Source organism: Coprococcus sp. RTP21428st1_C9_RTP21428_210409 (assembly GCF_040227395.1).
In the GTDB taxonomy this organism is placed as follows: domain Bacteria; phylum Bacillota; class Clostridia; order Lachnospirales; family Lachnospiraceae; genus Coprococcus; species Coprococcus aceti.
The window spans coordinates 1-57,671 of the sequence record NZ_JBEHVV010000006.1 but is presented as its reverse complement, the minus strand read 5'-3'; the positions used below and the strand labels follow the sequence as shown (position 1 = coordinate 57,671).

Sequence of the window (57,671 nt, the reverse complement as noted above, 5' to 3'; positions counted from 1 at the left end):
AAGCTGTGTGCATGTGACTGCTTTGCAGCCTCGACGATCTCCTCATCCGTTGCGTCCGGTCTTCCGTATGCTATATTGTCCCTTATCGTGCCACTCTTAAGCCAGGTCTCCTGGAGCACCATTCCGTAGTTGCCGCGGAGGCTCTTTCTTGTGACCTCTCGTATGTCATATCCATCCACGGATATGCTTCCCGCATCCACATCATAGAATCTCATGAGCAGGTTGATGACTGTACTCTTACCACAGCCTGTAGGTCCTACTATGGCTATCCTCTGTCCATCCTTCACATTCAGGTTGAGGTTCTTGATGAGCTCCACATCTTTGTTGTATGAGAAGTCAACATTCTTAAGGTCCACCTCACCGTGAACGTCTGTGAGCTCGTGTGCGCCAGCAGGCTCTGCAGCCTCTGTGTCCTCGTCTATAAGCTCAAACACTCTGGCAGCGGATGCCAGCGCGTTCTGAAGCTCTGTGACAACGCCTGATATCTCATTGAACGGCTTTGTATACTGATTTGCATAGCTCAGGAAACTTGTGAGCTGTCCAACTGATATAAAGCCCTTTATAGCTGTTATGGCACCTATGATTCCAACGCCTGTGTACACGAGGCTGTTGACAAATCTTGTACTAGGATTTGTTATCGATGAGAAGAATGTAGCCTGAAGTCCTGCCACATTAAGTCTTCCATTGACCTCCTGGAATCTGTCGCAGGTCTCATCCTCCATGGAGAATGCTGTGACTACCTTCTGGTTCTCAACCATCTCATTTACAAGGGATGTGAGCTCACCCTTGATCTCAGCCTGCTTCCTGAACATACTGTATGTTCTCTTTGCTATGAATGACGCAACAAAGAGTGATACCGGAGTGATACATACGACCACAATGGCTATGATCCAGTTGATCGACAGCATGAAGCACAGTGTTCCTACTATAGTCATAACTCCTGTAAATAGCTGTGTAAATCCCATCAGAAGTCCGTCTGAGAACTGGTCTACGTCAGCTATGATCCTGCTGACTATGTCTCCGTGTGTATGTGAATCCACATATGAGAGCGGCAGGCTGCCAAGCTTCTCATATGCCTTTGTTCTTACATCATTAACCACCCTGTATGTGATTATGTTGTTGAGGACGTTCATGATCCACTGTGCAACAGCCGTTATAACGACCACAATCACAAGCTTTGCCAACATTCCTTTAAGTCCTGTAAAATCTACTTTTCCCGGTCCAACGACCCTGTCAACTGCATGTCCCATGATGATAGGTGCATACAGTGTGAGCACGACCGATATGGCTGCACATATGAGAGACAGAACCACGAGGAACCTGTATCTCTTGATATACTTCAGTATTCTGAGTATCGTCTTTTTATTTACTGATTTATTCCCTTTATCTTTACTCATGAGACAGTTCCTCCTCCGAAAGCTGTGACTGACATATCTCCCTGTATATCTCACAGTTAGAAAGCAGCTGCCGATGGGTTCCTATCCCGGCTATCTGACCATCATCCATGACGATGATCTTATCCGAATTCATGATGGTCGACGCTCTCTGTGACACAAGGAATACAGTCATGCCCTTTGTCTTCTCCCTGATCGCTTTTCTGAGAGCCGCATCAGTTGCAAAATCTAGCGCCGATGCGCTGTCATCCAGTATCAGTATCTCAGGCTTTCTGACGACCGCTCTGGCTATGGTAAGCCTCTGCTTCTGTCCACCCGACAGGTTCTTGCCCCCCTGGGTGATCTTGAAGTATATTCCATTCTCCTTGCCGTCTACAAACTCCTTGGCCTGGGCTATCTCAAGCGCCTCGTCTATCTCTGCTTCAGTCGCATCCTGCTTGCCCCACCTGATATTGTCTGCTATTGTTCCGGCAAACAATACAGCCTTCTGCGGTACCACTCCGACCTTATGCCTGAGCTCGTCCAGGGTGTAGTCCTTTACGTCAACTCCGTCTATGCACACGCTTCCCTGGCTGGCATCGTAAAATCTTGGGATCATGTTTACAAGAGAACTCTTTCCTGAACCCGTACCGCCTATGATTCCCACAGTCTCGCCCGGTGCCACGTCAAATGTTATATCTGACAGGGAATCTGCTCCGGCCCCAGCATATCTGAGATTTGCATCCCTGAAGCTTACCTTTACAGCATTTGCCGGTGATCCTGCTGCCTTGCCTGATCCATCCGTTATGGATGGCTGCTGATCCATGACCGCATTTATTCTCTTTGCGCAGGCAACAGCCTTGGTGATCGTCACGATAAGGTTTGCGAGCTTGATGAGCTCGACGAGTATCTGTGACATATAGTTGACAAGTGCGACGACCTTTCCCTGTGTGATGATTCCCGCATCTGTCTGTCCCGCTGCGATCCAGATTATAGCTGCGGTTGAGAGATTGATTATCACATAAGTGACAGGATTCATGAACGCTGATATACGTCCTGCAAGGAGCTGGAACTTCATCAGGTCATCCGTGGACTTGTCAAACTCCTCAAATTCCTTGTCCTGTCTGTTAAAGGCTCTGATAACTCTCGCGCCCTCAAGCCCCTCACGGGTGAGCAGTGTGACTCTGTCCAGTCTGTTCTGCACCTTCTTGAACAGAGGTATGCTGAGTGCCATAACACCGAACACAACAATTGAAAGTGCCGGTATGGTCACCACAAATGTCATGGCCGACTTCACGTCGATGGTGAATGACATGATCATGGCACCGAACACTATGAACGGCGAACGGAGGAACAGTCTGAGCACCATGTTGACTCCTGTCTGTACCTGGTTCGTGTCACTGGTCATTCTCGTGAGCAGTGTGGATGTTCCTATGCTGTCGATCTCTGTGTATGAAAGTGATGTAATATGCCTGAACAGATCATTTCGAAGTGCTGTTCCAAATCCTGTAGCAGCCTTTGCCGAAAAATACTGGGCGGTGATAGAACACACCAGACCGATAATTCCCAAAAGTATCATGACGAGACACATCTTCACAACGTAGCTTATGTCACGCCCTGCTATACCGACATCGATTACATTTGCCATGACGATCGGGATAAGCAATTCAAATGTTGCCTCCAACATCTTAAAAAGCGGGGCAAGTATGGACTCTTTCTTATAGTCCTTAAGATATCTAAGTATTCCCTTCATCTCTTCTCCTAACAATACTCATTCCGTATATAACAGACACAGATACTATCCATGTCGTCATTACTCAAATAGAACTTCCACACCATATATAAGGTGCGGAAGTTCTATTTCAAGCTATGCTGCAATGGCGCTGATCATCTGAGTAATTGTCTGTTACCAATGCTATCATATCCCTTGCAATTATATATCAGTCCTCATCGTCCTCTTCCGGAAGATTTGCATTGTGATATACTGCCTGAACGTCATCGTCCTCCTCAAGCATATCTATAATCCTTGTGAACTTCTTGACAACCTCAGGATCGTCTATATCAACATAGTTCTGAGGTATCATTGTGAGCTCAGCCTCAGCCATCTTTATGCCTTCCTTCTCAAGGCTCTCTCTTACCTGCGAGAAATCCTCAGGTGCTGTGATGATCTCGTAGCTGTCATCCTCGTCTGAGAAATCCTCAGCTCCTGCATCCAGTGCCATCATCATGAGGTCATCTGCATCTATATCACAGTCTTCCTTTGCAATGATGATCTGTCCCTTGTGATCAAACATATATGATACACAGCCTGTTGTACCTACGTTACCGCCACCCTTTGTGAAGCAGTTACGCACATTGGCTGCTGTTCTGTTCTTATTGTCCGTAAGAGTGTCTACTATGATGGCGGTACCGTTAGGACCGTAGCCTTCATATGTATTCACTACGTAATTTACTGAATTGGCATCTCCTGCCGCTCTCTCGATACCACGCTTGATAGTATCATTAGGCATGTTGTTCGCCTTTGCCTTGGCGATTACATCACGAAGCTTACTGTTGTTCTCAGGATTTGCTCCGCCTTCCTTTACTGCTACCACGATCTCCTTACCAATGATTGTGAAGATCTTACCCTTTGCTGCATCGTTCTTTTCCTTCTTGTGCTTGATGTTCGCAAATTTTGAATGTCCTGACATCGTTAATTCTCCTCTTTCTCTTGATTACTAGTTACGTATATTATCACTATTGCGGTGTTTTTTCAACCTTTGTGATCTTTACCTCACCGATCATGTTGTTATTTACCGACAGGGAAGTGAATCTGTAGTTCTGATACACTATCTCTATCTCCTCATCCGCATATGGAAGTCTCCCCAGCTCATACAGCAGAAATCCGTTCAGCGTCTGGAAGTCCTCATCCGGGAATTCTATCCCCAGAACGTCACTCAGCTCATCCAGTTCAGCCTTACCACTGACTATGTACATATCGCCACGCTTCTTGATATCCTCGCTGGCGTCATCGTACTCGTCAAGTATGTTGCCGACTATCTCTTCCAGAATATCCTCCATGGTCACGATTCCCTCTGTCTGACCATACTCATCCACAACTATGACCATATGTATCTTTGCCGTCTGCATCCTGCGGAACAATTTTGCTATGTTGTACGTAGGATGTACAAATGTAGCCTCAACCATGATCTCAGCCAGTGATTTCGTCTTATCGCGCAGATATTCCTTCACAAAATCCTTGAAATAGATTATTCCAACTATGTTGTCAAGATCACCGTCATACACCGGATATCTTGAATAGTTATTCTCTATCATTATCTCCATGACTTCGTCCAGATCAGAGTTCTTGTCTATAGCCATGACGTTCAATCTGGCCGTCATCACATCTCTGCTCTCCTTGTCAGTGAACTCAAATATGTTTGTAATAAACTGGGCCTCAGAGTCCTCTATAAGTCCCTGCTCATTTCCCTCGTTCACCATGGATATGATCTCTTCTTCTACCTTTTCCTCTTCTGATTTTTTGTTAAAAATCTTCATATAATAGTCTGTATCACCTCATATATTATTTTATGCCAGTTCAAGACTTATCTTCAGAGCTTCATCAACGCGCCTCAGCACATCAGCGTCAACGTGACACACCTTTTCTTTCAGGCGCTGTTTGTCTATAGTCCTGAGCTGTTCCAACAATATGACGGAATCCTTCGCTATATCACAGCTTGAAGAATCAAGCATGATATGTGTTGGAAGTTTTGGCCTCTTCATCTTGCTGGTTATCGCAGCTATTATGACCGTGGAACTGTGTCTGTTCCCAGCCTCATTCTGAACTACTATAACAGGTCGTATGCCTCCCTGCTCCGATCCAACCACCGGTCTTAGATCCGCGTAATAAATATCCCCACGTCTGATCACCAATTCTGTTCACCCCACAAATACTTTCATTGAATGTGGCTATATACTTATATAGTATGTATTCCACTCTAAAAAAAGTATTGCCCATGACAGTACCGGTTATTCGTTAATCCAGAAGATAGTTTACCTGTCCAAGCTCTCTGCCGTCCCTTATGTATGTTCTCGGAACTCGTCTTGATATGTTACATACCAGCTCGTAATTAAAGCTGTTGGCAGGCGCTGCCACCTCCTCGACAGTTACCTCTCTGTCTCCATCCTGTCCGATGAGAGTTACGTCATCTCTTACTTTTACACCATCAATGTGGCTCACGTCAACCATGAACTGATCCATGCACACCCTTCCGATGATCGGAGCATACTCTCCATGGATGATAACTCGGCCTATATTGGACTGTGCTCTTGGGTATCCATCGGCATATCCTGCCGACACCGTCGCAACCTTTATATCATGATCCGCTATATAGGACCATCCATATCCTATACCTGTTCCGGCTTTTACGTCCTTCACAAATATAACCTTGGACATAAGTCTCATAGCAGGTTTCAAAGCCGCTATATTCTTATCTACCTCATCTGATGGATAAAGTCCGTATGTGACTATTCCCGATCTGACCATATCAAAATCCGAATTGTCCATCTCCATGATACCCGCACTGTTAGATATATGCCTTACAGGTATGTGTATTCCAAGTGCCTCAAGCTGGCTGTTTATCCACCTGAACTTCTCAAGCTGACCATTTGCAGCGGTCTTGTCGAGTTCATCAGCCTTTGCGTAATGGGTAAATATCCCCTCTATCTCTATGCCCGGCATCTGACTGATCTTTTCTATGTTCTTCACGCCATCTTCATCACATGTGAATCCGATTCTTCCCATGCCTGTATCGACCTTGATATGGATCTTTGCCTTTGTGTTCATGCTCACCGCCAGATCCGAGAGCTTCTGTGCATCGTCCACCTCATACATGGCAGGTCTAACATCATATCTGATAATCAGTTCGTAATCCGAGGGATCTGTGTAGCCCAGTATCAATATGGGCTTATCTATATTTGCTCTTCTGAGCTCCAAAGCCTCATCGATGAATGCCACTGCAAAGAAATCCACCAGATCATCAAGTGCCTCTGCCACCTCGACAGCGCCGTGTCCATAGGCGTCTGCCTTTATGACCGCCAGCATCTTCTTATCACCGTCTATAAGCCTCTTCATAGCCGTGATATTATCCCTTATATTGTCAAGATTTATCACAGCCTGCACTCTGTTAAAGTTACTGTTGTCCATCATGTTCTGCTCCTTTTATAACCTCCGATATAGCGCTCACTATATCCCTGGCTATCATTGCATTTCTTCCTCTGTGCTCTGCCGCCATATCTCCTGCCAACCCATGTATATATACTCCCAGCTTCGCAGCCTCATACGCACCAAGTCCGGTGCAGACAAGCCCAGCTATTATCCCGGCAAGCACATCCCCTGCCCCCGCAGTTGACATACCGTTATTACCGGATGTGTTTATGTACACATCCCTGCCGTCACTTACGCATGTTCTGGCATCTTTCAGCGCACTTACAACATTATACTCCATCGAAAAGTCTTTGCACACCTCTAATATATTCTTTTTTATATCCGGTATGGCGACGCCTGTAAGTCTTGACATCTCTCCTATATGTGGCGTTACGATCACCGGTCCTCTGTGTCTTCCAAGAATATCGGGCTTTTCGGATATTATGTTCAAGGCATCCGCATCCGCGATCACGGTCTGCACGGCCTCACACATAATATATTCCACCATGCTCCTTGCCGCATCGCCTTTTCCTATACCAGGACCGATCAGTATGGCATCCGACCACTCCACGGCATCCCTTGCACACTGCTCCGCTTCATCTTTGTTGCTATAGCACATAAGCACTGCCTCAGGAATTCTTACTCCTGCTATCTCCTTGTTGTCGATATGTGTGTATATCTTCACAAGCCCTGTTCCCATCCTGTATGCAGCCTCCGCCGCAAATGTCATGGCACCGGACATGTCTCTGCTTCCAGCTATCACCGCAAGCTTTCCATATGTTCCCTTATTTGATGAATCACTCCGTCCCGGAAGCATGCACAGATCGTCTCTGTTGTAGGAATATGCCACCGGGTGTACTCTGTCCACTTCAGCCTGTGCAAATCCTATGTCTCTCACAACGACCTCTCCGCTTATCTCGCAGCCGGGATAAAATATCAGCCCTCTTTTATTCAGTCCAAATGTGACCGTCATACCTGCCTTGAATGCACATCCCATGATCTGCCCCGTGCTGGCATCCACACCTGACGGGGTATCTATGGCAACCTTAAAGCCGCCAAGTCCGTTCATCGTCTCTATGGTCTCTCTCCATATTCCCGCCACATCACGCTTGAGTCCGACGCCAAATATTCCGTCCACAACCACATCGTAATCACTGTCAATGATGTGATCCGTCACCTGTATGCCGATTTTTTTCGCTATTTCAAGCTGATATGAAAAGCTGTCGCTTACTCTCGATATTCCATTTATATAACAGACATGGACAATATCTCCCTGCTGGTACAGGAGTCTCGCAAGAGCCAGTCCGTCCCCGCCGTTATTGCCGCCTTCAACAACCACAAGGCACTTTAATTTTCTGTCCGCGTTTATAGACTTCAGTCTGGAATTTATCTCCTCCAGCACGGAGATCGCAGCTCTCTCCATAAGCAGGATCCCTGGCACACCCTTTTCCTCTATGGTCAGCCTGTCTATCTCCTGCATCTCTGTTCGGTCTGCAACATAAAACATATTTCTGCCTCCTTATTGAAGAAAACGGATAATTTCTCTCGAAATTACCCGTTTTATACTTACCTATAAAATCTTCCGATCTCTTCCTTATCTCTTCTTGAGGAAATCAGGAATCTTGATACTCTCTGTCTTTGGTCTTGACACATGTGCCGGCTCAACTGGTGTTGATGTTACAGGTGTCTGCTGTGCTGGTGTCACAGGTGCTGTGTATGCTGGCTTTGCTGCCGGAGCAGTCTCAGTTGTCTGACCGCCGAGGAACGATGGTCTTGTGCTTGTCTGAGTGCTGTGTGTTCCAAGGCTCTGGCCTGCATATGTAGCAGTCTTTGGCTCTGCAGCAGGTGTTGTTGTAACTGCTGGCTTAGGTGTGGTCATTGTTCCCATAGGAGATGCAGTACCTGCATATCTTGCGGTGACATCGCTCTCGCCTGATCTCTCAAGACCTGTAGCAATGATCGTGATGCTTATATCCTCACCCATGTTGTCATTGTCAACTGTACCGAAGATGATGTTGACTCCATCTCCAGCCTGCTCTGTAAGATATGTAACAGCATCATAAGCCTCAACGATACCAATGTTACCTGAGAAGTTTACGATGATATCTGTTGCACCTGAAACGGTTGTCTCAAGAAGTGGTGAATCCATAGCCTCCTTGATGGCGTCAACAGCCTTGTTCTCTCCGCTTGCTGAACCTATACCGATATGAGCGATACCCTTATCTCTCATAACTGTCTGTATATCTGCAAAGTCAAGGTTGATAAGACCCGGCTTATTGATAAGGTCTGTAACACCCTGAACACCCTGCTGAAGTACCTGATCTGCCTTCTTCAGCGCATCAGGAATACTTGTTCTCTTATCACAGATCTGAAGGAGCTTGTCGTTAGGGATAACAATAAGTGTATCCACATTCTCCTTAAGTCTCTCTATACCTTCGATCGCGTTTCTCATACGAGGCTTACCCTCAAAACCAAATGGCTTTGTGACAACTCCGACTGTGAGGATACCAAGGTTACGTGCCATCTCTGCAACGACAGGGGCAGCGCCTGTTCCTGTTCCACCACCCATACCACATGTTACGAATACCATGTTGGCGTCCTTGATGATGTCTACGATCTCTTCTCTATTCTCCTCTACAGCGCTGGCACCGATCTCAGGCTTTGCACCAGCACCAAGACCCTTGGTAAGTTTCTCACCTATCTGGATCTTTGTTGTAGCTCTGCTGAGTGAAAGAGCCTGCTTATCTGTATTGATAGCGATAAGTTCCACTCCCTCAACATTCTCATCGATCATTCTGTTAACAGCATTGTTACCTGCACCGCCGACACCAATTACAAGAATCCTTGCCGGTGTTCTCTCGTCATTTGATTTTATCTCAAGCACGGTTGCATCCTCCTTATATACTTATTCTTTATCCATCAATCATTGTCATCTGCTCAAAAGCTGACCGTTTTATCGCATTAGTACCTATATAATACGATTTTTTATATCATTACGCAAGAAATTTTTTATTTATTTTCTTTAAAGATAACGTTCCTCTGCGATTCACTGTAATTCGACATATCAAGAGTTCCCTTTTTACCCTTCACGCTCTCAAGTATGCTCTCAAGATTCATGAATTTCGTCTCCAGGTTTTCACCGTCGCCGATCCTGATCTTTATTCCATCCTTGTGAAGTATGAGATTCTGATCTGTGTCATAAGTAATCTTGTCTATCTGTATTCCGCTCTTGTAAATGAGCTGTGTCATAGTCAGTATCTCCTGGAAGAACCCCGAATCACCGACATCAAGCTTCTTTCCCTGCTCCACGCTGTCACTTGTAAGTCCCTCTATACAAGGAACATCATCAAGCTTTGCATCGGATATCTCGAGCACGATACCATCGCCATCAAAATATGCATACTGATCGTTGTACTTTATGCAGCCCGCCATGGCCTTCTCGTACACCGTGATCTCTACTGAATTCCTGTTCACATATGTGACGTCTATCTTATCTATAAAGGTTACATCCTGGGCAGGATTCAGTCTGCTCTCAAGTATAAACAGCAGCGTATTGCCATAATCCTTACCGCCGGTCACGATATCGACCATCTGTTGGTCAGTGTAGTGATCAGTTCCGGTCACTTTTATGGACTTCAATTTGTAACATGTACGTATGTATACAAACGCTATAGCACACAGCACCACCAGAATGAGAAGTATCTTGAGAACTATCTTGAATATCCTTGCCGCCTTCTCACGTCTCGCCTTTCTTCTGGCAAGTTTCTCCGCCTGCAGCTTCTTCTTTCTCTCTATCTCCTCCGGGGTAAGCTTTCTGCCCTCTTTTTTGCGTTTTTTCTTGTTCTTCTTTTTTGCAGCAACCGCCTGATCTTGCTTACGCCTGCGTCTCTCCTCGGATCTGCGGTTTTCTGCATCCTCTCTGCGCATCCGGTCATCCGGTCTGCGACGCTCTCCATCCTGTCTCCTGCGCACCTGCTCATCAGATCTGCGGTGCTCTCCATCTGGTCTCCTGCGCACCTGTTCGTCAGATCTGCGGCGCTCTCCGTCCGGTCTTCTGCGCACCTGCTCGTCAGATCTGCGACGCTCTCCGTCTGGTCTTCTGCGCACCTGCTCGTCAGATCTGCGACGCTCTCCGTCTGGTCTTCTGCGCGCCTGTTCGCCTGTTCTGCGGTGCTCCCCATCAGGCCTTCTTCGTGTCTGCTCATCCGTCCTGCGGCGCATATCTCCGTCTGCTCTCCGCTGTCCATTGCGGCTGTCTGTCTGCTGTCTTCTCTTATCAACCGGAACCTTGACCCTTCCGTCGAGGCGTTTTCCGGTCATGACATCCACATAGCCGCTTTCACGTCTGGTCTGCGCAACATCAACATTTCTGCTCATTCTATTTTTATTAACATTTCGTCTATTGTTGTTTTCCATTCAAATCTTCCTTTAAAGGATCTGTCATATGTCTGTTTCGTCATACGAAATTCCTCTGGATACGGACATCACTATCCCCATCTCCATCAGAATGAAAATTATCGAACTTCCGCCATAACTGACAAATGGCATCGGCACACCTGTCGGCGGAATGGTATTCGTGACAACACTCACATTTATCAGCAGTTGGACCGCCACATGTGCCATCACTCCCGCTGTGAGCATGCTTCCAAATCTGTCTCTGGCATTCATGGCCGTCACAGCCATCCGCCTAAGTAATATAAGAAAAATGATAAGTATAAATGCCGCTCCGACAATTCCGAGCTCCTCACACACGACTGAGAATATCATATCATTATGTGACTCCGGAATAAACCCCATCTTTTGGACACTTCTCCCAAAGCCCACTCCAAACAGTCCACCGGAACCAACGGCATATAACGACTGAACCGTCTGATAGCCATCTGCGTAATTTTCAGGATCAAGCCATATCTTGACTCTGTTCGCCCTGTAGCCTGCGAACATTATGAAAAGCACACTCCCGACAACACCAAATATACCGATCAGAACAAAATGTCTGACCCTGGGGCTTCCCACAAACAATATTACAAAAAGGATTGCAAAACAGATTATAGCCGTGCTGAGATTCTCCACACCGATCAGGGCTATGGTGATCACGGGCAGGATCATTACCTTTATAAGGCAGCCCGGTCTGCACAGATTTTTGCTCTCCACGGCAGCCCTCGCCGAGGTGTAGATTATGATCGCCGTCTTGGCATATTCTGATGGCTGAAATCCTATAGGTCCAATATATATCCATCTTGCTGACCCATGGCTGGCCGTTCCTATTATCAGCACCACCACCTGAAGAACAAGTGATGACAGCAAAATGACCGCAGACAGCCTGAGCAGCCGCCTGTAGTCATATCTTGACACTATGTACATGGCGAGGATCGCCAGCAACATATAAAGTGCCTGTCTTTTAAAAAAGTACATCTGATCTCCGTACAGGTCGTACGCCCTGTAACTGCTCGTACTGTATATCATGGCAAGCCCAAATATCAGAATCATCCCCAGCGCCAGGAGCATGGTCACATCCACATATCCTCCCGGACACCGTTTTCGTGCATCTCTCACTCTATCTTCTGAAACCTCAGGACCTCCATGCAATCAGATCACTCCTTATAGCTTCTTACATACTCCTTGAACATATCGCCTCTCTGCTCGTAGTTGTCAAACTGTCCCCAGCTTGCACATGCAGGTGAGAGAAGCACCGCATCTCCGTCAACCGCATTCTCATGGCAATATGCTACCGCATCCTGAAGATTCTCCTCAAATATAATTGAGTTAAATCCATGTCTCTTGGCACAGTCAGCTATCTTCTGCGCAGTCTGGCCTATGAGAACGAGCCACTTTACCTTGCCGTCAAACGCCTCTATCCACTCGTCGTACTCAGAACCCTTGTCATAGCCTCCACCTATGAGGAATGTAGGAGCCACCATGGCCTGTATTCCCTTTATGGCTGCATCAGGGTTTGTTCCCTTTGAATCATTGTAGTATGCGACACCATCGATGGTGTCAACATATTCTATTCTATGAGCAACAGCCTTGAATGATGTTGCAACATCTCTGATAACATCAACAGGGACTCCCATATAATATGATATTCCAACTGCTGCCAGAACATTCTCAACATTGTGAGCTCCCATGAGCTTAAGATCCTTAATGGCAAGTACATTGATCTTCTTATCGCCATCCTCGAGGATGATATCCCCATCCTCTACATATACTCCACCGGCCGGCTTCTCCAGTCTGCTGAAATATACTACATGGCAATGATCCTTTGCCTTCTCTCCCATGGCGCGTGTATGCTCATCATCATAGTTGAGGACTGTCACATCATCCATGGTCTGATTCTTTGTTATTGAAAACTTTACATTTCCATAATTCTCAAATGTATAGTGCCTGTTCAGATGATCCGGAGTCAGGTTGAGTATTGCACTGACATTCGGATGAAAATCTATAACCGTCTCAAGCTGGAAACTGCTTATCTCTGCAACTGTATCTGAATCATCGTCTGTTGTGTCGCACAGCTCTGTGTAAGGTATTCCAATATTTCCCACAACGATGGTCTTGGCATTGTGTGCCTTGACTATCTCTCCCACAAGGGCTGTAGTTGTAGTCTTGCCGTTTGTTCCTGTTATGGCTGCTATCTTACCCTTACCATAATGGTATGCCAGCTCTATCTCACTCCAGATAGGTATTCCCGCATTTCTCACCACATCTGTAAATGGCGCATCAACAGGGATTCCCGGACTGATGACCATGAGCTGTGATGATGAGAGGGCATCCTCTCCAAGCTCACCGAGTTCTATCTGAACAAGCTCTGAATCGCCTGTCTTCTCCTTTATCGCCTCTATATCTCTGTCCTTGTTCTCATCGAACAGATAAACCTTTACTCCATGATTTACCAGAAGCTTGGTTGCACTGATTCCACTCTTTCCTGTTCCTGCTACTATCGCTGTATTGATCTCCATATCATTTCACCATGGTGCACCACTGCACCATTTTCTCCTTTCTACATTACAGAGCCAGTAAACCTACCACACAGAGGACTGCAGTCACTATAGAAAATATAGCAACGACCTTTGACTCAGGCCATCCCCCGAGCTCAAAATGATGATGTATAGGTGCCATTCTGAACACTCTCTTGCCTGTAAGCTTGAATGAAACAACCTGTATTATAACTGATAATACTTCAATGAAGTATATGAAAGCTATTATAACTATGAATATAGGCATCTTGAGCATATACGCTGTTGATGCAACAAATCCACCGAGTGCCAGAGAACCTGTATCTCCCATGAATACCTTTGCAGGGTACACATTGTACACAAGGAAGCCAAGAAGACATCCAACCGCTGCGCAGGCAACCGGAGCAACACCTGAGTCTGTTCCCACTGCTACAACCGCAAAGAATGTGGCTATGAGAACCGTGACTGATGACGCAAGTCCGTCAAGTCCATCTGTGAAGTTCGCACCATTAACTGTTCCAAGCACGATGAAGAACAACAGTATCACATAGAGTGTGCTGTTGAGCTGAACCGTCTTGCCAAGGAATGGTATTATAAGCTCATTGTTGATATCTGAATACTTCTCTACATAATATGCAAATACTCCCGTAACGACAATCTGTCCGAGCATCTTCTGCCATGCGTGAAGTCCCATTGATCTCTTCATAACAACTTTGATGTAATCATCGATAAATCCGATAAGTCCAAATCCAAGTGTCACAAAAAGCACCGGAAGGACATCCGGATATTTCTTCATATAGATAAGCGTCGTGATCGTAAGTGACAGAAGGATTATAAGTCCACCCATGGTTGGTGTTCCGGCCTTCTTCAAATGTGCCTGTGGGCCGTCATCCCTGACAAACTGACCGAACTTGAGCTTCTTCAGGAACGGTATAACTATAGGGCACAGCACCACGCTGATACAGAATGCTATCACTACCGGTAAAACAATCTTTAAATCTAAATTCATTTTGTACTCCTTACCTGCCCGCACACCGCGGACTATGTATTTCTTAAACTGTTTTCAGACTGAGATAAATTTAATACTCATTTGTGGCTTTGTCAATTCCCAAATAGGGAAGAATATTCAAAAAAATATCTCTCACAACAGGGGCCGCTATGGTTCCTCCATAATATGTGCCCTCGGGCTCATCTATTAGCACGACCGTCAGGACTTGAGGATCATCCGCCGGCGCAAATCCTATAAAAGAAGATATGTATCTGCCTGTTCCTCTGGGAAGTTTCTCACTCGTGGCGGTCTTTCCGCCTATCCTGCAGCCCTCTATGGCACACTTTGATCCGCCGCCCTCGGCAACGACTGCCTCAAGCATCTCCCGCATCTTCTGTGATGTCTCCTCATCTATAACCTGTCTCTGCTCGTCAAATTCAATGGCTGTAATAGTTTCTTTACTGCTGTCTATTATCCTTTTTCCCAAATGTGGAGTTACCGTATGCCCTCCATTCACAACCGTGCACACTGCAGATATGAACTGTATCGGAGTCACCTGGAATGACTGTCCAAACGACATGGTGGCAAGCTCTACCGGCCCGACATTTTCCTTCTTATGCATGATGGAGTTTGCCTCTCCGGGAAGGTCTATTCCGCTCTGACTGAACAATCCCAGCTTGTGATAATACTCGTACATGCCATCCACACCTGTTCTCTCTCCTATCTCCATAAACGCCGGATTGCAGGAATTCATGAGCGCCTCCTTAAGGCTCTGGCTTCCATGGCCTGTGGTCTTGCTACACCTTATCCTTCTGTCCTCAACTATCTTATATCCCGGGCAGAAAAAGTTTGAGCTGCTGTCGACCGCTCCCTTCTCGAGTGCTGCCGTCAGTGTTATTATCTTGGCGGTTGATCCCGGCTCATATGTGTCGCTTATCAGATAATTTCTCCACATATTGTTCAGCTCATCCATATTGCCGGCTGTAGGCAGCAACATGGATGTCCCGGATGCGCTGTTATTTCTCTCTGCATCTTCCCTTGTGTCTGTCTCTCCATCGTTCTCTGGCTTAACCAGTTTGAACGGTTCGTTCAGATTGTATTCCGGCACATCCACTATGGCATATATCTCGCCATTTTGGGGATTGATCGTTATTGCACACACCCTGTTTGCTTTTTTCTCGATCAGGACTTTCTCTGCAGCCTGTGTCACATATCTCTGTATATTGAGATCCAGTGTTGTCACGAGATCATTTCCGGAAATGGGCTCTGTCCTGGTTTCTGAATATTCCGCAAGCTCTATTCCCCTTGCATCCGTGACCGCATTTATGCTTCCATTTGTCCCTGTGAGCACACTGTCATATGTCACCTCAAGGCCCAGTATTCCCTGATTGTCAGCACCGGTGAAGCCTATAACCTTCGATGCAAGGGCATCATATGGATAGCTGCGCTTGTAATCCTCGTCCACCTTGATCCCCGGAACAGCAGCCGCCTTGATCTTTTTTCCGGTCTCCTTGTCTACATTTGACGCTATGAGCTCCCTTGAGGATACCTTCTCCACCTTCTTCCTGATGTCTGCCGGATCCTTATCCAGATATCTTGTAAGAAGCTCTGTGACCTCCGCCTCATCCTCTATCTGGCTGTGTATCACGGATATTGAACACACCGCCTTGTTGTCCGCTATGATATTGCCATTTCTGTCGTATATCCTTCCCCTGGGAGCTTTTATGCTTCTCTCCCTCTCATGCAGGGAATCTGCTTTCTCACTATAATATTCTCCCCTGTAGAGCATTATGTATGCAAGACGGCCAACTATAACTCCCAGCGCTAGGGCCGCCATAACGAACACAAACTTTATCCTCCGCCTGTTATAACTGTATACCTTCAACTCTTGATCCCGGACTTTTTTATTATCATATTAGCCGGATGCCTCATGTATTCACCTATTCGTGTACAAATCTATCTCTGCATTAAAAAAGCACCGGAGGTGTATCTGCACCTTCGATGCTTTGGTTTACTGTGTAAATTATCATTCGCCGGAATAGTCCTCGTCACCGCTCCACGTATCCGTGCCGTCGCCTGTTCCGCTGTCATCCTCCCATGTATCGTCCGCCGTATAACTGTCGTCTGCCGTATCGTCATACGACGTGTCATCCGCCGATGTGTCGTCGGTCGATGTATCTTCCGCTGATGTGTCCTCAGCAGCCGCATCCTCTGTTACCGCCTCTGTATCTGCAGTCTCTGTATCCGTGTCAAATGCTGATGAGAGCGGCTCCTCCGTTCCGTCATAAGCCACATCATCTCCGTTTGTTGAGTATACATTCAGGTATGGAAGGAGATCCTGCATAACCTGATTGAACAGCTTTGCTCCTGCTCCTGATCCTGACTGATCCTCAACATGAGGCTCATCAACTACAACGTAAAGCATGATCTGAGGATTCTCAACAGGGGTGAATCCTATGAATGACAGTACGTATTTTCCATTTCCTCGAGGAAGCTTCTCGGCTGTACCTGTCTTACCACCGATGGTGTAGCCCTCTATTCCAGCCGCATATCCTGTACCTTCCTCAACAACCGCCTGGAGGTATGTCTTCATGTAATCCGACACTTCCTTGGATATGGTCTTTCTGACAAGCACCGGATCCATATTCTCAACCACATTTCCGTCTGAATCCAGAAGTCTCTTGACAACATGTGGCACATAATAATTTCCGCCGTTTATTACAGAACAGAATCCCGCTGCCATCTGGATCATAGATGTTGTAACACCCTGTCCAAATGAAGATGTCGCAAGCTCTGTAGGATTAAGATTCTCCACATCGTACTTAATACCTGTCGTCTCACCTTCGAGATCTATTCCTGTCTTGGAACCAATGTTAAATATCATCTGATATTTGTCAAATGTCTCTGGTCCCTCCTTGTCCGCTATCTGCATCAACGCATCATTACATGAAACAGCCAGAGCTCTCTTGACGTCAACCATTCCGTGTCCTGCTCTGTAACTACAGTAAATAGGGCTCTCTCCCTCGACTACGACCTGTGAACCATCACAGAGAAATTCATCTCCGTCTGAGATCACTCCATCCTCCATGGCTCCCGCTATGGTAAATGCCTTGTATGTTGAACCCGGCTCAAACACATCACTTATACAGTAATTCTGCCATACATAGTTGAGTGCCTCATATAACTGGTCTGATGTAAATCCATCTATCGTGCTATGGAACTCTTCATCCGACATCTTTGAGAAATCGTATTCCACTTCCTCAGTCTTTACATTCTTCTGTTCGGTGGTCGCTTCTGTGGATGATTCTGTGGTAGTGCCATCCTCGCTGCTCTCCGTTGTTGCTGTTGTATTTTTCTTTGCACTCTCAACGCTTATCAGGCTGTCCGCATTCTCATCTGCACCCTCGATCTCAACCTCCTGGGTGACGGTGACTGTCATGTTCCTGAGCGCCTGTGTGTTCATCGGGTCATTTGGATCGTAGGTACGTGAGCTTGCCATTCCAAGTATCTCGCCATTGTTTGGATCCATTGCTATGATACCTATCTGCTTAGCACCTGTATTCTGCATATACTCAGTGATGTTGTCCTCTATGATCTTCTGTATATTCATATCTATGGTGGATACTACTGTCTCCCCATTTTGGGCTGCCACAGTCTCCGAGTCAACGCCGCCTGAGCCCGACATATATCTGTAAGTCTTGCCATCCACACCGTTTAAGTAGTCATTATAATAGCCCTCAATACCACCCTGTCCAACATTTCCGCTGGCGGTGTATCCGAGCAGGTGACACGCCAGAGATCCATTTGGGTAATTTCTCTTATACACCGTCTCGAATCTCACTCCTATGACATCTGCGCCCTCATCGGTCTTACAGTAATCCTCAAATGCCTTAACCTTTGTATATGGAAGATCCTTGAGGACTACCTCATAATAAGAATCCTCATTTGCAATGTGCTTGTCAAAATCGTCTCCTGACACATCGAAATACTCCAGCACCGCAGCTCTTGTTGCCGCCTTTCCCTTCTCCGTGAGCAGAATATTCACAGGCTCAAGTATCAGGCTGTAGGTCTTCTCACTGTTCGCAAGGACATTTCCATTTCTGTCCAGTATCTCGCCTCTCTCATACGGAATATCCGTGGAATTGTAGTCCATCTGCAGAACCACAGCCTCCGAATACTCCTTTCCATTTGCCACGTTGATGTACACAACTCTTATGGTGAGTGCCACCAGAACTCCCACCACCAACAAATATGTGATCTTGGTCTTTCTTCTCATTCCTTTTAAAAATAGCTTTGATCTCTTTGACATTTTATCTTTCCACCTTAAAAATTAAATATCCCTAAGACTACTTGGCCTTAGGGACATCCTTGTACTGTACTACGTAATCATCATTATTCTGTGAATAGTATAATGTTTGTCCCGGCTGTGAGTATACCATGCCGAGCTTAGTAGTTGCAATATTATATATCTCATCCAGATCTGTCATGGAATCAAGTCCTGCGCTGTAGCTTGCATTCTCGTCAAGCTGTGTTGCCACCTGGCTCTTCAGCGTTGCCACTGACTCCTTCTGTGACTTGACATCTGATGTAAGTTTCAGAAGATAACAGCACAGCGCCACCGCAACGATTATCGCAGCAACCATGCCCGCCGTATATCTTATTTGTGCATTTGTAACTGCCTTTCTCTGTGCCTTTCTGGCTGCAAGCTCTCGTCTCTCTCTGTCAGTCAGATGAGATGATCCCTGTTTCTTTCTTCGCGCCGGCTGTGGAGCTCTCTCAGGTCTCACTGAAGGCTGTGGTCTTCTCGCCGGAGCGGCTGAGCCTCTGACTACAGCTTCGCGGGATCTGTTACGTCCAGCCCGGTCATCATAATTCAGTTGTCTTGCAGAACTACCCTCTGTGTAGTATCTTCTATCTGCCATCTATATCGCCTCTTTCATTTATATCTGTCAAATTGCCTCAAACACTCTGAGCTTTGAGCTCTTTGATCTGGAATTCTCCTCAAGCTCCCTTTCTCCCGGTATAATCGGTTTTCTCGTTATCACCTTGCCGAGAGGCTTTCTTCCGCATGTGCACACCGGAAAGTTCGGTGGACAAATGCATGGATTTTCATTTTTCCTGAATGCTAGCTTCACTATCCGGTCCTCAAGGGAATGAAATGTGATGATACACAATCTTCCTCCCGGATTCAGGCTTGCTATCATGCCGTCTATTGAATCCCTGAGCACATCAAGCTCTCTGTTAAGCTCTATCCTGATCGCCTGAAATGTCTGCTTGGACGGATGTCCCTGTCCATTCCTTGCCTTTGCCGGTATGGAGCCACGGATTATATCGTTGAGCTCTTCGGTGGTCTCTATCACCTTGTTCTCACGGTACTTGCAAATGTGGTATGCAATACTCTTTGCATATCTCTCCTCTCCGTAATCCTTAAGTATACGGAACAGCTCAGCCTCGGAATAATCATTGACTATATCCTTTGCAGTCTTTGTCTGCCTGTTGTCCATCCTCATATCCAGTGGAGCATCAACCCGATATGTGAATCCTCTATCCGCATTATCGAGTTGATATGAAGACACTCCCAGATCAAGGAGTATCCCGTCCACCTTCTGTATGTTCAGTTCATCCAATATTCTTCTGAAATTCTGGTAATTATCCCTGACTATGGTCACCTTATCCCCATACGGCTCAAGTCTCTTCGACGCTGCAGCTATGGCATCCTCATCCTGGTCGATACCTATAAGCCTGCCGCCCTCACCAAGCCTCTTCACAATCTGCTCTGAGTGTCCGGCTCCCCCTAATGTGCCATCCACATAGATGCCATCCGGCTTGATATTCAGGTTGTCGATGGTCTCCTCAAGCAAGACCGACTTGTGCGCAAATTCCATAATCAATTACCATTCTCTTCTAAAAACTAAAATCAAGTGCATCAAGCTCATCTGCAAGCTCGTCCATGCTGGCCTGATTATCACTCATGTTCTCAGGGCCATCCCACTCTTCCTTGCTCCAGATCTCCGCTTTCTCACCGTTACCGATGACATACACATCCTTGTCTATATGAGCATATTCTCTCTGCTTCGGAGATAGAAGTATTCTTCCCTGTGCATCCGGCTCACACTTGACCGCTCCGGCAAGGAAACCTCTCTTGAAGGCTCTGGCCGTTCTGTTGGTCATAGGAAGCTTGTTCAGCTTCTCAACGAACTCCTCCCACTCTGTCATTCCATATACATAGAGACAGCAGTCGATTCCTTTGGTTACCATGAATGACTCCCCGAGTTCCGAACGAAGTTTTAATGGCATGATCAGTCTTCCTTTTGCATCAAGCTTATGTTCATATTCACCTGATAAGCATCTGGACATCCCGATCTCCTCCTTTCGTATAACTCCGGTTCAATCACCACTTTCCACCACTTAGTTGCACAGTAATGCCACTTGTAACCACTATTCTATACTATAGCCCCTCAAATTGCAACCCTGTTATATGAAAAAAATGTGTGCAAATACGCAAAAAAGCCTGTAGATCTAACAGTTTTCACTGTCAAACCTACAGGCTTTTTGTGGTGGGGACAAATCCCATATTTTTTCTATTCTGTGGGGATATTAACCACCATGTGGTTACTTATCCATGTGTTATCTATTTCTCTGTATAATCATCTGAGCCTTGCCGACCAGCTTTCTGGTCCGCATCTGCTTCAACTTCTGTTTCATCTGGTGTCGTTTCACCACCTGGCTCCACTTCTGTTTCAGTGTCACCACTCATCTCCACTGACGGCCAGCCTTTCCTGGCACATCTTACATAATTTATGACAAGCAGTACCACGGCAGTTACAAAGCATACAAGTGCAAGCGCCTGGGATACCTTGATCCCTGTATTGCCGATCATCAGGGAATCACTTCTGAGACCTTCGATGATAAATCTTCCAAGTCCGTATCCGCCCACATATATGAGAGCGAACTCTCCTTTGAATTTCTTGTGCTTTCTATATATAAATAAGAACACAAGCAGCAAAAGATTCCACAGGGACTCATACAGGAATGTCGGGTGGACTGTTATGCAGTCCATTCCGTCTATATTCATCACATTGTCCAGCATCTTCTGTGTGATGACCCCGGTTCTCTCCAGATAATCAAGATTGCCCTCTGATCTGTAGTAATCAAGAGGAATCGCCATGGCCATCTTACTGTTCGTATATGCGCCAAATGCTTCTCTGTTGAAGAAGTTGCCAAATCTTCCAAGTATCTGCCCGATCAGTATTCCGAATGTGGCTGTATCCGCCATGAGCACAAAGCTTACTTTTCTCACCTTGCAGAAGATTACCGCTGTGATGACTCCTGCGATGATTCCGCCGTATATGGCAAGTCCGCCGCCTCTGATATTCAGCATGGCTTTGAGTGTAGCTCCCACATCGCCCTGCACTATATACTGGTCAAGTCTGAACAGGATATAGTAGAGTCTTGCTCCAAGTATGGCCGGGATGATAAGTATAAGTATGAAATCCAGATACATTTCAGGATTCTGTTTTGTTCTCTTTGCCTCGTTGGTGACAAGTACATATGCCAGCAGGAATCCTATCATGATGATGATCCCGTAGAACCTCACCTCAAAGCTTCCTATATTGATGTGGTCACCTATATTTCTGAGGGTTATCCCAAGATTCGGAAAGAATATGCTTCTAAAATATTCTGATATCTGAGACATATCGTTACATCCTCCTAGATTCATTTACACGTTGAACTTGAAGAGAATAACATCTCCATCCTCAACCACATATTCCTTGCCTTCCTGTCTTACAAGGCCCTTCTCCTTGGCCGCAAGCATGCTTCCGCAGTCCATGAGATCCTTGTAGCTGACAACCTCCGCCTTGATAAATCCTCTCTCAAAGTCTGAGTGAATCTTGCCAGCTGCTCCAGGTGCCTTCGTTCCCTTCTTGATGGTCCATGCCCTTGACTCTGTCTCTCCGGCTGTCAGATAACTGATAAGACCAAGAAGTGAGTAGCTTGCCTTGATAAGCTTGTCAAGACCAGACTCTTTAACTCCAAGATCCTCGAGAAACATCTTCTTCTCCTCATCATCAAGCTCTGCCAGCTCCTGTTCTATCTGTGCACATACTACAAATACCTCTGCATCGAAGTCCTTTGCGTATTCCTTTACCTTCTGCACGTTCTCATTTGAAGCGCCATCGTCCGCAATGTCTTCCTCGCCTACATTTGCGGCAAATATTACAGGCTTCCATGTGAGAAGGTTATATTCCTCTATCCACGCCTGCTCGTCCTCATCTGTGACCTCTATGGTCTTTGCAAGCTTACCATCCTCAAGGTGAGCCTTGATCCTCTGCTGGAAGTCAAGCTCCTTCGCAAGCATCTTGTCATTTCTTGCACCTCTGATGGTCTTGGCGATCCTTCTGTCGAGCACCTCTATATCTGAGAATATCAGCTCCAGATTGATGGTCTCTATATCTCTGATCGGGTCTACGGAACCGTCAACGTGGATGACATTTGTATCCTCAAAGCATCTTACAACGTGAACGATGGCATCAACCTCTCTGATGTTCGCAAGGAACTGGTTTCCAAGTCCTTCTCCCTTTGATGCGCCCTTTACAAGACCCGCGATATCTACAAATTCTATAACAGCAGGTGTTGTCTTGGCTGAGTTGTACATCTCTGTGAGCTTGTCCAGCCTCTCATCCGGCACTGCAACGATTCCTACGTTTGGATCTATTGTACAGAACGGATAGTTAGCTGATTCCGCTCCTGCCTTTGTAAGTGAATTGAAAAGTGTACTTTTTCCCACGTTTGGGAGTCCTACGATACCTAATTTCATTTTTTCTATTTTCCTTTCTTAAAGCCTTGATTTTGCTTGATATTCTGACTTTGCCGATTATATGGTGTACCATTTAGTGTACCATCTGTTTTCAGGGCGCAAAAAGCCCCAATAGCACGGTAATTGTACTACACCCGTGGCTTAATTTCAATGTTTATAATTATTATCGGAATCCCATAACTATTTTTTACCCAGTGCCTCCTTCAAAACTACAACAGCCAGCCGGGGTTCACCCCCGGCTGGCTGCTACATTTTATCAGTTCAGATATTTCTCCATCACTGTGTTCAATTTTTCAAAATCAAGCGGTTTCGCTATGTGTTCATCCATCCCCGTGTTCTTTGCAAGCTGCACATCCTCAGCAAATGCATTTGCGGTCATGGCTATGATAGGAATCTGGCCTCTTCTTCCAGGCAGTGCTCTTATAGCGGCGGTGGCCTCATACCCATTCATGACCGGCATCTGAACATCCATAAACACTATGTCATACCAGTTCTCGGAGGCATTCTCTATCCTCTCCACAGCCTCCCTGCCATTCTCAACGATCTCCACACTGGCTCCCGTCATTCCTATGATCTCCGATGCGATCTCACTGTTCAGATCATTGTCCTCCACAAGAAGGACTCTCCTGTCCGAATAATCAGATCTTCTGATATTCTTCAGGTAATCCCTGGCGGAACCATCCGTTTTCTCATTCACTATGCGAACCAGTGTTGCCGTAAGACGTGAACGGAACAACGGCTTGGCAATAAATGCATCCACACCTGCTGCCCTTGCCTCATCCTCTATCTCACTGTAATCATATGAAGTGAGCACTATGATGGTCACATCCCTGCCAATACGCTCTCTTATACGTCTAGTTGCCTCAATGCCATCCATCTTTGGCATCTTCCAGTCCATAATGATCGCAAAGTAATCATCATTTCTCTCATGCCTTGCATATGCTCTGGCGACAGCCTCCTCACCCGAGGTTACCCACTCTCCGGCAATTCCTATCTCACCCAGAGTCTGAACCGTACTCTCACAGCATAACTCGTCATCATCCACCACCAGCACAGGCAGATCTGCCAGCTCCTTTATCTGGTCGATCTCCCTCTCCTTAAGCCTTAGAAATATGGTGACTGTGATCTTCGTGCCCCTGTTCAGGACACTGTCAACCTGAATATTGCCATTCATCATGTTTACTATATTCTGTGTGATCGCCATTCCAAGACCTGTGCCCTGGATCTTCGTAGTCCTGTTATCATCAGCACGGGTAAATGGCTGGAACATGATCTTCTGGAAATTCTCATCCATGCCAATGCCATCATCCTCTATGCTGAACACATAGCATCCAAGCTCCGACTGGCCGTTTGGCCGCTCCTCGATGGAGAATACTATATGGCCTCCATCCGGGGTATATTTGACAGAGTTGCTCATAAGGTTCATAAACACCTGCTGTATCCTCAGTGTGTCGACATATACGTCCTCATGCTCGATGTTTTTTATATTCACCTCAAGGCTGTGATGGTGCTCATCCATCTCTGATTTCGCCATGGAGATGAGATTGTCCACAAGCTCTGAGAGATTAAACTCCTCCTCGGCCAGGGATATTCTCCCGCTCTCTATACGTGCCATATCGAGGACTTCATTGACCAATCCCAACAAATGTCTGCTGGCTCTGGTTGTCTTGCCCAGGCATTCAAGCACCTTATCCGGACGATCTATGTTGGCTCCCGCAATAGCCGTCAGGCCAACTATCGCATTCATAGGTGTTCTTATGTCATGCGACATATTCGTGAGGAATTCGGTCTTCGCTCTGTTCGCCCTCTCCGCGGCCTGATACGCGTCCTTAAGAGCCTTGCGTCCCTTAATTTCCTGCTTCTTCTCCTGAGTTATATCCATGGAGGCCCACAGCACTCTGGTAAGTACACCTTTCTTCCACTCGATAGGCACAAATGACGCACTCCTGTAGCATTCCTCTTCCATATTGCAATACTCAAACTTATACACATCCGATGCCTTTGTAAGGTTATTTCTCAGATTTTCAGGCTTCAGCAGATCTGTCAGTGAATCAGCAGGAGGCAGTGTCTTATATCTGCTCTCTACACGCCTTATCAGATCACTATAACGTCCCTCTGGCGGATAATCCGATTTTATATTTATCATGAAATATTCATATGTGTCATTTTCCAGATCGCATATAGCGAAATGATCCACCAGTCTTGTGACACTCTGGAGGAGATGCCCCATAGCTTCATTGTCCGCAGACATCTGCCTGTGTATCTCAGCCTCCCGTTTTGCCGCGGTGATATCCCTCAGGAATATGATCGCATACTGCGATTGCTCACGATCTCCACGGAGAATGACATTCCTCGTCCAGTGCTTCTCTCCATGTATAGTGATGCCACATTCCAGACTCAGCTCCCCGTCACACTCACCAAGCCTTCTGGCTATATATCTTCTGTCGTAGAACCTGGCAACCTCATGCCTGAACTCCTCGCACACGTAATTGTCTATAAATGCCGATATAAGTTCATCCCATGTATCACTGCTCTCAAAGATGGTCATAAGCGACGGCTCAACCTTCATGGAGTCAAATGTATTCTCCTCAAGATTCACGTAATACTCACACAGATTGGTCTTCGTAAAGGCATTGTGGAAAGCAGCTGCCCTCTTCTGCTGCATCTCCAGATCCTTCTCCACGTTAATATTTATAAATGTACCTGTTATCCTGCGGGCTGTGCCATCTGTACGCCTTATCACCTCTGCCTTTGCACGGAACCACTGATAATCTCCATCCAGCATCCGCAGCCTGTACTCCACATCGTATTTATATGCATTTGTCTTATCAGTGACCACAGCCTTCAGGCTGTCCAATACCCTGTCCTTATCGGCCGGATGAAGCAGTCTTGTCCATGAAGATATGTCATTCGGGAAATCTATGATGTCGTGATATCCCAGCATAGTTCTGAACGCATGGCTCCAATATACTTCCTGCAGATCTCCAGTCTCATCAAAATCAAAGTACCACATACCTGACTTCATTGCGCCATTGATGAGAGTCACATTCTCATGCTCCCAATCAAGCCTTGCGGACATTATCCATACAGGCGTTCCATCCCTGTCCACGGAATCCTCCTTGAATATCCTGACAGTCACCGGGGTTCCGTCACTTGTCAGCATCTCCCCCTCTCCAAGTCCTCTAATCTGGCGTAAATGATCTGCGTCCAGAAAACTTGTATTCTCTCCATAGAACACAGACCTGAGTGATCCTCCTGTACATCGCTGGAATTCCTCATAGCTGTAACCAAGGTTATACAGCATGAAATCACTGACCGACAGTATCGTCAGTTCGTCATCATAATAGCCGATGATCGTTCCAACGGCATTGTTGTTATTTATCGTTCTCTGTATTGTCCGCGAAGCCTCTTCTCCGATCATGGATGCATTACCCAGGCCCCCAGCCTCACCATACACTCTCTCATCATTCATTCTAACTACACGCTTTCCTCTCTGATAACATGATAAATACATTTCAGTTAACACATCTTAAGCGCTCGGATCACACAAAAAGCGACTGTCAAAGAATACACTCCGACAGTCGCTTTTAATAAATATAATTATACTCCTCTTTGTACATACTAGTTCCAACAGGGAAATTATACTGCAACCGGCTGTCATAGTCCGAAACAGTTCTCTGTTTTCAGACCTTAGACCCATATGGCTTTGTGTCACCGCTTTTCAACGGGTTTACTAAATATTTATTTTTCAAATTCATTACATATAGATTACAATTCTCTGATTAAAGTATTATAATCATTTGTTTTATTTGTCAAGCATTTATTTAATTATTTTCAGGTCTTTTCCGTTTTCCACTTCTTTGACATAACGATGTAGAATATGACGTTGAGCACGATGCCGACACATGTGGCTATCGGCGCTGCAAGTCCTATATTTGTAAGGCTCGCATCCGGCTGTATACTCATGTAATACGCCAGTGGAAGTCTCACAAGCAGAGTCTGTATAAGTCCCTGTATCATGACCCATAGTGACTTCTCATGTCCATTGAAATATCCTATCATACTGAACAGAACCGCGGTAAGTATAGTCTCAGGTGCAAAGCCCCTCAGGTACTCGAAGCCCCTCTTTATAACAGCCGAGTCAGTGGTAAAGATCGATGTCAGTTTGTCACCAAAGAACCACACGCCAATGAATACCACCACGCCGACAGAGAGTCCTATGCCCATACCGGTAAGCATCGCTTTTCTCGCTCTGTCCTCTTTTCCAGCCCCGACATTCTGCGATACAAATGAAGCCATAGACTGCATAAGCGAACTTGGTACCAGCATGGCAAAGCTGACTATCTTGCAGGCAACTCCATATCCGGATGATGCCTCCAGGCCAAGTCTGTTGATAAATGCACACAGCGCCAGAAATGACATCTGCGTGAGAAATTCCTGCATTGCAAGCGGAAGTCCAACTGAAAGCAATCTTCTGCACTGTCTGTTTAATCTGAAATCTTTTCTTGACATCTTAAATGGAAGCTTTTTCTTCTTCAGCAGCACAAGCGCAAGGACAACACTGACCGCCTGGGCAACCACTGTTGCTATGGCTGCACCCGCAGCGTCAAGATGACATCCCGCAACCAGGATAAGATCACCAATAACATTTACTATACATGCCACAAACACAAATATAAGAGGTGATTTGCTGTCTCCAAAACCTCTGAATATCGCAGTGAGCACATTGTAGGCCATAATGAAAAATATTCCGCCTCCGCATATCCTCACGTACGATGATGTAAGAGTGACCGCCTCTGCCGGTGCCTGCATCAACACGGACAAAGGTCTTGCAAACGTCACCATGACAACTGCCAACACCACCGCAAGTATTGCAAATATAGTCGTGGCGCCTCCAAGAAGCTCTCCTATCTGATCCGTATTCTTTTCGCCTATATATCTGGCAATAAGCACTGTGACACCCATAGCAAGTGCTGTTATCACAAATGTAACCAGATTGAGCACCTGGCTGCCTGTTGATACGGCTGAAAGCCCCGCCGTCGAACCGAATCTTCCAACCACCAGCAGATCAACCGCACCATATGCAGCCTGAAGTATCAGTGCTCCAAGAATCGGTCCCATGAATGGGAGCATTTTTCTAATTATACTTCCTTGTGTAAAATCTGTTTTATCCTGTACACTCATCTTATGTCTTGACTCCTTTTGCTCATAACATCATAAATTTTTTCAATGGTCGCTATCATAATATCTGCATCTTCATCTGTGATATCGGTAAGAGACTCCCCCAGTCCTGTGAAATACTCATCAACATATTTGCCAACCAGATCTCTGCCAGCCTGAGTGCTCCTGATATACACAAAACGTCCATCCGCCTCTGAAGCCTTCTTTTCCACAAATCCCAAGCGTTCCATATCCTTTATCGTCTTTGTCACGCCCGGTCTTGGGAGCCCCAGCTCATCACTTATATCACTGACCTTTACATCAGTCTCAGACCTCTCAAATCTCGTTATCACATCAAGATAATGTATATGAGTCGGTGTGACTCCATTTGGCAGCTTTGGCATCATATCTCTGACTCTCTTAGCTTGATAGCAGGCATCCATCACCTGTTTTATCTTTTCCTTTGTCATAGCATTCCTTCCTGTAAATTTATCAAATATTATTTTATTGTTATTTCGTATAATTACTTTAGGTAATTATCATTGGTAAGTATATTCATATTTTTCTTTTTGTCAAGGGGTATACAAACTCTTCATATGCCCGTTTAATACATTAACCACCATGCAAAAAAAATGCTCCACCTGATTCTCTCACAGATGAAGCATTTAATTATTCAATCCTTTTTACTAACTACCTTTACTATCCCTATAACCGATTCGATCAATACCACCGCCACAAATGGTATTCCCGCAAGCGTAATAGCAAACATCATATATTCGATTCCATTCAGCAGATGCTCCCATCCTCCTGTAGCCTGCGGCACTATCCACATTTCATTGATAACCAGAGCACCGATCAGGAATCCCAGTATCAATCCACTGATCATCCACGCCGCACAGATTATGGCGACATCTTTCAGCCGCACAATCTGATTATCGTATATCCATTTTCTGAATATAATATACAGAATTACGCATATCAGGGGTACAGCAAATACAACGACCAGATTATAACTATCATTATATGTTTCTTCCATGTAATCAGACAGCGTCATAATGCTCCAGCATATGAGTTGTACTACCAGACATATCAATATTTTCTTCTTCATATGCAAACTCCCCACCACATCTACTTTTTACATACTATAATAAAGTTCTTCACATTACAATTTAATTAAAATTATAATATGCTTTTACTCAGATCAGATATCTGCCAGCAAGCCCCACGATCACCTGCATCCCGCCGGAAAGCAGCATCACCCACACAGGATTCAGTTTGAATTTTCTAAGCAGAACAACACTTACCGCAAATATCACCACGAGATTCCACTTAGTTCCAGCGATACTTATCATGTCAATCCCAGACCAGACCGCCGTCACGAATATCGAAACTCCCGCTGACGCGATCATCGCCACAACCGCAGGTCTTATTCCTCCGAGCAGTTCCTGAAGGATGTCCTGTTTGCGGTATTTCAGATAAAGTCTTACTATGACTGTGACTATGATACATGAAGGAAGTATACATCCGAGTGTGGCAACCACCGCGCCGACATATCCAGCCACCCGGAGTCCCACAAATGTCGCCGAATTGACCGCTATAGGGCCTGGAGTCATCTGGGATATAGTGATCAAATCCGTGAACTCTGACATGGTCATCCACCCATGTATCTTCACTATCTGTCCCTGTATAAGCGGCATGGCGGCATAACCTCCTCCGAAACTGAAGAGTCCTATCTGGAAGAAACTTAGGAATAACTGCAAATAGATCATTATTCCATCCCCCCTTTGTCGGGATGTTTTTCAGGATTTCCGTCAGAGGTATCCTCTGTCTTTTTATGCCCACGCCCTCTTCTTTTCTCAAGCTGTCCTCTACAAACACCGACAAGTCCACAGACAATTACTATGAACACGACATTTATCTCCAATATGTAGGATGCAACAAATGCAGCTATCATGATCAATATCTCCAGATCATCCTTCTGCTTTACTATGTCTGCTCCCATATCATATGTGACGGATGCGATAACCGCAGCTACACCGGCCTGCATTCCCTCCAGCATCTCACTGATCACCCAGTTAGTCCTGAACGCGCTGTAACAGTAAGATATGATGGATATGATGACAAATGGCGGTATGATCGTTCCGATTATGGCCACCAGTGCCCCTGCCATGCCGCACAGTTTATAGCCCACCGCTATCGCTCCATTTATCGCGATCGGTCCCGGTGACGACTGGGCTATGGCCACAAAATCAAGCATTTCGTCCTGCTCTATCCAGTGGTTTTCATCCACAAACTTTTTCTTCATAAGAGATACGATGACGTATCCTCCCCCGAAGGTAAAGGCGCTCAGATATAATGTTGTTATGAATATCTTCAGAAGAGTCTTACTCTTTTTTCCTCTTTCCATAATATACCTTTCTCGTGAAAACGTTTTCACGCTCCAGGTACAAGTATATGCCTATTCGAGAAATTTAGGAAACATTTTTTATACAAACATTTTATTTTATCAGTCTGAACTTCTTCGCAAACCTCACAATAAGACCTCCCTTAGGCATATTGAGAAGTTCCTCCTCCGTATATCCTCCGGCTTTGAGTATAGCCACCGCATAGAATATGATCGCCACAAATACTGCAACAAACATCGCGATCACCCAGTTGCCGAGAAGCTTCCTGCAGCACTCATATACAATGATCGTAACAACACCCATGAAGATAGATGCTATAGTAGGTGCAACGTATATTCGCCTGTTGTCCATCTTGCCGGTCTTGTACTTTGTGAGCGAACGCTGGTTGAATATACATATGAGCAGTGAGTTCACTATCGAACCAAATACCAGTGCATAAAGTGCCCAGTCTGTGCAGTACAGCATAACAACAAGAACCACCACATGTATCACCAGTGCAAGGGTGGCATTGATAACCGGTGCCATCACCTTACCCATGGCCTGAAGCACACTGTTGGTTACAGTTGACTGTGCAAAGAACACTATGGATATGAATCCAAGATACATACATTTGGCTGCCATCGGATCCGCACCTGAGAACAGGAGCTGTATTATAGGCTTAGCCAGGACTCCCATTCCAACCGCACACGGTATGGTGACCAGCATGGACATGCTGAGCGCCTGATTCAGGAGTTTATTGGTTTTCTGCATGTCATTTCTTGCATACGCACCGGATATTCCCGGAATATATGCGATTCCAACTGAAGCTGCTATGGCAAGCGGAAGGTTCGTGAGAACTGTATACTGTCCTGAGTAAATTCCATACAGCTTTGCCATCTCCAGGGAATCCATGCCCTTCATCTTCATGACCACATAGAATACCTTCATGTCTATAGGTGTGAGCACGTTATACACCACTGCTGCCACCACGATAGGTGTGACTGTGGCAATGATTATTCTGAATAACTTTCCATAGGATTCGGTGTCTGGACTTGTATCGTTCTTCACAGACTCCATGATACCCTTTCTTCTTCTCGCATAAGCGAACAGTATGAATATCAATCCTCCAAGGACTCCGGCACCTGTACCCATGGCACTTCCGGCAGAACCATACTTTGCATGCTCGGTTGTTCCAGCGGCAAATGGCTTTGCAAGCATATACGCAGCGACGATACTGACTACTGCATTTGCAAGCTGCTCTATGATCTGTGATATAGATGTAGGCACCATCGTGTTGTATGCCTGCAGATATCCTCTGAATATTGCAAGAAAGCCCGATATAAATATAGTAGGGGCAAGTATCTTAAGACTTAAGACTGCATTTGGCTGGTCACTTACAAACCATTCGGCTCCAAAGTACGTGATCAGTGCCGCCACAGCACCCGCTATGACTACATATATAAATGTACAGTAGTATATACGTCTGGCACTCTTGTACTGTCCCATAGCTATCTTACCGGCAACAAGCTTCGACACTGCTGTAGGAATACTGTATGTGGCGATCATTATGACCATGGCGTATATTGCATACGCTGAACCATAATATCCATTTCCCTCATCTCCAAGTATCTGATACAGAGGTGATCTGTACAGAAGGCCGATGATCCTCGACACGATTCCGGCTCCCGCCAGGATTCCTGCCTGAAGCGCCAGATTACTTCCCTTTCCTGATAGCTTTCCTTTCTTTGCCGTACCGGTATTTGTACTCATATCTAACTCCTTATTGCCATTTCTAAATCACTGTTGTAAAATTCAATTTGTATCTTTGATATATATCACAAACTATATATATACCAATTTTATGCAGTTAATTCAACCATAATATTTATAAACACGATGCATATTATGACCCAATATACCACAAGGAGGAACTTTAACAATGGAATACTCTTCACTTCCAAAGGATCCTATGGTGCTTCTCAGCTTCATCAACACGAAGCTCAGAGATGACTATCCAAGTCTTGACGAGCTCTGCAGCTCACTATGTGTAAATGCAGATGATATCAAGAGTAAGCTCGCATCCATCGACTATTCATACGATGCAGAAAAGAACAGATTTGTGTAAAAGCAAATCTGTTCTTTTCTCTTTTGTCAGACAGGGACAGCATCTGCTTTCCCCGTGCTGATATTATGTTTTATTTATCCTGATTCCCGGAAATTTTTTTATCACTCTCCGGTTTTGCCTGACCATTTCCAACTTCTTCAGCGTCATCTTTGCTGTCAGCTTCCTTATCAGGCTCTGCATCACTTCCTACTATATTATTTGCAAGCTTTTCAGCGTCCGCCCTGCTGGCCACGCTCTTCATAACATGCATGAATTTATCAAATATACTGATAGGATCATCATCTGAATCATCGTCATCCTGAGACTGATCATCTGCATGCGCAGTGCCAGACTTCACATATTCATCATCTGGAAGATCTGATGGGTACTGAAGCATATGCTGCTTCTGCTTGAGCTTCCTTTTGTTCTCACGCTCCGCAAGCTTCTGCTCCGGCGTCTTCTTCTTGAACCTTATATCCTCTTCTTCCTCAGTTATATATATCGGCTCTCCCGTCTCCTCATCTATCCTGCGAATCTTCTCATACTCGGATGTCTTGAACGCAAGATTCTTCTCCTGCAGCTTTGCAGTGCATGTCCTGTTGATGTACATGTAACAGCAGGCAAATACAGGAACTCCGAGAAGCATTCCAAAGAATCCGAACAAACCGCCGCCAACTATGACCGCTGTGAGCACCCAGAAGCTTGAAAGTCCTGTGGTATCTCCGATGATCTTCGGTCCGAGGATATTTCCATCAAACTGCTGCAGTACAAGTATAACAATGAGCAGCACAAGACTCTTTATAGGATCTGCAATGAGCACGATGAAGAAACATGGCACAGCTCCTATGATAGGTCCGAAGAACGGTATGACATTTGTCACTCCAACGATAACACTTATCAGAACCGCATATGGCAGATTGAGTATCGTTGATACTATGAACATGATCATTCCTATAATAAGTGAATCAAGTATCTTTCCGTTTATAAACTGACCAAATATCCTGTTCATCTCTGAAAGTCCGTCAAGGATAGTATTTGCATTCTTCACCTTGAATACCGCATATATTATCTTCTTTCCCCTTGAAGCAAGATATTCCTTGTTTGCCATCACATATATCGAAGCAACAATGCCTATAAGGAAATTGTACAGGAACTTAAGTCCTGAGAACACTCCACTTCCTATGTTCACCACGATCTTGTCCACATTTGGCATGATCTTGGTATTCAGCATATCCTGAACCTTGAGATATGCATTGTTCATATACTTGTTGATCTGATCCTCAGGTATATTGAGCTTCTGGAACTTCTCATTTATATTCTCCACCATCGTCTGAAGGTTGGAATAATAGGTATCCATGTTGCCCACAAGCTGCTTGATACTGTCGTAGAGCTGAGGAACCACCAGCCACACTATTCCGGTTATGATTCCAAGGAACACTATGGTAGTTAAAATAACCGACAAAGTTCTCGAAACCTTGAACAATTTTTTCTTATCCGATATGATTCTCTCCTGGAATATCGTATGAAATAATCTGTCGAAAAAAACAAGTATCGGGTTCATGAGAAACGCAATGACTGCGCCCACTATGATCGGTGCAAATGCACTCGATATCTTGTCAAGTATCGCACGAAATCCCGACCATTGCTCCAGTATCTTATTAAAAAGGAGTCCGACAACGATTATTCCTATGACCGCCAGACTTATGTTGAGAATTCTTTTCTTCTTATTATTAACAGCCAACTTCTTCTCTCCCATTCTTTAGCATGTGTTTATTATATTAGTTTTTCCAAACCTGTTCAATACAGCTTACGCAAAATTAACCATACATTTATCACTTAATCTCATAAATTTTATAATTCGTGCATATAATGCACTTTAGGGGATAGTATGTTCAGAAAATTTATGTTGTTTACCCTACTGTTTTTTAGTAAAATGAGAACTAGCCAAGGGCAAATGCGAAAAGTATCGCATACCAGGATTTCCTAAACGAGGGAGGTGTTCTATATGAATTGGGAGATTGCAACCTGGCTTATCATATTTGCCGTATGTCTCATTGCTGAGATCATATCGCTTGGACTTACAACCATCTGGGCATGTGGAGGAGCCCTGGTGGCAATGATCATCGCTTTTTTCAGCGGATCGCTGCCACTACAGATCGTTGCATTTCTTGTTGTCACCACTATTCTTTTCTTCACGACAAGACCGATTGCCAAGAAGCATCTTGACAACCAACTGGTGAAGACAAACGTAGAAAGTCTTATCGGCAAACACGTTATCGTATCTGCTGACATAGACAATCTCAAGTCCACCGGTCAGGTCTTGATCAACGGAGTTGAGTGGACAGCAAGATCCAAACATGGCGATACCATTGAAACCGGAACCGAGGTCGTGATCGACGAGATATCCGGAGTCAAAGCAATCGTAGAAAAGGCAGGAAAGCCGGCAATATAAAGCTAAGGGCTTATCAGCTTAAGACACACACATTTTTAATTAAGGAGATTATTATGGACGGAGCAGGAATTTCACTTATTATCATTTTATGTCTGATCGTAATCGTTATTATTTGCAGTACGATCAAGATCGTGCCACAGGCACACGCTTATGTAATTGAGAGACTTGGAACATATCAGGCAACATGGTCTGTTGGACTTCACATGAAGATGCCTGTTATCGATAAGGTAGCCAAGAAGGTTACACTCAAGGAGCAGGTTGTTGACTTCGCTCCACAGCCGGTTATCACAAAGGATAACGTAACAATGAGGATCGACACAGTCGTATTCTTCCAGATCACAGATCCTAAGCTTTTCAGCTACGGAGTTGAGAATCCTATCATGGCCATCGAGAACCTGACAGCTACCACACTTCGTAACATCATCGGTGATCTCGAGCTTGACCAGACACTTACATCAAGAGAGACCATCAACACCAAGATGAGAGCAACACTTGACGAGGCTACTGATCCTTGGGGAATCAAGGTCAACAGAGTAGAGCTCAAGAACATCATCCCTCCTGCAGCTATTCAGGATGCCATGGAGAAGCAGATGAAGGCAGAGCGTGAGAGACGTGAGCAGATCCTCCGTGCTGAAGGTGAGAAGAAGTCAGCCATCCTCATCGCAGAAGGTAACAAGCAGTCAGTCATCCTTGAGGCCGAGGCTGAGAAGGCTTCTCAGATCCTCCGTGCTGAGGCTAAGAAGGAAGCAACTATCAAGGAAGCCGAAGGTCAGGCACAGGCTATCCTCGCTGTACAGCAGGCAAATGCAGATGGTATCAGAGCACTGAATGAGTCAATGCCTACAAATCAGGTCATCACTCTAAAGAGCCTGGAAGCATTTACAAAGGCTGCAGACGGCAAGGCTACCAAGATCATCATCCCATCAGAGATACAGGGAATCGCAGGTCTCACCTCTTCTATTGTAGAGGTTGCCAAGAGCACTGAAGCTGCTGCCATATCAAAGCAGTAAGCAAAGAGATTAATCACAAAAGGCATACATGACAGTACATTTCACTGTACCGTCCATGTATGCCTTTTCTTATAACTTCATATGTATATCATTCAGGATATTATAATAGTCTTTCATATATAGAAACATATATAGTATTATTGCTCCGGAACCGGAAGTCTTGCGGTCTCATGCTGCAGTTCATCCAGCACTGATCCAAATTCATATGTAACATTTATGATCTTATCCTGCCCCTTCGGGATACCGTACACAACATATTGATACACCACAGACATTGGGGTAAGGGCATCATCTGTATATTCACCATAGAAAATCTTTCTCTTTATTGGATCCGTATCACTGTCCGTATCTATAACCACAATGTCAAAGTTTCCTGTTCTCGCGCCGTGATTTAACAGTATATCGCTCACCAGATAATAGTCATAACTGTCATAATCAAATTCCACTTCACTCAGATAACTTATCTCATCAGTGGTAATTTTCGCCCCACCAGGAAGAGTATATTTCTTATCATTCTCAATTTTCTGTCCATACTCTCCATCGTATATTTTGTATAACTTTCCTTTAGGAGTGTCAAGCTTACTCACATCATACCAAACCGACGCATCAGCCTTTTCACCTACCACATACATAATATTTGTAGGAGTAGACTGACCTTTCGGTGAATCAGGATCATCATTCTGGCAGTATACTACCATATACCCATAATCACCTGACCTGACCATAAAGTACATATGTCCATGATCAGCATCCACTACTTCTGATATGTCATTGACATCTGCATATCCATCATATGACACCAAAATGTCTATGTCCTCCTGACTCATAGGTTCCAACATCATACAAGATTTTGATCTGAGATATACATCAAAATAATTCCTTCCGTCTGGCATACCCTCTGCATCTGAACTTCCATCGTCCGGAGCATCCATCTCATATTCCATGTCGTACACTACATATCCTTCGGGAACATCGGCATCTTCAAGCTCTATCGGCTCCACTGAATTGATCGTTAACCACGCCGTATTTCCAGCAGGATCCACATTCACCATCTTGTCTCCAAATGCATATCCTTTGACCGGGATACTATCAACATAATAATTCCCATCGCCACTGTATATTTCATCATCTGTATCCTCATATTCGTCTTCTGATCCTACATCAAACCCAAGACTTTTGTCATGATCTGACGTGAGCGCCGAATAAACGGTCCCCAAACTTATTATCAGGAAAAATACAATGATAATTATCATGCTGACTTTTTCTAGTCTCTTTTCATTATCGAGTACGTCTTTTTCTTTCTTCTTGAACCACTCGCTGTGCACGTTTCCATACTGTTTATTCTTGTCTTCAGTATATGATGTCTGATCCTGATTGTAATCTCCGGCATCTGACGAGGCTGCTCCGCTTTCAAACTGCCCATCTCTGTTTTTTTCCACATACCACGAACCGCATCTCGGACACATATATCCTGTCTTTTCGGGATCGAATTTTTTACCGCAGCTTTTGCATGTAACCTTCACTCATTCACCTCATCTGTCATTCTTGCTTACGTTGTTGTACTGAAAGAAGTCTATCCTGTGATCTTTGAAGTAATACTTTGCATCTCGCTCATTCACCTCTCGAAGCACCTTACACGGGTTTCCGACAGCCACTACATTTGATGGTATATCCGTTGCAACCATACTTCCAGCTCCTATGACGGTGTTATCACCTATAGTTACCCCCGGAAGTATCGTAACTCCTGCACCTATCCAGCAGTTCTTGCCTATTGTTATAGGTGCATTGTACTGATAGCCCTGTTTTCTGAGCTCAGGATTTATTGGATGTCCCGCTGTTGCCAGAGTTACATTTGGTCCAAACATGGTGTAGTCACCAACGTAAATATGTGTGTCATCCACCATTGTAAGGTTGAAATTCGCATATATATTGCTGCCCCAGTGAACAAATTTGCCGCCCCAGTTTGCATGGAGTGGTGGCTCTATATAGCAGTTGTCTCCTATCTCCTCAAACATCTCCTTGAGCATCTGCTGACGCTTGACCATCTCTGTTGGTCTGGTCATATTGAAGTCATATAATCTGTCCAGACACTTTATCTGCTCTCTGGCGATATCCTCATCGCCCGGAAGATAAAGCTCACATGTGTGCATCTTTTCCAGCTCTGATTTTCCCATTGTAAATACCTCCTGTATTTTATTTTTGTCTTCATAAACCCGCCATGTTGTAAATCCGTTTCTTTTTGACATCGTGGATTATCACATCATGATCACACTGGCTATATGAAAGCAACAGGCACCACCAAGCCGCACTAAAGCGCCCATGATGATGCCTGTTATATCGTCGTATATACATTATATTCAAATGTACATACATGGCGCACTCGGCACCATATATATCATTTAGTTGTACTTGTAGTAATTGATGAGGCAGCCATCTGTTATGATCTGTCTCTCATCGTCTGTGAGTTCTCCAAGTCTCAGCTCTATCTCAGCAAAATCCTTGTTCACAACATATGCCTTGATGACCTCTGTCTTGTTCTTCACCGCATCCTTGATTCCCGGGATGAATACATAGTCGTCATTGTCAAAGTCAAAATCCTTATCGATGACAAATGGAAGCATACCCCAGTTGATAAGGTTTGATCTGTATCTCTTTGTAGCGTATTCCTTTGCAATGTTTGCCCATCCACCGAGAACCTTCTGGCATGATGCAGCCTGCTCACGGGCTGAACCGTCACCCGGCTTAACAGCATAAATGGTACTTCCAACACCTGTGTTGCTTCCGCATACGTCCTCAAACTTCTCCTTGATGGCATGCATAACTTCCTTGACCTCTGGGAATGCCTTACCCATGCACTCACCTGCCTCACGAACCTTCTCTACAGCCTGGATAGCCTTCGCTCTTCCAACGTACTCAGGATCCTTTCTTGACAGAGTGAACTCTGCAAGTCCAAGAGGATTTGATCTGTATGATGAAGTCTCTCCTGATGGGATAAGCTCATCTGTTGTTGTTACAGGATCATGTATAACTGATGCCACCTTGAGGAGAAGGTTGTCTGTAAGAGGAACCATCTCAGGCCAGTCCTTGATGTTTGGACCAAACTTGATCTCAACCGAAGGATCAGCCTTTCCAACACCATTGTAAACTCTTCTGTCGTATATAGCCTTGTCGAAGAAATACTTTGGATGTGTGTACTCTATATCTGCAAGGTCTGTTGCTGATGTCAGATAGCCCTTGTTGGCTGCAGTTGCTGCGATAGAACGCGCATCCATAAGCGCAACAGATGAGATCTGACCATTCTGTATCTTTGAGCCCTCTCTGTTAGGGAAGTTTCTTGTTGAATGTCTGATGGAGAATGCATTGTTGGCAGGTGTATCACCGGCACCAAAGCAAGGTCCACAAAATGCTGTCTTAACGATAGAACCTGTCTCGATGAGATCAGTCAGAACACCGTTCTTTGCAAGCTGCATATATATAGGTGTACTTGCAGGATATACTGACAGTGTGAACTCGTCAGCGCCTATGCTCTTGCCTCTGAGGATATCAGCCGCATCGCAGATATTCTCATATCCACCACCGGCACATCCGGCGATGATTCCCTGCTCAACATACAGCTTGCCATCTCTTACCTTATCCTTGAGTGTAAAGTCGACCTTGCCGTCAAGGCTTACAAGTGCACGCTTCTCAACATCATCAAGGATATCCATGAGGTTTGCATTCAGCTCGTCGATGGTGTATGTGTTGCTTGGGTGGAATGGCATAGCTATCATTGGCTTAACTGTTGACAGATCTACATATACGACTCCGTCATAGTAAGCCACATCGCCAGGATTCATCTCCTTGTATGCCTCACTTCTTCCGTGAATGTCATACCAATCCTTTATCTTGTCATCTGTCTTCCATATTGATGACAGACATGTTGTCTCTGTTGTCATAACATCAATACCGATACGGAAATCTGCTGAGAGCTTGTCAACACCAGGACCAACGAACTCCATGACCTTATTCTTGACATATCCGCAGCCAAATGTTGCTCCGATGATGGCAAGTGCCACATCCTGAGGACCAACCCCCTTCTGTACCTCTCCGTCGAGATAGATTGCGATAACGCCCGGCTTTGCAACATCGTATGTCTTACACAGGAGCTGCTTTGCGAGCTCACCGCCGCCCTCTCCAATAGCCATAGTACCAAGAGCACCGTAACGTGTATGTGAGTCTGATCCAAGTATCATGGCGCCACACTCTGCCAGCATCTCTCTTGCAAACTGATGGATGACCGCCTGATGAGGTGGTACATACACGCCGCCATACTTCTTCGCACATGAGAGGCCAAACATATGGTCATCCTCATTGATGGTTCCACCTACGGCACACAGTGAGTTGTGACAGTTTGTAAGTACATATGGTATAGGGAACTCCTTAAGACCTGATGCTCTTGCTGTCTGGATGATTCCTACAAATGTTATATCATGTGAAGTCATCTTATCGAATTTGATCTTAAGATTCTCCATATTGTCAGATGTGTTATGCTTAGCCAATATTCCGTAAGCAAGTGTGTTCTTTGATGCCTCTTCCTTTGATGGAGCACTGCCAAGCTTTGATGCGAGAACCGCACCTGCCTCAGCATTATCCTCAACCAGCTCTGTACCATGTAACAGATAAGCACCGTTGTCAAATAATTTAATCATACTCTTCCTCCTGGTAATAGCTTTTTGTCATTTATGGAATTGCACACAGATGTATACAAAACCCCATGTTTCTCTACATCATACCATATTATTTTCAAATTTTAAATAGTATTATATTACAGCTTAACGCAAAAAATCTGCCATACATGCTCAGGCACATATGGCAGATCCTATGCATCAAATTGAATATACTGTACAGATACCCTTAACCGAAATACCTGTACCTGATACATCCTATCTGACACTATATAATCAATCTCCCCTCAGAGTTAATTATCCTCTGTTACATACACTATACTATTTGTATAATTTTTCCAATAGTTTTGGCAAAAATCGACACAAACGACGCGTATAACAACCTGAACGACATAAATTTTCGTGTACAACACACATATACTTTAATTATACCTATTGTAGAAATTCCCATTTGTATGATAGAATGTTCCTGATATGTTAATAATTTAAGAGTTTTGTTTATCTATCAATTTTTCACAGGAGTGTTTGATTATGAATTTTCTGATTGTTGAGGATGACAATATCCAGCTTACCGGCTTAAAACATATAATTGAAGAAGAGTACGCAGACGCTGTTGTCAACACTGCATCAACTTACAACGATGCCATAACAATAATAGATTCATTTGATATTGATATCTTTTTACTGGACATTGATCTCGGTGGAGGAAAGACCGGATTGGATGTATGTGGTTATCTCCGAAGAATTCCCAAATACAATGACACACCTGTCATCTTCATCACCGACATCACCGTTCCAAACCTTGATGTCATCAACAAGTATCATTGCCAGTATTATTTCTCAAAGCCTTATGACAGAATCGATGTCGTAGGAGGGATCAACTCGGTGCTCACACAGCCTGACGACCAGACATCAAGGATCCGCGTAAAGGATATCCAGGGAATACTTTTCCATATAAGCATGGATGAAATAATTTATGTATGTGCATCCGGCCACCACAAGCACATTTTCACATCCGACGGCGATTTTATCGTCACCAACCCGACCTTCGAGTCAATTTTGCAGGCTGCTGGTGATGTACCTCTGGTCAGATGCCACAAAAGCTATTACTTCAATCCCGACTACATACAGAGCTACGACAGATCCAATTCACTTATAACGCTGAAACTGGCTCAAGAATCCATACCGGTCGGGCGCAAATACAAAACTATTATAGAAACTTACCAGGAGAACAGATAATGGCTGCATATTTTGATTTTCTTTCCAAGATACTGTTTGATACCTTTGTATTTTTAGTATTCTTGATGGCGATATATAATGTAAAATTTTCCCAGATAGCAAAGAGACTTCCACCTTTGCTTCTGCTGACTTTACCAGTCTCTCTGATTGCCACAGTTACAGACTCCATGTTAATATTCACACTGATAACATACATATACTGCTTTGTATTCTACTCTCTGGTATTCCGATATCCGCCGATGAAGATCATAACGGGATACGCAATTACACTTATCATCATGACTATACTGAACCTCATCCAGATGGTTGTCATCATGCAGTTTACGGACAATCCATTCACCAACACTTCAACATATATAACCGAAGCCATGGCTTTCATCATAGCTATACTTTTATACAAATTCGGACATATGGATAAGCTGTACGATGCTCTTATAGTGAAAAATCAGGTATCCAGGAATATAATACTCGCAGTATTTGCCCTCATGGTATCTATGGTTTTATACCAGCGTATATCCCCTAAGGACTTCATGAATATATTTATGACTTTCCTGTTTATAGTCATACTTATCCTCATTTTATACTCGGGAATGTACAAGAACTATATGAGCCTCAGAGAATCCCGGAAGCAACTACAGTCATATGAACAGTATCTTCCTATTATAGAGGATCTGATAGATCAGGTGCGCATGAGACAGCATGACTACAACAATGAGCTTCAGGCCATCAGCATGCTGCCGATCAGTTACACTGATTATGATTCCCTCGCTGCTGCCCTTTCAAATGAGCTGGATACCTCCTGCAATGACCATGTCATCAAGAATTCGTATCTTCTGAGGATCAACATGAAACTGATCGCAGGTTTTCTGTTCAGCAAGATGAACCTTGCGCAGGAGCATAATATTAATCTGGATATAGATGTCAAAAATTCCACACTCACATCCAAGGCAGCGGAATTTGAGCTTCTGGATGTCATGAGCATTCTGGTGGACAATGCATTTGACGCAACTGAGGACGGAGGTATGATAAAAGTCATCATAGACTCTGACGGCAAGACTACCACCGTTGAAACCTTCAATGCCGGATCGCAGCTCACCGCGGAAATGCGCAAGAACTTCTTCGCAAAGGGCTACTCGACCAAGCCTCTGAAGGATGGAGCTTATTCCAGAGGTATCGGACTTTACAAGCTGAAACAGCTCACATCCAAGTACCATGGTGAAATACTGCTGGACAATCAGACGGTGGATGGACAGAACTGTATCCACTTTGTCGTCAGCATATAATAAATTTTATGATCCCAAATGCTTTTTTATAGTTTTCAGATAACTTATCCCATCGTTAAATCCAACATTTTTAGGTATTTCTGTTATCCGCGTTAAATTTTTTTGTTTTTCGACTTATTTCCTTAATTTTATTCTTTACTTATTATCTATAAATGGTATAATCAAAAGGATTATTTTTCCTAATAAACGGAACTTAATGAGAAATTTTTGACAGGAGATGTGAAAGTGAAAGATACTATCGAAATCAGATGGCACGGACGTGGTGGTCAGGGTGCCAAGACTGCTGCCCTGCTCCTCGCAGATGTGGCATTCAAAACAGGTAAATATGTTCAAGGATTCCCTGAGTATGGTCCAGAGAGAATGGGCGCACCTATCACTGCCTACAACAGGATCAGCAGTGAGCCTATCAGAGTACATTCCAACATTTACGAGCCACAGTATGTGGTTGTAGTTGACGAATCTCTAATCGAACCTGTACATGTGACTGCAGGTCTCGCCGAGGATGGCGCCATCATTATAAATACACCTAAGACTCCGGACGAGGTCCGTCCACTGCTCAAGGGTTACAAGGGCAGGGTATACACACTTGATGCCAAGGAGATCTCCATGAAGACTCTCGGCAAGAATTTTCCTAACTCTCCTATGCTTGCAGCCATCGTTGCTGTCAGCGGAATCATGGAGGAGGGACCTTTCCTCGAAGATATGAGACAGTCATATCAGCACAAATTTGCCAAGAAACCAGAGGTTATCGAGGGCAACATGGAAGCATTAAAGCTCGCCTTCAGGGAGGTAATGAAGTAATGAGAACAGATATAAGCAAGATACATGACAATAGCAAATGGACAGAGCTCACACCTGGAAACCACGTATACGGCGGTGGCACATCCAAGGCATTTAACACAGGTGAGTGGAGGACTTCAACCCCTGTCCTAGACGAGAGCAAATGCGTACACTGTCTTCTGTGCGCACCTGTCTGTCCGGATTCATGCATTCCGGTCGTATCAGGCAAGCGTCTCGCATTTGACCTGGAGCACTGCAAGGGCTGCGGTATATGCGCATACCAGTGCAAATTCGGAGCAATCACTATGAAGGAGGGCAAATAAATGGCTATAAGAGAACGTCTTTCAGGAAATGAGGCTGTGGCACATGCTATAAAGCAGATCAATCCGGATGTTATGCCTGCATTTCCTATAACACCTTCAACTGAGATACCTCAGTTCGTTTCAACATTTATCTCCAATGGAGAGATCGATACAGAATTTATACCGGTAGAGAGTGAGCACAGTGCCATGAGTGCAGCGATCGGCGCAGAGGCTGCCGGCTGCCGTACACTCACAGCCACATCATCATGTGGTATGGCTCTCATGTGGGAGGAGCTCTACGTGGCAGCGTCCAATCGTCTTCCACTTGCCCTCGCACTTGTAAACAGAGCACTCTCCGGCCCTATCAACATCAACTGTGACCACTCAGACAGTATGGGCGCACGTGATACAGGCTGGCTTCAGATATACGCAGAGAACAATCAGGAGGCATATGACAACTTTGTTCAGGCATACAGAATATCTGAGCACAAGGATGTCAGACTTCCTATCATGATATGTCAGGATGGTTTCATCACAAGCCATGCCGTTGAAAACATCACCCTCATCGAGGATGATCTCGTAAAGAAGTTTGTAGGTGAATACACCCCTGAGCAGTATCTGTTAAATCCTGAGATGCCTATGGCTGTCGGTCCTTACGCCACATCTCCTTACTATATGGAGACTAAGATGGCTCAGAACACTGCCATGAAGAATGCAAAGCAGGTTATTCTTGACGTTGCAAAGGAATTCGAGGAGATGACAGGCCGTCACTACGGATTCTTTGAGGAGTACAGACTTGACGACGCTGACTACGCCATCGTTATGATCGGTTCTGCTGCCGGAACAACAAAGGAAGCTATAGATGAGCTGAGAAACGAAGGCAAGAAGGTCGGACTCTTGAAGATCAGAGTGTTCAGACCATTCCCTGGTGAGGAGATTGCAAAGGCTCTCGCCCACACCAAGGCTGTGGCAATCCTTGACAGATCGGAAGGATTCAGAGCAGGCGGCGGGCCTCTCTCAGCAGAGGTCAAGGAGCACCTGTATGACATTCAGGCAACCACAAAGGCTGTCAGCTACATCTACGGTCTCGGCGGACGTGACTACACTGTGGACAGCGCCAAGGGCGTATTTGCACAGCTTGAAGACATGATAGAGAACGGTGCTGAGATTCCTCAGTATCAGTACATAGGACTTAGACAGTAGGAGGTAAGATGAAATGGCATATAATTTTAAAGAAATAATGAACAAGCCTGAGCGTCTTGCTCCAGGTCATAGAATGTGTGCAGGCTGCGGTGGTACGATCACTGTCAGAACTGTACTCCGCGCCCTTCACGAAGGCGACAAGGCGGTCATCGGTAACGCCACAGGATGTCTTGAGGTTTCAACCTTCATGTATCCTTACACAGCTTACGAGGACAGCTACATACACAACGCATTTGAGAACGCAGGCGCAACCCTCTCCGGTGTTGAGACAGCGTACAACGTTCTGAAGAAAAAAGGCAAGATAGATGACACATACAAATTCATCACATTTGGCGGTGATGGCGGAACTTATGACATCGGACTTCAGTCACTGTCAGGTGCCATGGAGCGTGGACATGACATGGTATATGTGTGCTATGACAACGGAGCATACATGAACACCGGTATCCAGCGTTCATCAGCTACTCCTATGTATGCTGACACCACAACCACACCAGTAGGCTCACAGTCAAATGGTAAGATGCAGAACAGAAAGGATCTCGCACAGGTCATGGCTGCCCACGACATCCCATATGTTGGACAGTCTACTCTTCTCGGCAACATGCGTGATCTCTATGAGAAGGCTGAGAAGGCCATATACACACCTGGCGCAGCTTTCCTCAACGTCATGTCACCATGTCCTAGAGGATGGAGATACCCTACAGAGAAGATCATGGACATCTGCAAGCTGGCAGTCGAGACATGTTACTGGCCTCTGTTCGAGGTTATTGAGGGCAAATGGATCCTCTCCTACTCTCCTAAGAAGAAGCTTCCTATCGAGGACTTCCTGAGAACGCAGGGCAGATTCAAGCACCTGTTCAAGCCTGAGAACGAGCACCTTCTCGTTCAGTATCAGCAGGAGGTTGACCGCCGTTGGGAGGATCTGCTGTATAGATGTTCTAAGAATTAGTTAACGAACGGACGAAAGAAAGCCCGCCCAGGGCATATAAACGATTACGTTTGTCTTCCTTCGTTTCAGCTTGCTTCTATCTGCATGCGGCTACGCACGCGATAAGGGCGTTGCGCGCTTCGCCTTAGCAAGAAGCGCTGAAACTCAGTCGACTGCACTACCAATCGTTATATATGCCCTGGGCGGGCTTTCTTTCTGTTTCCGTATATATTCTAATTATTAGAACGTCAAATCATATTTTTAATTTAATTCTGAACTGCTGATTGATACATATTACACCATATGTATTTAAATGTCAGTTAAATGGCACCTCGTAGAAATCATTGAGAGTATATTGCGCATCTTCGCCATCTTCATCTTCGGTTGTTGTTTTCCAGAACATTTTAACCTTGGAGAAAGCCCTTCTTTCCCTCAGAGTCAAGAAGAATATGATATTCCATGCTACTGCTACCATCCTCGAGCACATAGTTCTGAACCAGTTCATCATCTCTGAACACTAGCTGTCCATTTTCATCAAGAACATTCCTGGCATAAAAGCTGCTGAGATTGCTAACCTCTTTTCCATCCAAAGTGCAATACATCATCACATCCTTGACCTGCATATTAACAAACCGATATGACTTTCATATGTCCATTATAACAATTTACTACAAATATGTGCTATAGTGATATACATACATTACATGGAGGTAGAAAACCATTTGAATTGGACCGAAGGACTTATTAACGCAATTGATTATATTGAGACTCACCTTATTGACGGTGAAGTATTGGACCAAAATACAATAGCCAGGCAGGCTTACTCCTCTCCCGACAACTTCAGAAAAGTATTTCATCTAATCACGGGATATACTATAGGGGAATATATCAGAAACCGCCGGCTTTCCCTGGCTGGAGAAGAACTCATTTCATCCAACCGCACGGTGACTGATATTGCACTTGAATACGGATATGACACACCCGAAAGCTTCACGAAGGCTTTCACACGCTTTCATGGAAACTCTCCAACTTATGTTCGAAATAACAAGTCCGGTCTCCATAATTTCACCCGGATTGTATTAAGGGTCACAGCAGATGGGGGATCTATGCTCAACTACAGAATCGTTAAGATCAACAACATGTGTATTGCCGGTTATTCCAGGGTTTTCACAAGCCTCGATACCGCGAAAAATAATATTCTGATTTCAAAATTTACAAGAGAATGCTGCAGTCAAAGCTGGGATAAACTAATGGAAATTAAATCCACTGATGAAAAACCAAATAACTGCTTATTCGGTTACAGATCAAATGATTTTATAAATATTGATAAGTTCAATAATGAAATTTCATGCTTTAATTACACATTTGGACGAATGATCACAAAACAAGAAATTTCCGGATTAAATATATCCGATTATTCGATAACAAGCATTCCTGACGGCGAATGGATCTGTTTTGACTGTTCAGATACTACTCCTGCCGGGCAGCAGTCACTTTGGTATAAAATTTACACAGAATTTCTACCATTTTCTCATTATAACATAGCGCCTGACATAACCTTAGAGTGTAGCAATGTATCATTAAAAAAGGAACAAAATTACCTTCTCCTGCAAATCCGCCCCGACAAGGTTTAACCATTGCTGACAGGTCATAATGCAACTCCTGTGATATTGTTTTTATAGTATTTCTCACTTATGTGATAATTACTAAATACAATCAAAGGAGGCCTTTTATGAAAAAGGAATTAACAATTTTGACCACATTCAGCATAGCTATTATATTAGTTGTCACCGGGTGTCAGCACTCGTCAGCATCTAAGAATGACTCTACTGTCACCCAATCGGTCACCAGCTATTCTTCATCCGAAGATACGTCAATCGAAGAAGCAACAACAAGTGAAACCTCAGTCAAAGAAATCACAACTGAGGAGCTTACTAAAGAAGCGCCAACTCCAACAGGTTTACTTCCAGAGGAACGTGCCAGCATAACCATGGGAAAACTCTCTCCCGAGCACATGTATTATAACGAGGTGACAACTCTTGATCCCGCCTGTGCAGACTATATCAACGAATTATCCATTTATGATGCTGAGATAGATGACACTTTTGTTGTCCATATATCTCTTCCACCTGATTATAACGAAGCAAGCTCATATCCAATGGTTGTTATGACCGATGGAGTCTGGAGACTCAGTGATCACCCTGAACTCAGACCTCTTATGACATCTGGCCAGATACAGGACGTTATCCTTGTCAGCATAGGGTATCCAAACACTTACAATTATGATGTCATCAGAAAAAGAGATCTCCAGACTAACCCTGATTCATTCCTGCATTTTATTGTAGATAACCTGATTCCTTACCTGGAAGAAATATACTCTGTAAACCCTGAAAATATGACTCTCACAGGACATTCCCTGGGTGGATACTGGGCTTACTACGCTCTGTTTCATAATGACACTATAGGAAAGAATACATTTACAAATTATTATATTGGCAGTCCTTCCATGTGGGCAAATACTGACGGCAAATTTATGTCTACGTACGAAGAAGAATATTACAACAGAACACAGACTCTAAATGCTAATGTCTATGTAACCGTAGGTGCAGATGAGGATAAAAACTTCATATCTTCTATCGAGGATTTCTACAATGATTTACAAGAGAGAAATTATTCTGGCTTAAACCTAACCTACGAAAAAATAGAAGGCTATGACCATAACACAGTCTTTAAGCCTTCTATCAAAAATACTCTTCTTATGTTCTATAAAAAAGATTCCGAATAACTATCTGTAGAACCACCAGCATCCATATCTAGGCATGACTGCTCCAAGCTCGCGGAGTGTCTTGCCTGATATGAGATCGGTATATATGTCAGCCTGATCATCAGGCATAGTCCAGATGAGCTGATCCATGTTGCTGAAGTTGAAAAATGCCCTCAGCTCATGTCCTGCATATTCCCTCACTATTCCGAGGACGCTTGCACATCCTGTCTCTATGGTGTAGACATTTGCATTACATGAAAATACATCATGCGATGCTCTTATATCCTCCATGTGGCGCAGCGCGTCAAATATCTTCATGGCTACAGGATCTTTATTTTCAACCTTGTCCCATGGGAAGTTTCCTCTGTGCAGATATCTGCTGTCCGCACATTTGTCCGGATCATTCTTATAAGTATAATCGTTTGTCTGTCCTATCTCATCACCGCTGTACAGAACCGGGATTCCGCTCTGTGCCAGCAGGTATCCATGAAGCATGAGATCACAGGCAATGGCCTGTTCGATCTTGTCTGCATTTGCCTCGTACTGGCCGGCCTCAAGGCCTGACAGGGATGCTGTTGTTCCACACAGACGGGCATCTCCGAGTCTAGGATCATCGTTATAGAGCTCACCTCTGGAATCACTGTTGTATCCCTTTCCTGTGAAATAGTCATTCAGGAACTTCTTGTGTGCCACCTCATCTATGCCGAACTGTGCCAGCCAGTCATAGTCAAGTCCCCAGCCAATATCATCGTGGCATCTGAGGTAATTCAGGAACACATAATCCTTTGGAAGTGCACACACCTGATCCATCTGGCGCTTTAAGAGTCCCACATTCTTCGTGGCTATCGTATTCCACGTGGATGCCATGGTTGTCACGTTGTAGAGCATATGGCACTCTGGCTTGTCAACTGTTCCAAAGTATGGAACTACCTTGGAAGGCTCCATAACGACCTCTCCGAGAAGAAGGACTCCCGGACATACTATCTCACTGATTATCCTCATCATACGGACAAGAGTGTGAACCTGTGGAAGGTTACGGCAGTTTGTGCCTATCTGCTTCCATATATACGGAACAGCGTCGAGTCTGATGACATCTATACCTCGGTTTGCCATATAGAGCATGTTGCCGACCATGTCGTTGAACACCATAGGATTTGCATAGTTCAGATCCCACTGGTATGGGTAAAATGTAGTCATGACCACCTGATTGCAGTCATTTATCCATGTGAAGTTACCAGGCGCCGTAGTTGGGAATACCTCAGGCACAGTCTCCTCATATATGTTAGGAACGAACCAATCATCATAGAAGAAATATCTGGATCTTGCAACAGGATCTCCATTTCTCGCTGCCCTTGCCCACTCATGATCCTCACTTGTATGGTTCATTACGAAATCCAGACAGCAGCTTATACCCTGTCTGTGACACTCTGCAGTGAGGTCCTCCAGATCCTCCATGGTTCCAAGCTCAGGCTTTACCTTTCTGAAATCCGCAACAGCATATCCGCCGTCATCTCTGCCCTTAGGGCTTTCCAGCAGCGGCATAAAATGAAGATAATTCACACCACATGACTTCACATATGGAAGCTTTTCTTTTACACCCTTCAGCGTTCCCGCGAATGCATTTGTGTACATCATCATACCTAACAGATCATTCTGCTTATACCAGTCCGGATTCTTGACACGGCTTCTGTCCAGCTTCTTGAGATCAGCATTTCTCTCCTGATAATAACCATACAGAGAATCGCACAGCCAGTCAAATGCCTCCATATTGTTGTTATAGAGCTCGCAGTAGAGCCACTTGAGCTCGTCATATCTCTCATCAAATCTCTTTGTATATTCTGCAGTCTTTTTCACTGTCTTTGAACCTGCCATTTATCTTCTCCTTTTCTGACTATAGTCAATTAACTTATCATTCTCATTTTATTTACATAATCTGTATCATTACCGTACACAACCTGTTTTAATCTGTTGCCGTATTTTTATCTATTACTGTCTCTCGGCAATGAGCTTCTCAACCTCGGATCTCTCCGGCATAACCTTGAGTGCTCCCTTGCGTGTTGTGATGATCGATGCAGCAGCATTTGCGAATACAAGCATCTCTGTAAGCTTATCAGTGTCAAGATCTTCAAGTCCATTATCAAGTACATAATTCAGCACGCATGCACAGAAAGTGTCCCCGGCGCCTGTGGTCTCTATAGTATTCTCCTGGATAAACGGCTTTGCCTCAGCGACTACATCCCCGTAGTATGCACGGCTTCCATCTCTTCCCATGGAGAGAAGTATCAAAGGTATATTGTATGTGTCCTGAAGTATCTTTATACCCTCGTCAAAATCCTCTCTTCCTGTGAACCACTGTATCTCATTATCTGATATCTTGAGCACATCACACTGTCTCATACCCCAGTCGATCTGATCATGGGCCTCGTCCAGAGTCTTCCACAGAGGCTCCCTGAGATTCGGGTCAAATGTGACGATGCATCCAGCCTCCTTTGCAGCAGCCACAGCCTTCTGTGTTGCAGAACGTGACACCTCGTACGTCAGTGAGAGTGATCCGAAATGGAACAGCCTGGCATCCTTTATGATACTCTCATCCACCTCATCTGCGCTTAACATAATATCCGCCCCCGGATTCCTGTAAAATGAAAAGTCTCTGTCTCCGTCCTCGTATGTATGCACAAATGCAAGTGTTGTGTGTACATCCCTGTCAAACTTCAGATTGTCAGTGTTGATCCCGGCATCAGCCACAACACCGGCAAGCATTTTTCCAAGGAAATCATCCCCTACTTTTCCAACAAATGCAGTCTTCTTGCCAAGCTTCTGCAGCATAGCGAGAACATTGCATGGTGCTCCGCCTGGATTGGCCTCCATCATCATATTGCCCTGGCCGCTGAGCCCGTTCTGTGTAAAGTCTATGAGCAGTTCTCCAAGTGCCACAACATCAAATCTCTTCATGGTACATATCCCCCTTATAATCTAAAATAAATACGTGCCTGTTTATTTAACTGTTTATCAGCAACAACAAATGCATGAAACATGTTTCACCATATATGTGTATTCTACATTTTATCATCGCCAGCCGTCAAGATGATTTTTAAATATGTGTTGTTTTTATTATAGCAGACATACAATTTTAGCATATGGCGACATCTATAATATTCTTGTATTTATGTAACACGAGGCCTTGTAGATATTCATCTCAGTTCTACGCAATAGCATGCTCCAATTCGTTGCTCATAAAAAACATCCCCTGATCATCTGTAATCATAACCCGGGGATGTTCTCCTAATTCAACATGTATTCGCTTTAAATATATGGCTGTTTTGACATATACCGCATTGTATTTACAGTTTTGTCACATTTGCCGCCTGTGGACCCTTTTCACCGTCCACAACCTCATACTCTACTGTATCTCCCTCTTCAAGAACCTTGAAGCCCTCCATATTCAGTGCTGAGAAATGTACAAATACATCTGCTCCATCCTCATCACATATAAAGCCGTAGCCTTTCTTTGCATTAAACCATTTTACTTTTCCTGTCTTCATACTGCTTCCTCCTTAAAAACTACCCGGATTCTTACGATCAGGAAGATCGTCACCCGCCTGATGTACAAAAAAGGGGCACAGAACGATATCGTTCTGTGCCCCTTTGCACTTACACTGACATTATATGACCTGTTGTCTCATATTGCAAGTTTATTTTTTGCGTGCTTTTATATCTTTCTTGATGTCATCAGCAACAGCCACCACTGACTTTTCTATATCTGCTATATCATCCTTTACCTCTTCTGAGATCTCAGATGCCTCCTTTTTCAACTCAGCAGTCTTCTTCTCGGCTTCCTTTTTCAGCTCATCTGCCTTCTTCTCCGCCTCTTTCTTCAGCTCAGCCGCTTTCTTCTCGGCATCCTTCTTTATCTCCTCAGCCTTCTTCTGTGCCGCTGCAGCCTTTCTCTTTGCTGCGTCCACACGCTTCTTTGCAGCAGCCTTGGCCTCAGCTTCCTTCTTCTCAAGCTCAGGTGTCATATCCGTGTAATCGTACTCAAACACAACTGTTGAGAGTGGCGGAACCGTGATGTCTATACTGTAAGGAGTTCTGGCATTCTTCTTGTCCACTGCCTTGACCGGCTTGCCGTTGAGTCTGCCCTTTCCGCCAAACTGTACATCATCTGAGTTGAGTATCTCCTTGTATGTCGTGTAGCACGGAACCGGTATACTGTAATTATCTCTCTCAACCGGAGTGAAGTTACATACGAAAAGCAGCTGCTTCTTCGGAGTTGAGCCTCGTCTTACAAATGAAAGTATGCTCATGTCTGGGTGATCGCAATCTGTCCACTCAAATCCCATTGGATCTGTGTCATTCGCATACATCGCATCATTGGTATTGTAAAGCTTATTGAGCGCTTTGACATACCTCTCCATGCCCTGATTGAGCGGATTGTCTAAGACGAACCAGTCAAGGCTTCTCGCCTCACTCCACTCTCTAGGCTGTGCAAATTCCTGCCCCATAAAGAGCAGCTTCTTGCCCGGATGTCCATACATGAATCCGTACGCAGTTCTGAGATTTGCGAATTTGTCCTCCTCGCTGCCAGGCATCTTTTCTATCATTGAACGCTTGAGATGAACTACCTCGTCATGGGATATGACGAGAACATAGTTCTCAGCATACGCATACGAAAGACTGAAAGTCAGCATGTTCTGGTTGTTCTGTCTGAAATATGGATCCATCTGCATATACTCAAGGAAGTCATTCATCCATCCCATATTCCACTTGAACAGGAAACCAAGTCCGTCCATGGATGCCGGAGCAGTTACACCTGCCCACGCTGTTGACTCCTCTGCTATTAGATATGCCCCCGGATTTCTCTCCTCCATGATGCTGTTTATATTCTGCATAAGTGCTATTGCCTCAAGGTTCTCGTTTCCACCATGTTCATTTGGCAGCCACTGTCCATCCTGCTTGCCATAGTCGAGATACAACATGGATGCCACAGCATCCACGCGGAGTCCGTCTATATGGAACTTCTCGACCCAGAACAGAGCATTTGCCGTGAGGAAGTTTGCCACCTCATTGCGGCCATAGTCAAATATATATGTGCCCCAGTCAGGATGCTCTCCTCTTCTTGGATCCGGATGCTCATAGAGAGGCATCCCATCAAAACGTCCAAGTCCGTGCGCATCCCTAGGAAAGTGTGCTGGCACCCAGTCTAGGATAACACTGATTCCCTTGCTGTGCATATAATCAACGAAATACATAAAATCTACTGCATCACCATATCTGCTGGTCGGTGCATAATAATTGGTAACCTGGTAGCCCCATGAGCCGTCAAATGGATACTCTGATATACCCATGAGCTCTACGTGCGTATATCCCATCTCATTGAGATAGTCTGCCACCATAGGAGCGAGCTCCCTGTATGTGTAGAAGCCTGCATCGTCATCCTCAACCTTCTTGTGCCATGAGCCGAGATGCATCTCGTATATGGACATAGGCATGCGCATTCTGTCAGTACGGCTGATCTTGCTTCTATCCTTCATCCATGATGTATCCTTCCACTTATAGCTGCTTATGTCTGCAACCACTGAGGCATTTTCCGGTCTCATCTGACACTGGTTGCCATATGGATCAGCTTTGTACAGTATCTCACCATATCTGGTCATGATCTGATACTTGTACACAGCACCTGGCTCCACGCCCGGCAGGAACAGTTCGTATATTCCCTCATTTGCCGTGATCTGCATAGGATTTACATTACCATCCCAGAGATTGAAATCACCGACTACACTGACACGTCTTGCATGAGGAGCCCACACTGCAAAGTAGGTTCCACGTACACCGTCTATAGTCATAGGGTGTGCGCCAAGCTTCTCATATATATTGTAATGTCTACCCTCCGCAAAAAGGTATGTGTCAAAATTCGTGATAAGCGATTCAAATGAATATGGATCTGCACTGTTTATAATGGTGCCATCCTCATATGTGGTGACAACATTGTACTTGTTGCCATCGTACTCCTTCTTATCAAAATAAATGGCGAACAGTCCTTCATTTGTCATCTGTTCCATGGTGTGTATCTTCTTGCCTGTGCGCGATGTAACCTCTACCCTGATCGCCCCCGGCTTGTACACAACGATTATCTGACCTTCACCATAATCATGGATTCCCAGCAAATGCTTTGGCGCATTGATCTTGCTGGCAATGAGCTCATCATAGAGCACCCAGTTTATCCACTCCTCGATTCTTTTTCTCATAACTACCTCCCATTATGTAACCTTCTATCTGAATTTGTGTGGACGTGATTTCTTATAGCTTATAACCCTGACTATGATAGTAACCACAAGTCCAACAAATATCGTTCCAACATACACCCAAAGAACCTTCGTTCCCGTACCGGCCGGTATTATATCCGGCAGGACATCGTGTCCCGGAAAAAGCTCCGCATAGCTTTCTCCAAACACCATTCTTCTTATGCCATACATGATTCCGCTGCCGGATACCGCCATGGCTATAAAGCTGATTATTCCTATTATAACGCCTGCAGCGCCGCCCCATACAACACACTCATACAGTCTCCTTCTCCTTATGACTACAAAGCATGCCACCAGAAGCACAATGGATATGAACACACCATTGCTTGCCTTGGATTTGATGTCTGCAAGCTGTTCAAGCCTCATCACATTCTCAGTGGACAGATATACGTTGCCAAACCTGTACTCCTGCTCGCTGTCCCCATCCAGGGCATCCAGCACGATACTGTATTCCACCCACGCATCAAATTCTGATAATTCCTCAGTCTGTCCGTTATTCATGACTGAACTTATCGTGCCGCTATTACTCGGCTTGTAGCTCTTCTCCGCAACCCTGAAAACGCTGAACGAACACATTATCGCCGTGGAGATGATCAGCAAGACCAGCGAAAGTGCCATTATCACCTGAAAAAATCTATATTTAAACATCTGTATATTTCTCTGCTTTTCCTGTATTATAATATGTATGGATCATTAAGACCCACTGCATATATGATACCATTTACCCCTTTTTATGTAAAGGAAAGTAACACGTTGTTTTACTTCATTTTTCTTAGGAAACAACATGAAAATAATCCGCGAAAATGCGCAATTTTTTGTTTTTTAGTCTTGACAACGAATTGCGTTTCATCTATTATATGTGAGTATGTTTACATTGAATTGTCCGTGTCCGGTTTTAATGTAAAACCTTATTATATTTAATTAGATTTTATGGAGGTAAGAATTTTGGCTAATATCAAATCTGCAAAGAAGAGAATCAATGTTATCGAGAAGAAGACACTTAGAAACAAGATGATCAGGTCTAAGGTTAAGACAGTTATCAAGAAGGTTGAGGCTGCTATCGCTGCTGGTGATAAGGCTGCTGCTCAGCAGGCACTTGTTGTTGCTACATCAGAGATCAACAAGGCTGCTTCAAAGGGCATCTACCACAAGAACAACGCTGCTCGTAAGGTATCACGTCTTGCAGTTGCAGTTAACAAGATGGCTTAAGCATCTGGCTGATAACTACATAACTTTGACACAAGGATTTGGATATATTAAACGGCTGCATATATTTGAACCAATCATAGTTATATAAAAAATAACCACTGTTTTCACAGTGGTTATTTTTTTGCCTCAATATCTAATATCATCACCAGTCTCCTACTGCATCTCACACAGCTCCACGATCATGACCTCCATCGCCGCGTTATCCATAACCTGTCCGGTCTTGAGCTTGTAGTCCATGTCCTGACAGTTCTCCACTATGTCTTTAAGCTGTGCCATGCTGTAGCCCCTGCACTGAGCCTTGTAATTCTTCACTGCCCACACCGGGCATCCTGCGATCTTCGCCAGGCTGGCGTCCTGCGCGCCATCTGATAATGCCATCTTTACCAGAAGGAGCTTGTTGAACTGTCTCATGATACATGCGTTTATCATGATCGCCGATTCCTTATTCTCAAGAAGATCGTGATACATACTGCAAGCCTTCTCCTTCTGCTTTGCAATGATGAAGTCTATCATCTGATACACCTTGCTCTCCGCATCCTGACTGCACAGAAGATCCACATCATGCTCGCTGAC

General features: G+C 44.8%; 49 protein-coding genes and 1 riboswitch (1 of these 50 running past the window's edge). Of the genes, 12 read left to right on the top strand and 37 right to left on the bottom strand.

What is annotated here, in order from left to right; all coding sequences use genetic code 11:
* From ABUA34_RS02465 to ABUA34_RS02340, 26 genes are all read right to left on the bottom strand, one after another.
* Window positions 1–1,397: the 5' portion of an ABC transporter ATP-binding protein gene (locus ABUA34_RS02465; protein ID WP_349822797.1), read on the bottom strand. The gene continues 364 nt to the left of window position 1, outside the view; only the first 1,397 of its 1,761 coding nucleotides appear in the window; it begins with the start codon at window positions 1,395–1,397; its stop codon lies off the left edge, out of view.
* Window positions 1,390–3,126, bottom strand: a complete 1,737-nt coding sequence (locus ABUA34_RS02460; RefSeq protein ID WP_015533160.1) for an ABC transporter ATP-binding protein — start codon at window positions 3,124–3,126, stop codon at window positions 1,390–1,392. Before ABUA34_RS02460 ends, ABUA34_RS02465 begins: the two co-directional genes overlap by 8 nt.
* Before the next feature lie 187 nt (window positions 3,127–3,313).
* Window positions 3,314–4,063 carry a YebC/PmpR family DNA-binding transcriptional regulator gene (locus ABUA34_RS02455; protein WP_015533161.1) on the bottom strand — a complete coding sequence of 250 codons (750 nt, stop codon included), beginning with the start codon at window positions 4,061–4,063 and terminating at the stop codon, window positions 3,314–3,316.
* Between the two features lie 46 nt (window positions 4,064–4,109).
* On the bottom strand, window positions 4,110–4,910 hold the full coding sequence (locus ABUA34_RS02450) for a hemolysin family protein (RefSeq protein WP_055144005.1): 801 nt from the start codon (window positions 4,908–4,910) through the stop codon (window positions 4,110–4,112).
* 30 nt (window positions 4,911–4,940) lie between these two features.
* On the bottom strand, window positions 4,941–5,285 hold the full coding sequence (locus tag ABUA34_RS02445; protein WP_055144003.1) for a type II toxin-antitoxin system PemK/MazF family toxin: 345 nt from the start codon (window positions 5,283–5,285) through the stop codon (window positions 4,941–4,943).
* 103 nt (window positions 5,286–5,388) lie between these two features.
* Window positions 5,389–6,561: an alanine racemase gene (gene alr / locus ABUA34_RS02440; RefSeq protein ID WP_330416291.1), complete on the bottom strand. Its 1,173-nt coding sequence runs from the start codon at window positions 6,559–6,561 to the stop codon at window positions 5,389–5,391.
* Entirely contained in the window at window positions 6,545–8,065 is a 1,521-nt protein-coding gene (locus ABUA34_RS02435; RefSeq protein WP_349822796.1) for an NAD(P)H-hydrate dehydratase, read from the bottom strand. The genes alr and ABUA34_RS02435 overlap by 17 nt, the downstream gene beginning before the upstream one ends.
* A gap of 87 nt (window positions 8,066–8,152) precedes the next feature.
* A complete protein-coding gene (ftsZ, locus tag ABUA34_RS02430) occupies window positions 8,153–9,442 on the bottom strand; it encodes a cell division protein FtsZ (protein ID WP_022217215.1) in 1,290 nt (429 codons plus the stop codon).
* A gap of 125 nt (window positions 9,443–9,567) precedes the next feature.
* Window positions 9,568–10,974: a cell division protein FtsQ/DivIB gene (locus ABUA34_RS02425; RefSeq protein ID WP_349822795.1), complete on the bottom strand. Its 1,407-nt coding sequence runs from the start codon at window positions 10,972–10,974 to the stop codon at window positions 9,568–9,570.
* Window positions 10,975–10,998: 24 nt separating this feature from the next.
* Window positions 10,999–12,111, bottom strand: a complete 1,113-nt coding sequence (locus ABUA34_RS02420) for an FtsW/RodA/SpoVE family cell cycle protein (RefSeq protein WP_242857255.1) — start codon at window positions 12,109–12,111, stop codon at window positions 10,999–11,001.
* 38 nt (window positions 12,112–12,149) lie between these two features.
* A complete protein-coding gene (murD, locus tag ABUA34_RS02415) occupies window positions 12,150–13,511 on the bottom strand; it encodes a UDP-N-acetylmuramoyl-L-alanine--D-glutamate ligase (RefSeq protein WP_055223901.1) in 1,362 nt (453 codons plus the stop codon).
* Window positions 13,512–13,557: 46 nt separating this feature from the next.
* A complete protein-coding gene (gene mraY, locus ABUA34_RS02410) occupies window positions 13,558–14,517 on the bottom strand; it encodes a phospho-N-acetylmuramoyl-pentapeptide-transferase (RefSeq protein ID WP_022217211.1) in 960 nt (319 codons plus the stop codon).
* A 70-nt stretch (window positions 14,518–14,587) separates the two neighbouring features.
* Window positions 14,588–16,333 carry a peptidoglycan D,D-transpeptidase FtsI family protein gene (locus ABUA34_RS02405; RefSeq protein WP_349822800.1) on the bottom strand — a complete coding sequence of 582 codons (1,746 nt, stop codon included), beginning with the start codon at window positions 16,331–16,333 and terminating at the stop codon, window positions 14,588–14,590.
* Between the two features lie 189 nt (window positions 16,334–16,522).
* On the bottom strand, window positions 16,523–18,805 hold the full coding sequence (locus ABUA34_RS02400) for a peptidoglycan D,D-transpeptidase FtsI family protein (RefSeq protein WP_349822794.1): 2,283 nt from the start codon (window positions 18,803–18,805) through the stop codon (window positions 16,523–16,525).
* Window positions 18,806–18,842: 37 nt separating this feature from the next.
* Window positions 18,843–19,418, bottom strand: a complete 576-nt coding sequence (locus ABUA34_RS02395; RefSeq protein ID WP_015533169.1) for a hypothetical protein — start codon at window positions 19,416–19,418, stop codon at window positions 18,843–18,845.
* A gap of 27 nt (window positions 19,419–19,445) precedes the next feature.
* Window positions 19,446–20,381: a 16S rRNA (cytosine(1402)-N(4))-methyltransferase RsmH gene (rsmH, locus tag ABUA34_RS02390; protein ID WP_015533170.1), complete on the bottom strand. Its 936-nt coding sequence runs from the start codon at window positions 20,379–20,381 to the stop codon at window positions 19,446–19,448.
* Window positions 20,382–20,400: 19 nt separating this feature from the next.
* A complete protein-coding gene (mraZ, locus tag ABUA34_RS02385) occupies window positions 20,401–20,853 on the bottom strand; it encodes a division/cell wall cluster transcriptional repressor MraZ (protein WP_015533171.1) in 453 nt (150 codons plus the stop codon).
* Between the two features lie 274 nt (window positions 20,854–21,127).
* On the bottom strand, window positions 21,128–22,192 hold the full coding sequence (gene lgt, locus ABUA34_RS02380; RefSeq protein ID WP_349822793.1) for a prolipoprotein diacylglyceryl transferase: 1,065 nt from the start codon (window positions 22,190–22,192) through the stop codon (window positions 21,128–21,130).
* A gap of 24 nt (window positions 22,193–22,216) precedes the next feature.
* On the bottom strand, window positions 22,217–23,314 hold the full coding sequence (gene ychF, locus ABUA34_RS02375; protein WP_349092960.1) for a redox-regulated ATPase YchF: 1,098 nt from the start codon (window positions 23,312–23,314) through the stop codon (window positions 22,217–22,219).
* Window positions 23,315–23,570: 256 nt separating this feature from the next.
* Window positions 23,571–26,786, bottom strand: coding sequence for a response regulator (locus tag ABUA34_RS02370; RefSeq protein WP_349822792.1), 3,216 nt, complete (start codon window positions 26,784–26,786; stop codon window positions 23,571–23,573).
* Window positions 26,787–26,956: 170 nt separating this feature from the next.
* A riboswitch (cyclic di-GMP riboswitch) is annotated at window positions 26,957–27,059 on the bottom strand.
* A gap of 89 nt (window positions 27,060–27,148) precedes the next feature.
* Window positions 27,149–28,498 carry an MATE family efflux transporter gene (locus ABUA34_RS02365; RefSeq protein WP_055272676.1) on the bottom strand — a complete coding sequence of 450 codons (1,350 nt, stop codon included), beginning with the start codon at window positions 28,496–28,498 and terminating at the stop codon, window positions 27,149–27,151.
* The gene (locus ABUA34_RS02360; protein WP_015533176.1) at window positions 28,495–28,944 is read right to left on the bottom strand and encodes a MarR family winged helix-turn-helix transcriptional regulator; all 450 of its coding nucleotides are present in this window, start codon (window positions 28,942–28,944) and stop codon (window positions 28,495–28,497) included. Before ABUA34_RS02360 ends, ABUA34_RS02365 begins: the two co-directional genes overlap by 4 nt.
* Window positions 28,945–29,147: 203 nt before the next feature.
* Window positions 29,148–29,582, bottom strand: a complete 435-nt coding sequence (locus ABUA34_RS02355; protein WP_022217204.1) for a hypothetical protein — start codon at window positions 29,580–29,582, stop codon at window positions 29,148–29,150.
* An 88-nt stretch (window positions 29,583–29,670) separates the two neighbouring features.
* Window positions 29,671–30,243 (bottom strand): chromate transporter, encoded by a 573-nt coding sequence (locus tag ABUA34_RS02350; protein WP_015533178.1) that lies wholly within the window; start codon window positions 30,241–30,243, stop codon window positions 29,671–29,673.
* Window positions 30,243–30,881, bottom strand: a complete 639-nt coding sequence (locus ABUA34_RS02345) for a chromate transporter (RefSeq protein WP_349822791.1) — start codon at window positions 30,879–30,881, stop codon at window positions 30,243–30,245. The genes ABUA34_RS02350 and ABUA34_RS02345 overlap by 1 nt, the downstream gene beginning before the upstream one ends.
* 91 nt (window positions 30,882–30,972) lie before the next feature.
* Window positions 30,973–32,628, bottom strand: coding sequence for a putative polysaccharide biosynthesis protein (locus ABUA34_RS02340; protein ID WP_173795621.1), 1,656 nt, complete (start codon window positions 32,626–32,628; stop codon window positions 30,973–30,975).
* A gap of 169 nt (window positions 32,629–32,797) precedes the next feature.
* On the opposite strand from ABUA34_RS02340, the gene ABUA34_RS02335 reads away from it, so the two are divergent.
* Complete coding sequence (locus ABUA34_RS02335; protein WP_015533181.1) at window positions 32,798–32,983, top strand: DUF4250 domain-containing protein; 186 nt, start codon at window positions 32,798–32,800, stop codon at window positions 32,981–32,983.
* A 70-nt stretch (window positions 32,984–33,053) separates the two neighbouring features.
* On the opposite strand, the gene ABUA34_RS02330 is transcribed toward ABUA34_RS02335, so the two are convergent.
* On the bottom strand, window positions 33,054–34,718 hold the full coding sequence (locus tag ABUA34_RS02330; RefSeq protein ID WP_349822790.1) for an AI-2E family transporter: 1,665 nt from the start codon (window positions 34,716–34,718) through the stop codon (window positions 33,054–33,056).
* A 249-nt stretch (window positions 34,719–34,967) separates the two neighbouring features.
* Here ABUA34_RS02330 and ABUA34_RS02325 point away from each other — a divergent pair, with 249 nt between their 5' ends.
* Together ABUA34_RS02325 and ABUA34_RS02320 are read left to right on the top strand one after the other, a co-directional pair.
* Window positions 34,968–35,414 (top strand): NfeD family protein, encoded by a 447-nt coding sequence (locus tag ABUA34_RS02325; RefSeq protein WP_015533182.1) that lies wholly within the window; start codon window positions 34,968–34,970, stop codon window positions 35,412–35,414.
* 53 nt (window positions 35,415–35,467) lie between these two features.
* A complete protein-coding gene (locus tag ABUA34_RS02320) occupies window positions 35,468–36,424 on the top strand; it encodes an SPFH domain-containing protein (RefSeq protein WP_022217199.1) in 957 nt (318 codons plus the stop codon).
* 137 nt (window positions 36,425–36,561) lie between these two features.
* Here ABUA34_RS02320 and ABUA34_RS02315 read toward each other — a convergent pair whose 3' ends face one another.
* The 3 genes from ABUA34_RS02315 to ABUA34_RS02305 all read right to left on the bottom strand — a co-directional run bounded on the left by ABUA34_RS02315 (window position 36,562) and on the right by ABUA34_RS02305 (window position 41,112).
* Window positions 36,562–37,947, bottom strand: coding sequence for a hypothetical protein (locus ABUA34_RS02315; protein WP_349822789.1), 1,386 nt, complete (start codon window positions 37,945–37,947; stop codon window positions 36,562–36,564).
* A gap of 9 nt (window positions 37,948–37,956) precedes the next feature.
* Complete coding sequence (locus ABUA34_RS02310) at window positions 37,957–38,598, bottom strand: sugar O-acetyltransferase (RefSeq protein WP_349822788.1); 642 nt, start codon at window positions 38,596–38,598, stop codon at window positions 37,957–37,959.
* 225 nt (window positions 38,599–38,823) lie between these two features.
* Window positions 38,824–41,112, bottom strand: a complete 2,289-nt coding sequence (locus ABUA34_RS02305; RefSeq protein ID WP_349822787.1) for a hydratase — start codon at window positions 41,110–41,112, stop codon at window positions 38,824–38,826.
* 507 nt (window positions 41,113–41,619) lie between these two features.
* Here ABUA34_RS02305 and ABUA34_RS02300 point away from each other — a divergent pair.
* The 6 genes from ABUA34_RS02300 (at window position 41,620) to ABUA34_RS02275 (ending at window position 46,844) form a co-directional block, all read left to right on the top strand.
* On the top strand, window positions 41,620–42,327 hold the full coding sequence (locus tag ABUA34_RS02300) for a LytR/AlgR family response regulator transcription factor (RefSeq protein ID WP_022217196.1): 708 nt from the start codon (window positions 41,620–41,622) through the stop codon (window positions 42,325–42,327).
* A complete protein-coding gene (locus ABUA34_RS02295) occupies window positions 42,327–43,610 on the top strand; it encodes a sensor histidine kinase (RefSeq protein ID WP_238050442.1) in 1,284 nt (427 codons plus the stop codon). Before ABUA34_RS02300 ends, ABUA34_RS02295 begins: the two co-directional genes overlap by 1 nt.
* 225 nt (window positions 43,611–43,835) lie before the next feature.
* Window positions 43,836–44,411 carry a 2-oxoacid:acceptor oxidoreductase subunit gamma family protein gene (locus tag ABUA34_RS02290; protein ID WP_022217194.1) on the top strand — a complete coding sequence of 192 codons (576 nt, stop codon included), beginning with the start codon at window positions 43,836–43,838 and terminating at the stop codon, window positions 44,409–44,411.
* Entirely contained in the window at window positions 44,411–44,713 is a 303-nt protein-coding gene (locus ABUA34_RS02285; protein WP_004848700.1) for a 4Fe-4S binding protein, read from the top strand. The genes ABUA34_RS02290 and ABUA34_RS02285 overlap by 1 nt, the downstream gene beginning before the upstream one ends.
* A complete protein-coding gene (gene porA / locus ABUA34_RS02280) occupies window positions 44,714–45,895 on the top strand; it encodes a pyruvate ferredoxin oxidoreductase, alpha subunit (protein WP_015533185.1) in 1,182 nt (393 codons plus the stop codon).
* Window positions 45,896–45,908: 13 nt separating this feature from the next.
* Entirely contained in the window at window positions 45,909–46,844 is a 936-nt protein-coding gene (locus tag ABUA34_RS02275) for a thiamine pyrophosphate-dependent enzyme (protein WP_055143972.1), read from the top strand.
* A gap of 383 nt (window positions 46,845–47,227) precedes the next feature.
* On the opposite strand, the gene ABUA34_RS02270 is transcribed toward ABUA34_RS02275, so the two are convergent.
* A complete protein-coding gene (locus tag ABUA34_RS02270) occupies window positions 47,228–47,446 on the bottom strand; it encodes a hypothetical protein (protein WP_349822786.1) in 219 nt (72 codons plus the stop codon).
* An 81-nt stretch (window positions 47,447–47,527) separates the two neighbouring features.
* Between ABUA34_RS02270 and ABUA34_RS02265 the strand changes: the two genes are divergently transcribed.
* Window positions 47,528–48,457, top strand: a complete 930-nt coding sequence (locus tag ABUA34_RS02265; protein WP_082418020.1) for an AraC family transcriptional regulator — start codon at window positions 47,528–47,530, stop codon at window positions 48,455–48,457.
* Between the two features lie 98 nt (window positions 48,458–48,555).
* A complete protein-coding gene (locus tag ABUA34_RS02260) occupies window positions 48,556–49,608 on the top strand; it encodes an alpha/beta hydrolase (RefSeq protein ID WP_022217189.1) in 1,053 nt (350 codons plus the stop codon).
* On the opposite strand, the gene ABUA34_RS02255 is transcribed toward ABUA34_RS02260, so the two are convergent.
* The 5 genes from ABUA34_RS02255 to ABUA34_RS02235 form a co-directional block, all read right to left on the bottom strand.
* Window positions 49,609–51,459 carry an alpha-amylase family protein gene (locus tag ABUA34_RS02255; protein WP_055143964.1) on the bottom strand — a complete coding sequence of 617 codons (1,851 nt, stop codon included), beginning with the start codon at window positions 51,457–51,459 and terminating at the stop codon, window positions 49,609–49,611.
* A 114-nt stretch (window positions 51,460–51,573) separates the two neighbouring features.
* A complete protein-coding gene (locus tag ABUA34_RS02250) occupies window positions 51,574–52,539 on the bottom strand; it encodes a PfkB family carbohydrate kinase (protein ID WP_055143962.1) in 966 nt (321 codons plus the stop codon).
* Between the two features lie 389 nt (window positions 52,540–52,928).
* On the bottom strand, window positions 52,929–53,129 hold the full coding sequence (locus ABUA34_RS02245; protein ID WP_015533189.1) for a cold-shock protein: 201 nt from the start codon (window positions 53,127–53,129) through the stop codon (window positions 52,929–52,931).
* Window positions 53,130–53,279: 150 nt separating this feature from the next.
* The gene (gene glgB / locus ABUA34_RS02240; protein ID WP_015533190.1) at window positions 53,280–55,832 is read right to left on the bottom strand and encodes a 1,4-alpha-glucan branching protein GlgB; all 2,553 of its coding nucleotides are present in this window, start codon (window positions 55,830–55,832) and stop codon (window positions 53,280–53,282) included.
* Window positions 55,833–55,856: 24 nt separating this feature from the next.
* Window positions 55,857–56,537 carry a hypothetical protein gene (locus ABUA34_RS02235; RefSeq protein WP_118649257.1) on the bottom strand — a complete coding sequence of 227 codons (681 nt, stop codon included), beginning with the start codon at window positions 56,535–56,537 and terminating at the stop codon, window positions 55,857–55,859.
* Window positions 56,538–56,834: 297 nt separating this feature from the next.
* On the opposite strand from ABUA34_RS02235, the gene rpsT reads away from it, so the two are divergent.
* Window positions 56,835–57,098, top strand: a complete 264-nt coding sequence (gene rpsT / locus ABUA34_RS02230) for a 30S ribosomal protein S20 (protein ID WP_055143958.1) — start codon at window positions 56,835–56,837, stop codon at window positions 57,096–57,098.
* Window positions 57,099–57,251: 153 nt separating this feature from the next.
* Here rpsT and holA read toward each other — a convergent pair.
* On the bottom strand, window positions 57,252–57,671 hold a 420-nt coding region (gene holA, locus ABUA34_RS02225; protein WP_349822785.1), incomplete at its 5' end, for a DNA polymerase III subunit delta.

Coding starts and splice junctions, on each gene's coding strand:
- ABUA34_RS02320 (WP_022217199.1), top strand. CDS start 35,468: ATGGACGGAGCAGGAATTTCACTTATTATCATTTTATGTCTGATCGTA.
- ABUA34_RS02235 (WP_118649257.1), bottom strand. CDS start 56,537: ATGTTTAAATATAGATTTTTTCAGGTGATAATGGCACTTTCGCTGGTC.
- ABUA34_RS02245 (WP_015533189.1), bottom strand. CDS start 53,129: ATGAAGACAGGAAAAGTAAAATGGTTTAATGCAAAGAAAGGCTACGGC.
- ABUA34_RS02335 (WP_015533181.1), top strand. CDS start 32,798: ATGGAATACTCTTCACTTCCAAAGGATCCTATGGTGCTTCTCAGCTTC.
- ABUA34_RS02295 (WP_238050442.1), top strand. CDS start 42,327: ATGGCTGCATATTTTGATTTTCTTTCCAAGATACTGTTTGATACCTTT.
- mraY (WP_022217211.1), bottom strand. CDS start 14,517: ATGAATTTAGATTTAAAGATTGTTTTACCGGTAGTGATAGCATTCTGT.
- ABUA34_RS02255 (WP_055143964.1), bottom strand. CDS start 51,459: ATGGCAGGTTCAAAGACAGTGAAAAAGACTGCAGAATATACAAAGAGA.
- ABUA34_RS02270 (WP_349822786.1), bottom strand. CDS start 47,446: ATGCAGGTCAAGGATGTGATGATGTATTGCACTTTGGATGGAAAAGAG.
- ABUA34_RS02400 (WP_349822794.1), bottom strand. CDS start 18,805: ATGTCAAAGAGATCAAAGCTATTTTTAAAAGGAATGAGAAGAAAGACC.
- ABUA34_RS02350 (WP_015533178.1), bottom strand. CDS start 30,243: ATGATCTATTTGCAGTTATTCCTAAGTTTCTTCCAGATAGGACTCTTC.
- alr (WP_330416291.1), bottom strand. CDS start 6,561: ATGATGGACAACAGTAACTTTAACAGAGTGCAGGCTGTGATAAATCTT.
- ABUA34_RS02310 (WP_349822788.1), bottom strand. CDS start 38,598: ATGGGAAAATCAGAGCTGGAAAAGATGCACACATGTGAGCTTTATCTT.
- ABUA34_RS02425 (WP_349822795.1), bottom strand. CDS start 10,974: ATGGAAAACAACAATAGACGAAATGTTAATAAAAATAGAATGAGCAGA.
- lgt (WP_349822793.1), bottom strand. CDS start 22,192: ATGTCTCAGATATCAGAATATTTTAGAAGCATATTCTTTCCGAATCTT.
- porA (WP_015533185.1), top strand. CDS start 44,714: ATGGCTATAAGAGAACGTCTTTCAGGAAATGAGGCTGTGGCACATGCT.
- ABUA34_RS02325 (WP_015533182.1), top strand. CDS start 34,968: ATGAATTGGGAGATTGCAACCTGGCTTATCATATTTGCCGTATGTCTC.
- glgB (WP_015533190.1), bottom strand. CDS start 55,832: ATGAGAAAAAGAATCGAGGAGTGGATAAACTGGGTGCTCTATGATGAG.
- mraZ (WP_015533171.1), bottom strand. CDS start 20,853: ATGTCCAGATGCTTATCAGGTGAATATGAACATAAGCTTGATGCAAAA.
- ABUA34_RS02355 (WP_022217204.1), bottom strand. CDS start 29,582: ATGAAGAAGAAAATATTGATATGTCTGGTAGTACAACTCATATGCTGG.
- ychF (WP_349092960.1), bottom strand. CDS start 23,314: ATGAAATTAGGTATCGTAGGACTCCCAAACGTGGGAAAAAGTACACTT.
- ABUA34_RS02455 (WP_015533161.1), bottom strand. CDS start 4,063: ATGTCAGGACATTCAAAATTTGCGAACATCAAGCACAAGAAGGAAAAG.
- rsmH (WP_015533170.1), bottom strand. CDS start 20,381: ATGGAATTTGCGCACAAGTCGGTCTTGCTTGAGGAGACCATCGACAAC.
- ABUA34_RS02345 (WP_349822791.1), bottom strand. CDS start 30,881: ATGGAAAGAGGAAAAAAGAGTAAGACTCTTCTGAAGATATTCATAACA.
- ABUA34_RS02395 (WP_015533169.1), bottom strand. CDS start 19,418: ATGGCAGATAGAAGATACTACACAGAGGGTAGTTCTGCAAGACAACTG.
- ABUA34_RS02460 (WP_015533160.1), bottom strand. CDS start 3,126: ATGAAGGGAATACTTAGATATCTTAAGGACTATAAGAAAGAGTCCATA.
- murD (WP_055223901.1), bottom strand. CDS start 13,511: ATGGAGATCAATACAGCGATAGTAGCAGGAACAGGAAAGAGTGGAATC.
- ABUA34_RS02330 (WP_349822790.1), bottom strand. CDS start 34,718: ATGGGAGAGAAGAAGTTGGCTGTTAATAATAAGAAGAAAAGAATTCTC.
- ABUA34_RS02370 (WP_349822792.1), bottom strand. CDS start 26,786: ATGAATGATGAGAGAGTGTATGGTGAGGCTGGGGGCCTGGGTAATGCA.
- ABUA34_RS02285 (WP_004848700.1), top strand. CDS start 44,411: ATGAGAACAGATATAAGCAAGATACATGACAATAGCAAATGGACAGAG.
- ABUA34_RS02300 (WP_022217196.1), top strand. CDS start 41,620: ATGAATTTTCTGATTGTTGAGGATGACAATATCCAGCTTACCGGCTTA.
- ABUA34_RS02275 (WP_055143972.1), top strand. CDS start 45,909: ATGGCATATAATTTTAAAGAAATAATGAACAAGCCTGAGCGTCTTGCT.
- ABUA34_RS02405 (WP_349822800.1), bottom strand. CDS start 16,333: ATGGCGGCCCTAGCGCTGGGAGTTATAGTTGGCCGTCTTGCATACATA.
- ABUA34_RS02250 (WP_055143962.1), bottom strand. CDS start 52,539: ATGAAGAGATTTGATGTTGTGGCACTTGGAGAACTGCTCATAGACTTT.
- ABUA34_RS02450 (WP_055144005.1), bottom strand. CDS start 4,910: ATGAAGATTTTTAACAAAAAATCAGAAGAGGAAAAGGTAGAAGAAGAG.
- ABUA34_RS02340 (WP_173795621.1), bottom strand. CDS start 32,628: ATGAGTACAAATACCGGTACGGCAAAGAAAGGAAAGCTATCAGGAAAG.
- ABUA34_RS02265 (WP_082418020.1), top strand. CDS start 47,528: ATGGAGGTAGAAAACCATTTGAATTGGACCGAAGGACTTATTAACGCA.
- ABUA34_RS02435 (WP_349822796.1), bottom strand. CDS start 8,065: ATGTTTTATGTTGCAGACCGAACAGAGATGCAGGAGATAGACAGGCTG.
- ABUA34_RS02260 (WP_022217189.1), top strand. CDS start 48,556: ATGAAAAAGGAATTAACAATTTTGACCACATTCAGCATAGCTATTATA.
- ABUA34_RS02365 (WP_055272676.1), bottom strand. CDS start 28,498: ATGAGTGTACAGGATAAAACAGATTTTACACAAGGAAGTATAATTAGA.
- ABUA34_RS02305 (WP_349822787.1), bottom strand. CDS start 41,112: ATGATTAAATTATTTGACAACGGTGCTTATCTGTTACATGGTACAGAG.
- ABUA34_RS02360 (WP_015533176.1), bottom strand. CDS start 28,944: ATGACAAAGGAAAAGATAAAACAGGTGATGGATGCCTGCTATCAAGCT.